The sequence below is a fragment of the Pseudomonas sp. 15C genome (assembly GCF_055484735.1).
Map to the genome: position 1 here is coordinate 1 of NZ_JBUDGD010000048.1, position 43,887 is coordinate 43,887.

The following is a 43,887-nucleotide window of genomic DNA, read 5'->3' on the forward strand; positions in this document are numbered from 1 at the left end:
AGGCTCACTCCTACAGGTTGAAATGCGTTCCCCTGTAGGAGTGAGCCTGCTCGCGATGGCGTCTTTGTATGCGCTGAAAATTACCGGGTAGGTTTAACAGTAACCGGCGCCTTGCCCTGCTTCATCTGCTCCAGCAACGGCGCACACTGGTTCGGCTCGCCACCGCTCGGTGCGACCAGCGCCAACAGCCCGGCCGCCGGAGCAGCGATCACACCCAATGCAACCATGCCCGCGCCACGCAACATCAATGGCACAGCCTTCACCCCGGCATCCGGCTTGATGAACTTGCCGCGCACATACAGCGGCGAGCGCAGGGAGATCAGGCGCCAGCCCTTGGATTCCGGCGTCACCGTCAGGTCCAGTTGCTCAGTGGCCATGTTTGCCGTGCCGTCGATGTAGATGATTGCGTTCTCGGTATCAAAGACAAACAGCTGCGTGGTCGCCAGCCCGGTCTTGATATCGAAGTCGGCAGCAGCGCAATTGATCTTCACTTCCTTGTCGCCAAAGATCTTGCCGACTACGTAATTGCCGACGTTGAGCCCGGCCAACTCCATCAGCTCGCGGCTGATAGCGCCGTCGTTGATCAACATTTTCAACTTGCCGTTGGCGCCGCCGAGCAGCTTGGCCACCGAGTTGCCGCGGCCGCTGATATCCGCATCGCCATTGAGTTCACCGAAACTGGTCTTCATCGGTTCGAAGGTCGGGAACAGCTCCTTGAGCTTGAACTTGCGCGCGGTCAAGCGGGCCCGGCCCTCCAGCGGTTCGGTGCGACCATTGAGGCGGATCTGCGCATCCAGATTGCCACCGGCCACGCCAAAGCGCAGCGGCTCAAGGCTGAGTTCGCCGTCGTCGAGTTTCAAATGGGTGTAAAGGTCGGTGAATGGCAGCTTTTCGCTGTGCACGATGCGCTTGCCGGTGAATTCGACGTCGGCGTCCATGGCGCGCCAGCGATCGGTCTTGAACTCCTCGACTGGCAGCACCTTGTCGGTCGGTTGCTTGCTCGCGCCGCCACGGGCCTTTTGCTCGGTGTTGGAATCGGCGCCAATCAGCGGCGCGAGATCGGCTAACAGCAATTGATTGGAGAGCAACGCGCCGCTGAGTTTCGGCCGTGGCTGGCTGGCGACATAGGTCAGGTCACCATGAATGTCGCTGTCGCCGATCTTGCCGTTGAATTTCTCGTACGTGAACTTCGCTCCGGCCTCGTCATGCAGCTTGGCGATCAGATGGCCGTCGGTGGAGTACGGCGGCGTGTCCGGCAGGGTCACGCCGGTCAGCGGGTAGAGATTGCCGAGGCTGGCGCCGGCCAGTTTCAGGCGCAAGTCGAGGGCGCCGAGGTTGAGCGGGTCGGTCAGGGTGCCGGCCAGTTCGACGCGGGTGTCGCCGATCTGCGCCTGCGCCTGCAACGGGAAGGGCTTGCGCGCATCCTGCAGCGCCAGCAGCCCGCCGATCTTGCCTTGGCCGGTCAGGTTCTGGCCGTGATACTGGCCTTTGACCTTCAGGGCAAAGGCATAATCCTGTGGCGCACCGCCCTTGTCCTGCGCGGTTTTCGCCGCTTTGGCGCCGACGATGTCGCTGTACGGAATCGGCTTGCCGAGCGGATCGATCAGCACATCGAGGCGGGTCTTGAGGGTCTGATCATCAAGGGTGACATGGCCCTTGTCGAAACCGATGGCGCCGATGTCGACCACCCAGTTCGACGGTTCGGCGTTGGGGTCTTTCGGATCAAACTTGAACACCCAGTTGGCGCGACCGTCAGCCAGGCGTTGCAGCTGGGCATTGGGTTCGGTCAGGTCGATACGCGGAATCACCACGCGCTGCGTCAACAAGGCCAGCGGCGAGATGCGCAGCTCGACTTTTTTCAGGGTGACCATCTGCGCCTGTTTCGACCAGTCCGGGTTGCCCAGGCTCAGATCCTCGGCAACCACGTGTGGCCACGGCACCCAGGCGCGCCAGCCGCCTTCATCCGGCTCGCGCTGCCAGATCACCGCCAGGTTGCCATTAATGGCAAACGCGCGGTGCAGCTCTTCGGAGACTTTGCTGTTGAGGGTGGGTTTGATCCGGTTCCAGTCGAAAAACACGATGATCAGAATCAGCACTACCAAGAGCAGTGCGAGAGTGGCGAAGGTCCAGCTGAAGATTTTTCCAGTGCGCGTCATGCACAAAGCTCCTGATCACGACCGCACGCCTGGATCCCGACGTACAGTTTGAAACGGCAGACCGAAGCGGCCCTCATGCAGTCTGTGACTGGCGAAAGGCCCGCAGGTTTAATTGAAAGGCAGTTTAAGCCATAAAAAGACCAGCAAAACTGACCGATTGGTCGAGCAGTGTTACCGCGACCCGCACTTTTGCGAGGCGCGAGTGAGTCGAAAATACCCACCTCGGTGCAAAACCACCGGCCGCAAAGGCCCGATCTAGAGCCTTCGCGACGAACAATCAATTCTGTTGATTATTACCATTGCGTTTATGAACTTTTATATCGACTTATCGAGAGTAGCATTGCCCTCGTACCCACTTTATCGCCCTCCCAAGGAGCAACCCATCATGAAACGCCAATTACTGCTCAGCCTTACCCTGTCGATGCTAGCCAGCACTGCTTTCGCCCTGCCCGCTGCCGATCAGGCCACTCCGCAAGTAAAATCCAGCCACTCGGTGTTCAGCCAGACCGTAGCCGCCGATGGTTCCGACCGCACTCCCCAAGGCCAGACCCTGGCTGAAGGCGGCCGTGATCGTCTGGAAGAAAAAGGCCTGGTGCAAGACGGTTCCGATCGCACCCCACAAGGTCAAGCTTTGGCCTCCGACGGTAGCGACCGCACTCCACAAGGTCAGACCCTGGCGTCCGATGGTAGCGACCGTACCCCACAAGGCCAAACCCTGGCGTCCGACGGTAGCGACCGCACTCCACAAGGTCAGACCCTGGCGGATGACGGTTTCGATAAAACCCCACTGGGTCAGGCAATCGCCGAAGGCGGTGGTGACCGTGTGATCGAACGCAACAGTGCCTTGAGCTAAGCCCATGGCGGCCTCGAAAAAAAGCCCAATCCCCGGATTGGGCTTTTGACTTTTCTGCCCCGCTGCAACGCCTGCCCCACCTTCTCCCGTTCGACGCCGGCAAAGCCGATTTGCTAGAGTGCGACGCTTGTCCTGCCAAAGAACACGCCCTGCGATGCTGCCCCGCGCCGAACAGAAACAACAGACCCGCAACGCCCTGATGGACGCTGCCCGCCACTTGATGGAAAGCGGCCGCGGTTTCGGCAGCCTGAGCCTGCGTGAAGTCAGTAAAACCGCCGGCATCGTACCTACCGGTTTCTATCGACACTTTGCCGATATGGACGAACTGGGTCTGGTGCTGGTCAGCGAAGTAGGCCAGACCTTCCGCGAAACCATCCGCCTGGTGCGCCACAACGAATTCGTCATGGGCGGCATTATCGATGCTTCGGTGCGGATCTTTCTCGACGTGGTCAGCGCCAATCGCTCGCAATTCCTGTTTCTGGCCCGCGAACAATACGGCGGCTCGCTGCCGGTGCGTCAGGCGATTGGCCGCTTGCGCGAGAACATCAGCGCCGACCTCGCCGCAGACCTGGCGTTGATGCCCAAACTCCAACATCTGGACATCGCCGGTCTGAGTGTGATGGCCGACCTGATCGTCAAATCAGTATTCGCCACCTTGCCGGACATCATCGACCCGCCCGCCGAAGCCTTGCCCGAGCATCTGACCCCGCAGGCGAAGATCACCCAGCAGCTGCGCTTCATCTTTATCGGCCTCAAGCACTGGCAGGGGTTGGGCAGTACCGAATAACCGCAGCCACCCCCATCTCCATGTAGGAGTGAGCCTGCTCGCGATAGCGGTATGCCAAGCGAAGCATCTCTATCTGACACACCGCTATCGCGAGCAGGCTCACTCCTACAAAGGTGCAGCAGCGCCGCATTGATTTGGTGCATGACAAATTCTTCACGCACCAAAACCTTCCAGAAACTTCCCGCCTGTTGAAAGATCAGCCACGCGCCGACAGTCATTTCCTACAGATCGGCCGATTGGCGCGGCCCTTGCTCTAGCCTGATCATTGTCCATTGCTGGAAGATTTCCGATGCTGGTGATTCACCGCAGAATCGACCCTCAACCCGTCTGGGCCGCCGAGTTGCACCTGACCTTCGAAGCGCGCAGCAAGAGCCGTTTGCGCTGTTTCAGTGCCGAAGGCGAAGACGTCGGGTTGTTTTTGGAGCGCGGCCAGCCGCCGCTGTTTGACGGCGAGTGCCTGCAAGCCGAAGACGGCCGCATCGTGCGGGTCTGCGCCCGCCCCGAGCAATTGCTGCACGTCACCTGCGCCAACGCGTTTGAACTGACCCGCGCCGCCTATCATCTGGGCAATCGTCACGTTGCCCTGCAAGTCGGCGATGGCTGGTTGCGCCTGCTCGACGATTACGTGCTCAAGGCCATGCTCGAACAACTGGGTGCGCAGGTCGTTGCCATCGAAGCACCGTTTCAACCGGAACACGGCGCCTACGGCGGCGGCCATCACCATTCACGCCATGGCGACGAAGACTTCAATTACGCGCCGAAACTCCATCAGTTCGGCGTTCGCCTGTGAATCCGGCCTGGGCGCTGTTGCGCCTGGCCAGTCCGCAGTTGCCGATTGGTGGTTACAGCTATTCGCAGGGCCTGGAAATGGCGGTGGACAACGGCCGGGTCAACAACCCCGACAGCGCGCGCCGCTGGATCAGCGATCAGTTGCTGCTCAACCTCGCGCGCTTCGAAGCGCCGCTGCTGCTTGCGCATTGTCAGGCCGCCGCCGATGAACACTGGGCCGAGCTGCTGCAGATTTGCGAACGCCATCGCGCCAGTCGCGAGACTCGCGAGCTGCATCTGGAGAGCCGACAGATGGGCTACTCGCTGCAGCAACTGCTCAACGGCCTGCCAGAGCTGGACGCGCCCGCGCGTGCCTTTCTTGAACAATGCGCCGAACCCCATCTGGCCCTTGGCTGGGCGCTGGCCGCGCGCGCCTGGCAGATCAGTCCGCAAGACGCGCTCGCCGCGTGGCTGTGGAGCTGGCTGGAAAACCAGCTCGCGGTGCTGATGAAAACCCTGCCGCTTGGCCAGCAAGCCGCGCAGCGCCTGACCAGCGAACTGCTGCCGCTGCTGCAACAAGCGCAGCAGGACGCGACCCGCATAGATCCTGATCACCTCGGCAGCGCCGCATTCGGCCTGTCCCTGGCGTGCATGGCCCATGAGCGCCAGTACAGCCGCCTCTTTCGCTCTTAGGAGAACCATCAGATGAATACACAACCCCTGCGCGTCGGCATCGGCGGCCCGGTCGGTTCCGGCAAAACCGCATTGACCCTGGCCCTGTGCCTGGCCCTGCGCGAACGCTACAACCTCGCCGTGGTGACCAACGACATCTACACCCGCGAAGACGCCGATTTCCTTGTGCGCAACGAAGCCCTCGCCCCGGAGCGGATCATCGGCGTGGAAACCGGCGGCTGCCCGCACACGGCGATCCGCGAAGACGCCTCGATCAACCTCGAAGCGGTCGATCAATTGAACCGGCGTTTTCCGGGCCTCGATCTGATTCTGGTGGAGTCCGGTGGCGACAACCTTTCGGCGACCTTCAGCCCGGAACTGTCCGACCTGACCATTTACGTGATTGACGTCTCGGCCGGCGACAAGCTGCCGCGCAAGGGTGGCCCGGGGATCTGCAAGTCCGACCTGCTGGTGATCAACAAGATCGATCTGGCGCCGCTCGTGGGCGCCTCGCTGGAAATGATGGACAGCGACACCCAGCGCATGCGCAACGGCAAGCCGTTCGTCTTCAGCAACCAGAAAACCGGTCAGGGCCTTGAGCAGATCATCGCTTTCATCGAACGCCAGGGCCTGCTGAGCGCAGCCTGATCCACTTATCAACAAGGAAGCTTATCCATGACACTCAAACGCATTCCTGGCGCGCTTGCGCTGCTGCTGGCCCCGGCGCTGGCCTTTGCCCATCCCGGGCATGGCGACAGCGGTCTGATCGCAGGCATCAGCCACCCGATCGGCGGCCTCGATCATTTACTGGCAATGCTCGCCGTTGGTTTGTGGGCGGCGCAACAGCAAGGCGCGGCACGCTGGGCGCTGCCGTGCACGTTTGTCGGCACCATGCTGATCGGCGGCCTGCTCGGCTTTGAAGGGCTGGAATTACCGGCGCTGGAAAGCGGCATTGCCGCCTCGGTGCTGGCGCTGGGTCTGGCGGTAGCGTTGGCGGTGCGTCCGCCGCTGGTCATGGCGGTGGCCGCGACTGCGCTGTTTGCGTTGTTCCATGGCGTGGCGCACGGGCTGGAACTGCCGGAAATGAGCAGTCCGTGGGCGTATGCAGCGGGTTTCGTGGTCGCCACGGCCGCTTTGCATGCCGCCGGTTATGGCGTGGTGCGCGTGTTGCCGCAGGCTGCGGCGCCGCTGGTGCGGTTGGCGGGTGCGGCGTCGGCAATCACAGGCGCCTGGCTGCTGGCAGGCTAATCTGTATCGCCTGAACCGGCCTCATCGCTGGCAAGCCAGCTCCCACAGGTTATTGGGAAAGTCCACAATTGTGTGAACACCCAATATCCTTGTGGGAGCTGGCTTGCCAGCGATGACGGCCGATCAGACACCAAACCTTTAAAGGCCGCTGCTCTGCTACCATGTCGCGCAATCGCCCTTGCCCGTGACGACGTCCGCTCATGCCCCACGCTTGCCGCTCCACCGCCCTGCCTGAATTGACCGCCCTGTTCGGCGCTGTGCAACAGCACTTCGTCAACGTGATCGTGCCCCTTTGGCAAGGTCCGGGCTGGAACGCCGACATGGCGTTGCCCTTCGAAGCGCTGGACGCCGCACAGCAACCGCTGCCCGTGCAACGCTATCGGGCCATGGCCTGCGCGCGACAGCTTTACCTGTTTTCCAGCCTGATCGGAGTTGTGGATAACGCTGAAGTTCGCGCGGCAGCGCTGTTCCGTTCGCTGCAACGGCATTTTCACGATGCCGAGCACGGCGGCTGGTTCTACAGCATCGATGCCCAGGGCAAGCCGCTCGATCAGCGCAAGGACCTCTACACCCACGCCTTCATCCTGTTCGCCTGCGCGCATTACTGGGCAAAGTCCGCTGATCCGCTGGTCGAGTCGACATTGAATGCCGCGCTGGAAATCATCGGCCGTCGCTTCGCCACCGGCGATGGTTTGTATGAGGCGTGTCTGGATCGCAACTGGATGACGCTGCAAACCGGTCCGCTGCAAAACCCGCTGATGCATCTGGCCGAAGCGTTCCTCGCGACGCTGGCCGTGCGCGAAGATCCGCAGACCCAAAAGGACCTGCTCGAATTATGCACAGCGATGCACAAGCACTTCGTCGATCCGCAATATGGCGTATTGATGGAAAAGCCGCTCGGCGCTGTGGATAACTGGTACGAGCCGGGCCATCAATTCGAATGGTATTTCCTGCTGCAATCCTCGCCGCTGCTACGTGACTCGAAATTGCACCGGGCACTGGATCGCGCATTTGCCTTTACAGAGCAGTACGGTGTGCTCGATGCCTGCGGCGCGGTGCGCGCCATGCTTGATCTGGAAAGCAACGGCCGGCCGCGGGATTCGACTCAGCGGATCTGGGCTCAGGCGGAATACCTGCGCGCGCTGACATTGCGCCCGGACAGTGAAGCGGCGGTGCTGCGCCAATTGCAGGCGTTGCAGCAGCGGTTCCTGCATGCCGGCGGCTGGTATGAGTGTCGGGATGAGCAGGGGGAAGTCAGTCGCAAGGACATGCCTTCCACCACGCCCTATCATTTGGCGACGTGCTACAGCGGTCTGGCTGAATATCTGCGCTGACCGATAAATTGCTTTCGCGAACAGGCTCGCACACAGGTGAACATATTCCAATGTGGGAGCCAGCCTGCTGGCGATCAGCAGCGGCGCAGTTTCAAGCCTTGTTCCGCTCAATGGCAAATCCAGCCCAGGTCTGGCTCACCGGCATCAATTCCAGGCTGTTGATGTTGATGTGCGCCGGGGTGTTCATCACCCAGAAGATTGTCTCGGCAATGTCCTGCGGCTGGATCGGCTCGGCACCGGCGTAGGTCGCGTTGTAGCGCTCCTGATCGCCGGCGAAACGTACCAGCGAGAACTCACTTTCACACAGCCCCGGCTCGATGTTGCTGACCCGCACGCCGGTACCCTGCAAGTCGCAGCGCAGGTTCAGCGAGAACTGTTTGACGAAGGCCTTGGTCGCGCCATACACGTGGCTGCCCGGATATGGGTAGTTACCGGCGATGGAGCCAAGGTTGATGATGCCAGCGCCGCGGCCATGACCGATCAGGCGCGGCAGCAACAGGCGGGTCGCATACATCAGGCCTTTGACGTTGGTGTCGACCATGGTGTCCCAGTCATCCAGATCGCATTTCGGCGCTGGATCGACACCCAAGGCCAGCCCGGCGTTGTTGATCAGGCCGCGCAGGGTGGCGAACGACGGTGGCAGGTTGGCGATTGCCTGCTCCATCGCCTGGCGATCACGCACATCCAGGACCAGACCGTGCACTTCGGTCTGCTTCGACAGTTCGGCGCACAGTGCATTGAGGCGTTCTTCACGACGGCCGGTCAGCACCAGTTTCCAGCCAGCCTCAGCAAAACGACGGGCACAGGCTTCACCAAAACCGGAGGTCGCGCCGGTAATAAACAGGGTGTTGGACATCGTGTTCTCCTTGCTTCGGCCACCGCAGCAGCCCTTGGAATAGAAAATCAGCAGGCAGCATGCCCGCCCGCGCTTTTACGGGCAACTGCCACAAGCTGTATAAAAAACAACCAAACCTGTCGACGCCGCGGCCAGCGTGGCTTGCAGCCATATACGCGCATGTTATCCACAGTCGGTTCCACAGTTTCCGGGGGCAAGTGGAAATGCGCAAAGCCACGCCACACAAGGCTTTGCGGGCGAAACAGAAAGTTTTTTGCTTGACCCGACAGTACCAGTTATGCCGGACAGGGCATTCTTCACGATAGAGCGCTCAGCGCAGTGATTGCGCAAGGCCAGTGCTGACGGCCCTTGGCGAAGTCTTTCCAGAGTTTAATCACAGACTTATCCACAGGCATGCGTGCAGCAGAAAGGCCGTGCTCGCGGCACGATAAAAGGGTTGACAATGGCGCTTGCCGCTCCCTCAAAATCACCCGATCAAAAAACGATCAATCGCCTACAAGCCCCGTCATACAAGGCCTTCAGCCGACTACACCCACGTTATTCACAGCCAGCTCCACAGCAAACGGGGACAAGTCAAAACCGTGGAAAAACAGGCCCTTGCAGCGTCTATATGTCGCGCTTTGGCAGCTTGGTGGATTTGTTTTCCACAATTCTGCTGGGGGGCATTGCTTTACCTGTGGGAGCTGGCTTGCCAGCGATGAGGCCGGCACGCCCGGCATCAGGTTGAATGGTGAACCGCTATCGCTGGCAAGCCAGCTCCCACAGGGGTTGTGATGGATTCAAGAGATAAAAAAACCCCGACATTCGCATGTCGGGGTTTGTGGACAACTTGTGATTAATCAGTGCCCGCCCAGATAGGCGTTACGCACCTCCTCATTCACCAGCAACTCTTTACCAGTGCCGGACAGGCGGATTTCGCCGTTGACCATGACATAGGCGCGATCCGACAGCTTCAGCGCATGGTTGGCGTTCTGCTCGACGAGGAAGATCGTCATGCCGGTTTTCGCCAGTTCGCGCAGCGTTGCGAAGATCTGCTTCACTACGATCGGCGCCAGCCCCAGGCTTGGCTCGTCGAGCAGCAACAACTTCGGCCGACTCATCAACGCCCGGGCGATGGCGAGCATCTGCTGTTCGCCACCGGACATGGTCATTGCCCGCTGGGTGCGCCGCTCTTCGAGCCGTGGAAACAGCTCGAACATGCGCTGCATGTCCTCTTTGGCGTATTTGTCGCCAATCGGGATGGTGCCCATCAGCAGGTTTTCCTCGACGGTCATGTCGGGGAATACCCGCCGCCCTTCCGGCGATTGTGCGATGCCGTTGGAAGCGATGTAGTGCGATGACTTGTGCGTAATGTCGACGCCTTGATAGAGAATCTGCCCGCCCGCCGCGCGTGGCTGGCCGAAAATCGACATCAGCAAGGTCGATTTACCGGCGCCGTTGGAGCCGATCAGGCTGACGGTCTCGCCTTCGTTGATCTGCAGCGAAACGCCCTTGAGCGCCTGGATCGGGCCGTAGAACACATCGAGGTTTTTCAGTTCGAGGATGGGTTGGGTCATGCCACTTCCTCTTCATCGGCGCCCAGATAGGCCGCGATCACTTTCGGGTCGTTGCGGATCGCGTCGGGCCCGCCTTCGGCAATCACGATGCCGTGGTCCAGTACCACGATGTGGTCGGAAATGCTCATTACCATGCCCATGTCGTGTTCGATCAGCACCACGGTCAGATCATGCTCGTCACGCAGCAGCCGGATCATCGCGCTCAGCGCTTCGGTTTCCTGAGGGTTGAGACCTGCGGCCGGTTCGTCGAGGCAGATGATCTGCGGCCGCGTGCACATGGCCCGGGCGATTTCCAGACGGCGTTGCTGGCCGTAGGACAATTCCCCGGCGAGGCGGTTGGCGCAGTCGACCAGATCGACCACTTCCAGCCAGTAGAACGCGCAGTCCAGCGCATCGCTTTCGGCCTTGCGGTAGCCCTTGGTGTTGAGGATGCCGGCGAGCATGTTGCGGTTAACCCACATGTGCTGGGCCACCAGCAGGTTTTCCAGCACCGACATTTCCTTGAACAGGCGAATGTTCTGGAACGTCCGCGCCAGACCGGCACGGTTTACCAGATGGGTGCCGCCGAACATCTTGTAGTACAGGCGACTGAGGAAGGATTTCGGCGAGACGAAGTCGGTCGGTTTGAACGACTCGCCCAGCAACTGGATGACGTTGGTCTGCTGGCCGCGCACGTTCAGTTCGATCTTGCCGCCCGACGCCTTGTAGAAACCGGTCAGGCAGTTGAACACCGTGGTTTTGCCGGCACCGTTGGGGCCGATCAAAGCGAAGATCGAGTTGCGTTTGACCTTCAGGCTGACATCGCTCAAGGCCTTGATACCACCGAAGTGCATCATCAGTTTTTCAACGGAGAGTACGACTTCACTCATGGCGCAGCCCTCTCGTAGTGAATGGCACCTTTGCGTGGTTTGACCCCGGAGCGGCTGATGCGGATCAGCCCGCGTGGTCGCCAGATCATCATCAGCACCATCAGGATGCCGAACAGCAACACGCGATATTCAGCGAAGCCACGCAGCAGTTCCGGAGCGACGGTGAGCACGAACGCGGCGATCACCACACCGATGGTCGAGCCCATGCCGCCGAGCACGACGATGGCGAGGATCAGCGCCGATTCGAAGAAGGTGAACGAGGTCGGGTTGACGAAGCCTTGATAGGTGGCGAAGAACACCCCGGCCAGCCCCGCGGTCGACGCACCGATGGTGAAGGCAGACAGTTTGACCAGTACGTGGTTGAGGCCCATAGAGCGACAGGCAATTTCATCTTCGCGCAACGCTTCCCAGGCACGGCCGACCGGCATCTTCACCAGACGATGCTTGATGTACAGCACCGCCAGCACCACGAGGAACAGCACCGCGTAGATGAAGTAGTACTTCACGTCCGGGTTGTAGGTCAGGCCGAAGAACTCGTGAAACGGTACTCCGCCATCCTTCGCGCGCTTGCCGAACTCCAGACCGAAGAACGTCGGCAGTGGCGCCGGCATGCCGTTCGGGCCGCCGGTCAGCGACAACCAGTTGTTCAGCACCAGACGAATGATTTCACCGAAGCCCAGGGTCACGATCGCCAGGTAGTCGCCGTGCAGACGCAATACCGGGAAACCGAGAATGCAACCGGCAAGGCCCGCGGTGATTGCCGCCAGTGGCAGCACCGTCCAGAAACCCAGGCCGAGATACTGGTAACCCAGCGCCAGACCGTAGGCGCCAATGGCGTAGAACGCCACGTAACCCAGATCAAGCAGACCGGCCAGACCGACCACGATGTTCAGGCCCAACCCCAGCAGCACGTAGATCAATCCGAGAATGACCACCCCCAACAGATAGGAGTTGGAAACAAACGGCACGATGATCGCCAGCACAATCATCAGCGGGATGATCCAGCGCAGCCGCGACTTGTAATCCGGCGGCAGCACGTGCACGCCGGAGCCGCTGCTTTCGAAGCTGTCGAGGATTTTCAGGCCCTTGGGGGTTTGCAGGAACAGGCTGAGGGCGAAGCGGCCGGCCATGACGATGGCAATGATCCACGCCACGCGGGTCGATTCCAGATTGAAGCTGTAGCCGTCGAGCACCACGCCGACAATCGGTCCGAACACAATCAGGGCAATCAGGCCGGCGAGAATCGCCTCGACCAGGCTTTTTTTGATATCGATGGATTTTTCAGTGGTTGTTGAAGACATCGCTTACACCTTCGACACAAGAGGACGGCCCAACAGACCTTGCGGTCGGAAGACCAGAACAAGTACGAGCAGCGAAAAGCTGAACACGTCTTTGTAGTCGGAGTTGACCAGGCCGGAGAACAACGACTCGGAGATGCCGAGGATGATCCCGCCGAGCATCGCACCGGGCAGCGAACCGATCCCGCCGAGTACCGCTGCGGTGAACGCCTTGATGCCGATGATGAAGCCGGCATAGAAGTCGAAGGTGCCGTAGTTCATGGTGATCAGCACGCCGGCCAGTGCCGCCATGGCTGCACCGATGATGAACACATAGGAGATCACCCGGTCGGTGTTGATCCCGAGGATCGAGGCCATCTTGCGGTCTTGCTGGGTGGCCCGGCACATGCGCCCCAGCTTGGTGTATTTGATGATGTAGGTCAGCAACCCCATGCCGACAAAAGCGGCGATCAGGATGAAGACTTTGGTGTAGGTCAGTTGCACGAAGCCGGTCCCGACTTCGACACGCCAGGCACCGGTCAGCAGGGTAGGCACGCCCTGTTGTTTGGCGCCCTGGGCGATCTGTGCATAGTTTTGCAGAATCAGCGAAATACCGATGGCGCTGATCAGCGGTGCCAGTCGAGTCGAGTTGCGCAGGGGTTTGTAAGCGACTCGCTCGATGACCCAGCCATACACCGCCGTAACCACGATGGTGAAGATCAGGGTGCCGAGCATCAGCAGCGGGAAGGATTCGATACCGAAGTAAGCCAGCAGAGCCAGACTGATTGCCGCCAGGTAAGCGGAAATCATGTAAACCTCGCCGTGGGCGAAGTTGATCATGCCGATGATGCCATAGACCATTGTGTAGCCGATGGCGATCAGGCCATAGACCGACCCGAGGGTCAGGCCGTTGACCAGTTGCTGCAGGAAAATACCATCCATAACGCAATCTCACGCAGTGAGAACCTGCGCACCCTGGGCGCGCGGTTCTTCTAGGAAAATTACAGATTTACGTCGGAGCAATGTCGGAGTGTGATCAGTTCGACCACCACTGAACCTTGTGGGAGCTGGCTTGCCAGCGATGGCGGTGGATCAGCCAACTTGTGTGTCGATTGACCTGACGCCATCGCGGGCAAGCCCGCTCCCACAGGGTTTCAAGTGAGACGACTGATCACCTCAGCCCTTACTTCTGTTTTTCCAGCTGGTGGTATTTGCCGTCCTTGTCCCACTGGTAAACCACGTAGTCGGAGACTTTCAGGTCGCCCTTGGCGTCCCAGGTCTTCTCGCCCATCACGGTTTTCACCGGGTTGGCTTTCAGCCACTTCGCGGCCGCTTCGCCGTCGTTTTTCTTCGCACCGTTGAACGCCGCTGCCAGGGTCTGGACCGAGGCGTAGGCGTACAGGGTGTAGCCCTCAGGCTCGGTGCCGGCCTTGCGGAAAGCATCCACTACGGTCTTGCTGTCAGGCAGCAGACGCGGGTCGGCGCCGAAGGTCATCAGCACGCCATCGGTGAATTGCGGGCCGCCAGCGGTGGTTACCAGTTCGTCGGTCACGATGCCGTCATCGGACATGAACTTGACGTCTTTCAGGCCTTGTTCACGCAACTGGCGAACCAGTGGACCGGCTTCCGGATGCAGGCCGCCGAAGTAGACGACATCGGCACCGGCGCCACGGATCTTGGTGACAATGGTGCTGAAGTCTTTCTCGCCACGGGTCAGGCCTTCGTACAGCACCGGTTTGACGCCGCGTTTTTCCAGTTGAGCCTTGGTGGCATCCGCCAGGCCTTGGCCGTAGGTGTCCTTGTCGTGCAGCACGACGACTTTCTTGCCTTTGAGCATGTCGACGATGTAATCGCCGGCGACGATGCCCTGCTGGTCGTCACGCCCGCACATGCGGAACATGGCGCTCAGACCGCGCTCGGTGACTTGCGGGTTGGTCGAGCCCGGGGTGATCGCGATGATCCCGGCTTCGTCGTAGATTTCCGAGGCTGGAATGGTCGAAGAAGAGCAGAAGTGACCGACCACGCCGGCGACTTTCTGGTTGGTGAGGTCCTTGGCAACCGTCACGGCCTGCTTCGGCTCACAGGCGTCATCGCCCTTGACCAGAACGATTTTCTCGCCGTTGACGCCGCCCGCCGCGTTGACTGCATCAGCCGCTGCCTGTGCCCCTTTCATGTACTGCTCGCCAAACGCCGCGTTGGCGCCCGTCATTGGACCCGCTACACCGATCTTGATATCAGCTTGAGCAAACGCAGAAACACCCAGCGCAGCAGCTACTGCGAGGGCCAGAAAGCCTTTCTTGTAAAACGTCTGGGACATGAGGTGGTGCTCCAAGGTTTTTTTTAGTTGGCACTGCGACTTCACTTCACTCAAAGCTCAGAGCAAGGCCCGTGCCAGCGGTTTTTTATTCTTCAAAAAGTCGCTGCTTTCTTGTTATTTCGACTGTTTCGTTCCCATTTTCATTGGGCGTGCAACCGTCTAAACCGCGGAAGGTGAAACCATTGTTTTTTTCAGGCGCAACCCTTGTGCGCCATCATTGCAACCGCAGCGGCAAACGACGTGCAACCAGCCTGTAACAGCCCGCGTCACCGAACTGCACACTGCTGGTGCGGGACTGCTACAACCCGCACCATTACAGGCTAGTCGCTCGATTCAAAAGCGCCGCTTCCGGCAACAAATTTCAACACTCAAATGACGATGCGCAGACACTGGCCCGCGTGATAGAGCGAAAAACCGGCCTCGTACAGGCAACTGCGCAAGCCGACGCCGGCCAGGGGCTGCATCGGTGCAAAGGGAATCGGCAATGACTGCGGGTCGCCATTGCACAAATAATCGGCGAAAGCTTTGCCGACCACCGTGCCGGTGGTGACGCCGCGGCCGTTGTAGCCGGTGACGGCCACCAGCCCCGGTGCCGGTTCGAACAGGCGCATCAGGTGATCGGGCGTAAAGGCAATGCGCCCGGTCCAAGTGCATTCCCATTCGACCGGCTTCAGATTGGGGAAGTAATGCTGCTGCACCCGGTCGGCCCAGGCCTTGAGAAACCAGGTCGGTTTCTGATTGCCATTGCCGAGGCTGCCCAGCAACAGACGCCCTTCCCTGTCACGGCGAATGCTGCTCAGGACCTGACGGGTGTCCCACGAACCCTGCCCGCCGGGGAGAATTTCCTGTGCGGCGTCTTCGCTCAGCGGGACGGAAGCGACCTGATAGTAATAACCGGGAAAAAAATTGCGCTTGAGCTCGGTCCAGTCGCCTTCGGTGTAGGCATTGGAGGCGATCACCACTTGCTCGGTGAGCACCGAGCCTTGTCCAGTCTGCACCGACCATTGCTGGCCGACGCGTTCGAGACGGGTGACCGGCGAATGATCGAACATCTGCCCGCCGAGCCCCAGTACGACGTTGGCCAGCCCGGTCACATACGCCATCGGGTTGAGCGTGCCGGCACGACGGTCGAGTAGCGCGGCGGCGATTTTCTGCGTACCGGTGGCTTGCTCGCAGGCCTTGCCGGTCAGCAGTTCGACCGGCGCGCCACGGCGCTGCCATTGTTGCTCGCGACTGCGCAGGTCCGCCTCGCCCTTGGCGTTGTGCGCCATGTGCAAAGTGCCTTCGCGGCGCAGCTGACAGTCGATGCGGTATTTATCCACAAGGCTGAACACCAGCGCCGGCGCCGCACCGAGCATGCGGTTGAGCTGACTGCCGACCGCTTCGCCGAAGCCGGCTTCGATCTCGTCCGGTGGGATCCACAGGCCGGCGTTGACCAGACCGACGTTGCGCCCGGACCCGCCATGCCCGGCGCGATGTGCCTCGACAATGCAGACGCTTTTACCTTTTTCCAGCAAGTGCAGCGCCGCCGACAACCCGGTGAACCCGGCGCCGATCACGCAGACATCGACCTTGACCTCGCCCCTGAGCGCGGTGTGATCCGGGCGTTGCGGCGTGAGCTTTTCCCACAGACATTCTTCGCGTAACGGCATTGCCAAGCTCCTGTCGGAGCAGCTGCAAGCTTCAAGCTACAAGCAGCAAGCCGATCTGCTTGTAGCTTGGGACTTGATGCTTGCCGCTGCTTAATCGAATGTAATGCCCTGCGCCAATGGCAGCTCCAGCGAGTAGTTGACCGTGTTGGTCTGCCGGCGCATGTAGGCGCGCCAGGCGTCGGAGCCGGATTCGCGGCCGCCACCGGTTTCCTTTTCACCACCGAACGCGCCGCCGATTTCCGCACCGCTCGGGCCGATGTTGACGTTGGCGATGCCGCAATCGCTGCCGACCGCCGACATGAATCGTTCGGCCTCGCGCACATCGGTGGTGAAGATGCACGACGACAAGCCTTGCGGCACCGCATTGTTCAGGCGCAGTGCTTCCTCGAAATCGCTGTAGCCAACCACATAGAGAATCGGCGCGAAGGTTTCACTGCAGACCACGTCGCTCTGCTCGGGCATTTCGACGATGGCCGGCGACACGTAGTAGGCGTTGGGGAACTGATCTTCAAGTTGACGTTGGCCGCCGAACACCCGACCGCCCTCGCTCAACGCTTGCTCGAGCGCGTCCTGCATGTTTTCGAAGCTGTGCTTGTCGATCAGCGGGCCGACCAGATTGCCTTGCAGCGGATGGCCGATGCGCACTTTCGAATACGCCGCTTTAAGGCGGGTGACGATTTCTTCTTTCACCGACTCATGGGCGATCAGCCGGCGCAACGTGGTGCAACGCTGCCCGGCGGTGCCGACGGCGCTGAACAGAATGGCGCGTACGGCCATGTCCAGATCGGCGCTCGGGCCGAGGATCATCGCGTTGTTGCCACCGAGCTCGAGAATGCTGCGAGCAAACCGTGCGGCGACTTTTGGCGCCACTTCTCGGCCCATGCGCGTGCTGCCGGTGGCGCTGATCAGCGCAACACGCGGGTCATCGACCAGCGCTTCACCCGCATCGCGACCACCGATGATGACCTGGCAAAGGCTCGCCGGCGCATCGCTGAAATTCTTCACCACGCGATCGAACAAGGCCTGACAGGCCAGCGCGGTCAGCGGGGTTTTTTCCGACGGTTTCCATACCACCGGGTTGCCGCACACCAGCGCCAGGGTGGTATTCCACGCCCACACCGCGACCGGGAAGTTGAACGCACTGATCACCCCGACCACGCCGAGCGGATGCCAGGTTTCGCGCATGTGATGGCCCGGGCGCTCGGAAGCGATGGTCAAACCGTACAACTGACGAGACAGGCCGACAGCGAAGTCGCAGATATCAATCATCTCCTGCACTTCGCCCAGGCCTTCCTGAGTGATCTTGCCTGCTTCCCACGACACCAGCTCACCGAGATCCGCCTTGTATTCGCGCAACACTTCGCCAAATTGCCGCACCAGCTCGCCGCGACGCGGGGCCGGCACCTTGCGCCATTGTTCGAATGCATGATCGGCGCGACTGATGTGCTGCTCGACTTCCGCCGCGCCCTCCCAGTTCACCGCCGCGATGCGACTGCCGTTGATCGGTGAATGCACCGGCACTTTGCCGTTTTGATACAGGGCCGGGTTCACACCGAGACGATCAAGCAATGCGGCAACCATGGGTCACTCCTCAAGCGAAAAACTGAATGTGTGCGGTCGCCTTTTCACGACCGGGCAGGCCTTTAGTTGTAGCGTCCAATCACGGCGGCAACAAACGACCTTTACGCCAGATATCATTCCGTTTATTCATGCTGAGCATAGAAAGACAAGAAAAGGACTGGCCATGCTGAACAAACGCCACTTGCCCTCGATCACTGCGTTGCAGTGCTTCGAGGCGGTAACCCGGCACCTGAGCTTCACCCGCGCCGCGGAAGAGCTGAACCTGACCCAGAGCGCGGTGAGCAAACAGGTCGCGCAGCTTGAAGAGTTGCTGCAGCATTTGCTGTTTCGCCGCGTGCGTCGGCGCTTGCAGATGACCCCGGCCGGGGATTTGTACCTGGTGGAAGTGAGAAAAATCCTCACCCAGGTCGAGATGTCGACGCACTACCTGCGTTCCTACGGCGGCGAAACCGAAGTCCTGCGCGTCTCCACGCCGTCAACCTTTGGCGCGCGCTGGCTGGTGCCACGCCTGAAAGGCTGGCGTTTGCGCCATCCGTCAATCCATCTGGACCTGTGCAACGAGCAGGAAGCGGACGATCTGCTGCAAGGGCGCAGCGATCTTGCATTCTATTTCGGCCAGGGCGCGCGACCGGGGACTGAATGCCTGAAACTGTTCGGCGAGGAGCTGGTGCCGGTCTGCGCACCGGGCAGCCTGCCAGATGCGCCATTGACTGATCCGACGCAACTGACCGATCTGGTCCTGCTGCAAAATGCCTCGCGCCCGCAAGCATGGCACGACTGGTTCGACAGCCAGGGCTACCAAACCGAACACAGCTATCACGGGCCGCGTTTCGAAACCTTTTATATGTGCATCCGCGCAGCGCAAGTCGGCTGCGGCGTGGCGCTGTTGCCGCGGTTTCTGGTGGAAGAGGAACTGGCCGACGGCAAACTGGTCATTCCGTGGGCGCATGCCATGCCCAGCACGGATGCCTACTACCTGGCGTATCCGGAACACGCGGCGGAAGTGCCCAAGGTGCGCGATTTCGTGAAGTGGATGCTGGAGCAGATCGACAGTCCAACCTGAAATCCACCGGTGCCCCTGTGGGAGTGAGCCTGCTCGCGAAATCGGTGTATCAGCTAGAGATGATGTGACTGACCCGACGCTTTCGCGAGCAGGCTCGCTCCCACATGGGTTCTGCGATGTGCTTAAAAAATGCTGGCAATCCCCACCGTTGATATGCGCCACTAGCGCCATCGATATAGACCGCGCCACGGCGCGGCGCACCTGGAGACCCCGTTATGAGCGAGAGTATGTTTGCCGATCGCATCGTGCAGAACCTGCTCGACACCGACTTCTACAAACTGACGATGATGCAGGCGGTGCTGCACAACTACCCCAACGTCGAGGTCGAATGGGAGTTCCGCTGCCGTAACAGCGAGGACCTGCGCCCGTATCTGGCCGAGATCCGCTTTCAGATCGAGCGCCTGGCCGAAACCAGCCTGAGCGGCGACCAACTGAATTTCCTTGAACGCATCAGTTTTCTCAAACCGGATTTTTTGCGCTTTCTCGGGCTGTTTCGCTTCAACCTGCGCTACGTGCAGACCGGCATCGAGAACGGCGAGTTGTTCATCCGCCTGCGCGGGCCGTGGTTGCATGTGATCCTCTATGAAGTACCGTTGTTGGCGATTGTCAGCGAAGTGCGCAACCGCCATCGCTATCACGACATGTCGCTGGAGCGCGCGCGCGAGCAGCTGTACCGCAAGTTCGACTGGCTGAGCGCCAACGCCTCGCCCGACGAATTGTCGCAGCTGCAAGTCGCTGATTTCGGCACCCGCCGGCGCTTCTCCTATGGCGTGCAGGCCGAAGTGGTCAATGTGCTCAAACACGACTTTCCTGGCCGCTTCGTCGGTACCAGCAACGTGCACCTGTCGCGCGAACTCGACATGAAACCACTGGGCACCATGGCCCACGAATGGATCATGGCGCACCAGCAACTCGGTCCGCGCCTGATTGATAGCCAGATCGCTGCGCTCGATTGCTGGGTCCGCGAGTACCGCGGCCTGCTCGGCATCGCCCTCACCGACTGCATCACCACCGATGCCTTCCTCGGCGATTTCGATCTGTTCTTCGCCAAGCTGTTCGACGGCTTGCGCCATGATTCCGGTGACCCGGTGGCCTGGGGCGAGAAATGCATCGCCCACTACCACAAGCTCGGGATCGACCCGATGAGCAAGACCCTGGTGTTTTCCGACAGTCTGACGCTGCCAAAATCGCTGGAGATTTTCCGCGCATTGCACGGTCGCATTAATGTGAGCTTCGGCATTGGTACCAACTTCACCTGCGACATTCCGGGTGTCGAACCGATGAGCATCGTGCTTAAAATGACCGCCTGCAACGGCCAGCCGGTGGCGAAGATCTCCGACGAGCCAGGCAAGACCCACTGCAAAGACCCGAATTTCGTCGCCTATTTGCGACACGTGTTCCAGGTTCCTGCCGATTCCAGTCTATCTAGCAAGGAGTGAATTCATGCAAGCCGTACAGCGTGAGATTGCTGAGCAGCTCAAGGTGCAACCGCCATTCGCCGATGATCAGGCCCTGCAGGCCGAAATCGCCCGGCGCCTGACGTTCATTCAGGATTGCCTGGTCAATTCCGGGCTCAAGACCCTGGTGCTCGGCATCAGCGGCGGTGTCGATTCGCTGACCGCCGGCCTGCTGGCCCAGCGCGCCATGCGTGAACTGCGCGAGAAGACCGGTGACACTGGCTACAAATTCATCGCCGTGCGCCTGCCCTACGAAACCCAGTTCGACGAGCATGATGCACAGGCTTCGCTCGACTGCATCGCCCCGGATGAAATTCAGACTGTGAACATCGGCCCGGCCGTCAAGGCGCTGGCCGCGCAGGTGGGTGCGTTTGAAGGCAAGCCGGCGGCGTCAGTGGATTTTGTGCTGGGCAACACCAAGGCGCGCATGCGCATGGTTGCGCAGTACACGATTGCCGGCGTGGCTGGCGGTTTGGTGATTGGTACCGATCATGCGGCCGAAGCGGTGATGGGTTTCTTCACCAAGTTCGGCGATGGCGCTTGCGACCTCGCCCCGCTCAGCGGTCTGGTGAAAAATCAGGTTCGCGCAATTGCCCGTAGCTTTGGTGCACCGGAGTCGCTGGTCGAGAAAGTGCCGACGGCGGATCTGGAAGATCTCTCGCCGGGCAAACCGGACGAAGCGGCGCATGGCGTGACCTATGCTGAAATCGACGCGTTTCTGCACGGTAAAACGGTACGTGACGAAGCGGCGAAGATCATTGTCGATACGTACCACAAGACGCACCACAAGCGGGTCATGCCGTTTGCGCCTTGATCTTGTGAAGGCATGAAAAAGCCCGCTGGGGAGTGATCCTCAGCGGGCTTTTCTTTGGCCATCGATATTCAGTGAGGCTGATGGCCTCTTCGCGAGCAGGCTCGCACAGAATTACTTGACGACGATGGTGCCTTTCATCATCGAGATGTGGCCCGGGAACGAGCAGAAGAAACCGTAGCCGCCATCAGCCACTTTCGACACGTCGAACGTCAGCGAGTCGGTTTCCTTGGCGCCGATGATCTTGGTGTGCGCGATGATGCGCGCATCGCCTTCCTTCAGGTAGTTCTTGTCGATACCCGCTGCCAGGCCGTCGGTAGCGATTGGCTGCATGTCAGCTTCTTTGCTGATCACCAGGTTATGGCCCATGACGTTCTTCGGCAGGTTGCCGGAATGAGTCAGCTCGACGGTGAACGTTTTGCAGCTCTTGTCGATCACGATTTCCTTGGTGTTGAAGGACATCTGATCGGTGGAGTCAACGGTGGTTTTGCACTCGGCGGCCATCAATTGGCTGCTGGCCAGCGCCAGCAGGGATACCGCAACAACTTTGGAAAACATGGTGAATCTCCAAGGCAGGGTTAACAAAAGCACTAGTGGTGGAAAGACTGCCTGAAATCTTCGCAAGTTCCTATGACTTGTGTCAAAAATTGTATACAACTTTCAGGCTATGACACTCATGGACACAATCTAACGGCCAATTCAGGCGGCTGCACCTATGATCGGCCCATCAACCGAGACGGAGTACGATCATGTTTATCAACGGTCTGTTACGCAGCTTGCTCGCCGCCTACGCCTGTGGCGCCAGCGGCACGTTTGAATCGCCTGAGCGCGAAGTTTAGCCCTTGGTTCGAGGCGTGCCAGCCATTACCCTGTGACGGATCGACTCAGGAGTAAGGCATGTCTCTGAAATCCGTTTGTGTGTTTTGCGGTGCCAATGCGGGCGCTGATCCGGCTTACAGCGAAGCCGCCGTGGCCCTCGGCCAGGCGCTGGCCGAACGGCAGCTGACGCTGGTTTACGGTGGCGGTGCCGTGGGTTTGATGGGCATTGTTGCCGATGCAGCGCTGGCTGCTGGCGGTGAAGTGATCGGGATCATTCCGCAAAGCCTGATGGACAAGGAAATCGGTCACAAAGGCCTGACGCGTCTGGAAGTGGTCGACGGCATGCATGCGCGCAAGGCCCGAATGGCCGAACTCAGCGATGCATTCATCGCTTTGCCCGGCGGCCTCGGCACGCTCGAAGAGCTGTTCGAAGTCTGGACGTGGGGCCAGCTCGGCTACCATCCCAAGCCGCTTGGCCTGCTGGAAGTGAACGCTTTCTACAGCAAACTCACCGATTTTCTCGACCATATCGTCGGCGAAGGCTTCGTTCGCGCGCCACACCGTGACATGCTGCAAGTGAGCGAATCGCCGCAAACCCTGCTCGACGCCCTTGATCAATGGCGGCCGACCGTCACGCCCAAGTGGGTTGACCAAAAACCCGGTTAACCCTCGGGCACCGATACAGGGCAGAATATGCGCCGCTCAACCTCACCTTCGACCTAGAGGATCGCCCATGGCCAAACCCAATTACTCCTTCGCCAAACGTCAACGAGACCTGGCAAAGGAACAGAAGAAAGAGGAAAAGCTTCAGCGCAAGAAACAAACCGCTGAAGAAGCGGCACTTAACCCTGACGGTGAAGTGGCGACGCAAGATGATGTTGATGCACCCGATGCACCGAAAGACCAGGCGCCCGACGCCTGAGCCCCACCGGGTTTGATCAGTGCATCGAACCCAGCGGATTTGTGACAGGGCTGGCGGTTATGCTGCCGGCCCTCACCGCCCCCTTCGCGCACCCCCCCGATTCCCTTGTAGGAGTGAGCCTGCTCGCGATGGCGGTGTGTCAGTCATGATATTCATCGCTGACACACCGCCATCGCGAGCAGGCTCACTCCTACAGTTTGATCTGCGTTAGTCCAGCGGCATCACCGTGACGCTCACTGCCGGGTCATGATTGCCACCCCCCAGAATCACCCCGCGCAGCGGTGAAACATCCGAGAAATCGCGCCCCCACGCCAGGGTGATGTGCTCCAGCGCCGGTTGCACGTCATTGGTCGGATCGAAATCCACCCAGCCCAGCACCGGGCAGAACACCGACACCCAGGCATGCGAAGCATCGGCGCCGATCAGCCGCGGCTGTCCCGGTGGCGGTTGAGTCAGCAAATAACCGCTGACGTAGCGCGCCGCCAGCCCTCGCGAGCGCACACACGCGAGCATCAAATGCGCAAAGTCCTGACAGACCCCGCGTCGGCGCTCCAGCACTTCCACCAGCGGCGTCGCCACCTGGGTCGCCTCGGCATCGAAGGTGAATTCGCTGAAGATTTTTTCCATCAAGTCCTGCACGCCCAACAGCAACGGCCGGCCCGGCGGAAAACAGCTCTGTGAAAACTCGACGAAGCTACGTTTCAAATGTACGTAGGGCGACTGGAACCGATAACGGCACGCTTCGAGCACATCGGCGGGCAACGGCTGGCTGCTGTAGGTCAGCTCGTCGCGGGTCAGTTCCCAGGCAGGCGACTGGTTGAAATCCAGCGCTGGTCGCACCAGCACCTCGACGGTCAGTCGGGCGCCGACCTGCAGTTGGTCATGCGGACGTTCGAATGCCAGGCGGGTCAGCGGATTGCCGAATACATCCCGTTCATCGCGGCGAGACGTAGGCTGCGGACTGATCAGCAGTTGCTGTTCAGTGCAGCGCTGCCAGGCGCATTCACGCGGCCACAGATGCGCCAGTTGTTGCGCCAGCGAAACCGGGCTGTCGTAGTGATAACAGGTGTCATGCAAGATCTGGTAGCGAGCACTCATCAGACGGACACCGTGCGCTGGCTGACATCATCGACATGGGCGAAATGCCGCAGCGCCAGGCGATCGGAGACCTGCCCGCTGGCCTCAGCGATGTCCTGCAGCAGATCGGCCAGCCCCTCAAGCGCCGCACGCACACTGGACTCACCGAATAACGGATTTTCCAGGCAGCCCAGATCGAACCGCGCCAGGCGCTCGACCAGTTCCGCCAGGCCGGCCTCCCGTGGCGCGCCGAAATCATCGTTCAAGCGTTTCAGCGTGCGTGTGACCAGTTTCAACTGGAACAACACTGCGTGCGGGTTTTGCTCATCGAGCAGCAGCAAGTCGAGTACCGGAATCAACTGCGCTACGGCCAGATAGCGTGAGCGATAAGTGATGCTGCTGTTGCCCAGTTCCAGCAGCCATTCCAGCCCGGCCTGATCAAAAGCCCCGGCGCCGCGCAAAAATGCGGCGAGGCTGCTGCTGAGAAACTGCAGACGCTCGATGCGCCGGCCAATCATCAAAAACCGCCAGCCCTCATCGCGGGTCATGTCATCCAGGGCGAAACCGGACAGCGCCGCCAGCGACATCACCAGACGGTTGAGGAAATCCAGCAATTCAGCAAAGTCCGGCGCATCGGTCTCCAACTCCATCGCTTCGCGCTGCAATTCGACCAGCGCTTGCCAGTTCTCCCGCGAAAGCTTGCCGCGCACCTGCGACGCCGCCCACTGCAAGCGTTGCAGATTGGAACGCAGGCTGAATGACCAGTCGTCGCCGAGCAAGGCTGCGAGCAGGCGTTCCGGCAGTTCGCCTTCGTCGGGCAGCAGCGACAGCCGCTCGCCAAGGTCAACGGCGGCCTGCAGCGCTTGCGGGTCATCGCCATCGACATGGCGGGCGAGCATGATCCGCAACAGACGCGCGCTGTCATCGCAGCGCTCGCAGTAGCGACCGAACCAGAACAGATTCTCTACCACCCGTGACGGCAGGTACGGATCACGCCGCACCAGATCGTGGACGCCGAGGTTGCGCTGGCTCTTCCACTGCTCGCCACTCGGTGGCCGATCACCAAGCACCCAGGTGTCCTTGCTCGCCCCGCCACGCTGCATCGACACCACCTCGGCATCGGCTTCGGCGGCGACCCGGGTCAGGCCCCCGGGCAGCACCCGATAGCCATCAGCGCTGGCCACTGCGTACATGCGCATGCCGATGGCCCGCGGCTGCAACTCGCCTTCGTCGGCTTGCCAGACGGGCGCCTGGGACAGCTGCGCCAATTCCTGCGCAACATAGGCATACGGTCGGGCCTGCATGCGCGTGGCCAGTTCCTGACGTTGCGCTTCAGTCAAATCGCGACCGAACACCGGGGCAAAACTTTGTGAGGGAAACGCCGGTTTGATCAGCAGCTCCGGGAGTTTTTCCAGCGCCTGCGCGAGCACCGGCGCTTCGCCGCACCACCACGTGGCAATCGACGGCAATATCAGTTCTTCACCAAACAGGTATTGATTGATTTTCGGCAGGAACCCGAGCAACCCTGGCGACTCCAGCACCCCGCTGCCCAGCGCATTGGCCACCAGCACACGGCCTTGTCGCACCGCTTCTAGCAGACCGGGCACGCCAAGCGCCGAGTCCGTACGCAGCTCCAGCGGATCGCAGAAATCATCATCGAGGCGACGCATGATCGCGTGCACCCGGCGCAGGCCGCTCAGGGTTTTCAGGTAGACCGTGGCATCGCGCACTGTCAGATCGCCGCCCTCGACCAGGGGATAGCCGAGCTGGCGCGCCAGGTACAAATGCTCGAAATAGCTTTCGTTGAAGCGCCCCGGTGTGAGCAGCACCACTAACGGCGCGTCATCGTCACACGGCGCCTGCCGCGCGAGGGTCTCCTGCAAGGTGCGGAAAAACCCGGCCAGATGCTGCACCTTGAGATCGCGGTACAACTCAGGGAATGCGCGCGAGACGATGGTGCGGTTTTCCAGCGCATACCCCGCGCCGGACGGCGCCTGGGTGCGATCAGCCGTCACCCACCAGCGCCCGTCCGGAGTTCGCGCCAGGTCCACCGCGTACAAGTGCAAAAAGGTCTGTTCCGGGGTTGCGACGTGCTGGCACGGCCAGAGGAAGTTGTTGTGGCCGAATACCAGCTCCGCAGGCAGCAGACCTTCGCTGATCAGCCGTTGCGGGCCGTACAGGTCGGCCAGTACCGCGTTGAGCAGGCGCGCGCGCTGGGCAATGCCGGCGGACAATTGCTGCCATTCATCCGCTGCGATGACGTGCGGCAGCAGATCCAGTTCCCACGGCCGATCCGCGCCTTTTGGGTCGGCATAGACGTTATAGGTCACGCCGTTTTCCTGAATCTGCCGCGCCAGCAGTGCCTGGCGCTGAATCAACTGCGCCGGGGTACTGCGCTGCAACTGATCGAACAGCCGCTGCCAATGCGCGCGCACCGCTCCACTGCCATCGAGCAGTTCGTGATAAGTGCCCGCATTCAGCGGGTAGCGGTCTAGCAGGTCAGGCATGGAAAGCTCGGCAGACAGCAAGGAACGGTCAGACTAACGCAGGCACATGACGCCCGGATAGACGAAAAATCTACTCGTCGCCCACGACATGGAAACGTCGCAAATCGAGGGTCATCGGCAGCTCGTCAGTGATTTCGACTGGGGGTGCCGGAAGTTTCCCCGGCGTGTGTCCGACGCGGAAAAACCGTGCCATGCGCCGGCTCTCCGCTTCGTTGGCGTTGACCGGCAACGTCTCGTAATTGCGCCCACCCGGATGAGCAACGTGATACTGGCAACCGCCCAGCGAACGGCTCATCCAGGTGTCGAGCAGGTCGAACACCAGCGGTGCGTGCACCGGGATCGTCGGTTGCAGGCAGTTGGCCGGTTGCCAGGCGCGATAACGCACGCCGGCGACGAACTCACCGACGCGCCCAGTCGGGTGCAGCGGCACCGCAACGCCGTTGCAGGTCAGCAGATAGCGCTGCGGTGGCAGGCCTTTGAGCTTGACCTGCAAACGCTCCAGCGATGAATCGACATAGCGCACTGCGCCGCCCGCCGCGCCCTCCTCGCCCAGCACATGCCAGGGTTCCAGCGCCTGGCGCAGCTCGAGCTCGATGCCGTTGACTGCATAATCGCCGACCTTGGGGAAACGAAACTCCAGGTGCGCAGCGAACCATTCAGCGCGCAACGGATACCCGGCGTTGTTGAGTTCGACAATGACGTCGGCAAAATCCTGCTCGATAAAGTGCGGCAACAGGAAACGGTCGTGCAATTCTGTGCCCCAGCGTGCCAGTTTCGGCGGTGCATAAGGCTCGCGCCAGAACCGCGCCACCAGCGCCCGCAGCAACAATTGCTGCGCCAGGCTCATGCGCGCGTGCGGCGGCATTTCAAAGGCGCGCAGTTCCAGCAGGCCGAGGCGCCCGGTGGCGCCGTCCGGCGAATACAGTTTGTCGATGCAGAATTCGGCGCGATGGGTATTGCCGGTGACGTCGATGAGCAAATTGCGCAGCAGACGATCGACCAGCCATGGCGCGCAGGCCTCGCCCGGTGCGGGCATCTGCGCGAAGGCGATTTCCAGCTCGTACAGCGCATCGTTGCGCGCCTCGTCGACCCGCGGCGCCTGAGAGGTCGGGCCGATGAACAAACCGGAAAACAGATACGACAACGATGGATGGTTGTGCCAGTAACTGATCAAGCTGCGCAGCAGGTCCGGGCGACGCAGGAACGGCGAGTCCGCCGGCGTCGCGCCACCGAGCACGAAATGGTTACCGCCACCGGTGCCGGTGTGGCGACCATCGATCATGAATTTCTCGGTGGTCAGCCGGGTTTGCCGCGCCTGCTCGTAAAGGAATTCGGTGCGTTCGACCAACTCGCTCCACGTCGCCGAGGGTTGCACGTTGACCTCAATCACGCCGGGGTCAGGGGTGATACGGAAGTTGCTCAGGCGCGGATCGCTCGGCGGCTCATAGCCCTCGAGCAGCACCGGGCAATGCAGTTCTTCGGCGGTGGCCTCGATGGCCGCGACCAGTTCAAGATAATCCTCGACCCGCTCCAGCGGCGGCATGAACAGGTACAAACGCCCTTCACGCGCCTCGGCGCAGAATGCGGTGCGGGTCAGCCAGTCGGCGGATTCGTCGATGCCCGGCGCGCGCTCGTCAGTGCTCGCTGGCTCGCCGGGCTGGCTGAGCTGCGCGGCGTCTGGCAATTCGGGGAAGTCCTGATTCGGATCCTGCGGATGAATGAACGGATACTCCGCCGCCTTCACCCACGGCTGCGAAGCAAGCGGCAGACGGTAGCCGAGCGGCGAGTCCCCCGGTACCAGACGGCAATGTTCCTCGCGCAGATACCAGCGCCCGCTCTGCCATTGATCGCCCTTGGCAGTACGCGCCAGCGGCAGCACCTGGCCAATCACCTTGTTCAAGCCCTGACTGAAGACTTTGCGCAGGCGTGCGCGTTCCAGCGGCTCCTCCAGACGTGAATCTTCGGCGCTGACGTTGCTCGGCAACGCACCCTCGCGCCACAGGTAATAGAAATTGTCCTCGTAGGCCGCAAAGACAAAACGCGGCGGCAGTTTCAGCCGTTCGGCGACGCTCGCCAGAAAGCGCCCGGCCAGTTCTCCGTCGGCGCCGTAGTCTTGCTGTTCATCGGCGATCAGCGCGGTGTTGTGCCAGATCGGCACGCCGTCGCGGCGCCAATAGCAGTTGAGCGACCAACGCGGCAATTGCTCGCCGGGGTACCACTTGCCCTGACCGAAATGCACCAGACCCTGCGGCGCGTAGTGGGTGCGCATGCGGGCGAACAGTTCGGCGGAGAGCCGGCGTTTGGCCGGCCCCAGCGCAGCGGTATTCCACTCGGCGCCGTCCGGGTCGTCGATCGAGACGAAGGTCGGTTCGCCGCCCATGGTCAGGCGCACGTCACCCTCAAGCAAGTCGGCATCGATCTGCCGGCCCAGCGCCTCGATCGCCCGCCATTGCTCGTCGGTATAAGGCTTGGTGACCCGCGGCGCTTCCCAGATGCGCTCGACCGACATTTCATGGCTGAACTCACATTCACACGGCTCCACCAGGCCACTGATCGGTGCCGCCGAAGACGGATCGGGACTGCAAGCCAACGGGATGTGCCCTTCACCGGCAAACAAGCCTGACGTTGCATCCAGGCCGATCCAGCCGGCACCGGGCAAATATACCTCGCACCAGGCATGCAGGTCGGTGAAATCCACCTCGGTGCCGGACGGGCCGTCGAGGCTTTTCACGTCGGCGGTGAGCTGGATCAGGTAACCGGAAACGAACCGCGCCGCCAGCCCGAGGTTGCGCAGCAATTGCACCAGCAGCCACGCCGAATCGCGGCAGGAACCGGAGGCATGTTCGAGCGTGTGCTCGGGGGTCTGCACGCCCGGCTCCATGCGGATCAGGTAACCGATGTCCTCACTCAGGCGCTGGTTGAGCGCGACGAGAAAGTCCACCGCCGGTAATGGCGTGCGGTCGATGGCGTCCAGATACGCTTTGAATTTCGGCGTCAATGGCAGGGTTTCGAGGTATGGCGCCAGCTCTTTGCGCTCGTCGGCGGCATAGGCGAACGGGATTTTTTCGGCGTAAGGCTCGAGGAAGAAGTCGAACGGATTGAACACCGCCATCTCGGCGAGCAGGTCGACTTCGATGCGCAGCTCATGGGTTTTCTCGGGGAATACCAGACGCGCGAGGTAATTGCCCTGCGGGTCTTGCTGCCAGTTGATGAAATGTTGCTCGGGCGAGACTTTCAGCGCATACGACAAAATCCGCGTGCGGCTGTGGGCAGCCGGGCGCAAGCGTACGATCTGCGGGCCGAGTTCGACAGCGCGGTCGTAGCGGTAATGCGTGACGTGATGCAATGCGACATGAATCGACACGGCGTGCCTCCTGCGAGCCTGGGCGTATTGGAAAGCGCGCAAGACTTATGCCATGCACAGGCTTGCGCACTTTCGCGGAATGCTCAGGGCAGTACAGCACCAAAATCGAGCGATGCGAGGAAATGGTTTGGCGAGTGTGCTTCTATTTGTGGCAGGCCTGTAAAAGTGTGTCGTGTGTTGCGGCGCCTTCGCGAGCAGGCTCGCTCCCACATTTGCAATGCCATTCCCTGTGGGAGCGAGCCTGCTCGCGAAGGGGCCAGTTGCATCAACGCAATATTGATCGTTCCCACGCTCTGCGTGGGAATGCAGCCCGTGACGCTCCGCGTCACAACCCTGTTCGACCATACTGCGAGTAACGGCTGGAACGCAGAGCGTCCCTTGAGGCATTCCCACGCAGGAGCGTGGGAACGATCAGCAAAACGCCAACCCGAAGGTTGGCGTTTTCTTTTAGCGCGGTACGACCGGTTTGCGCGTCGGCTTCGGCCCTTTGCCTTTTGCCGCGTCCTTGCGCTCCTTGGCGGCCTGCTGGTTGCGGGCGAATGCCGCGGCCTTGGCCTGTTCACGCTTGTCCCAAGGGTTGCCACCATCACTGGCACGCGGCGGCAGGCCGTTGTGCTGGGTGAGGATTTTGATGGTCTTCTCTTTGCTTTCCTTCGCCACTTTGTGGCTGCCGGCCGGTGTCGAGTTCTTGCGACGCGCGCTCTGATAGCTGTCGGTGGCCGGCTGATGGGCCGGGATCAGTTGATCCTTCCCCGGGCCGATCAGATCGCCACGGCCCATGCGAATCAGCGCTTCACGCAGCATCGGCCAGCCTTTCGGGTCGTGATAACGCAGGAACGCCTTGTGCAGACGACGCTGGTCCTCGCTCTTGACGATGGTCACGCCGTCACTCTTGTAGGTGACCTTGCGCAGCGGGTTCTTGCCCGAGTGGTACATCGCGGTGGCGGTGGCCATCGGCGACGGGTAGAACGCCTGGACCTGGTCGGCGCGGAAGCCATTGCCCTTGAGCCACAGCGCGAGGTTCATCATGTCTTCGTCGGTGGTGCCTGGGTGAGCGGCGATGAAGTACGGGATCAGGTACTGCTCTTTGCCCGCTTCCTTGGTGTACTTCTCGAACATGCGCTTGAACTTGTCGTAGCTGCCGATGCCCGGTTTCATCATCTGGTTGAGCGGACCTTCCTCGGTATGCTCCGGGGCGATCTTCAGGTAGCCGCCGACGTGGTGGGTCACCAGTTCCTTGACGTATTCCGGCGACTCGACCGCGAGGTCGTAACGCAGGCCGGAAGCAATCAGGATCTTCTTCACACCCGGCAAGGCGCGGGCGCTGCGGTACAGCTGAATCAGCGACGAGTGGTCAGTGTTCAGGTTCGGGCAAATGCCTGGGAACACGCACGACGGCTTGCGGCACGCGGATTCGATTTCCGGGCTCTTGCAGGCGATGCGGTACATGTTCGCGGTCGGGCCGCCGAGGTCGGAAATGACGCCGGTGAAGCCTGGCACCTTGTCGCGGATCTCTTCGATTTCGCGAATGATCGACTCTTCGGAACGGTTCTGGATGATCCGGCCTTCGTGCTCGGTGATCGAGCAGAAGGTGCAGCCGCCAAAGCAGCCGCGCATGATGTTCACCGAGAAACGGATCATGTCGTAGGCGGGGATTTTCTCCTTGCCGTACGCCGGGTGCGGAACACGCGCGTAAGGCATGCCGAACACGTAGTCCATTTCTTCAGTGGTCATCGGAATCGGCGGCGGGTTGAACCAGACGTCGATCTCGCCATGCTTCTGCACCAGCGCGCGGGCGTTGCCCGGGTTGGTTTCCAGGTGCAGCACGCGGTTGGCGTGGGCGTACAGAACCGGGTCGTTGCGGACTTTTTCCATCGACGGCAAACGGATCACGGTCTTGTCGCGGGTCATGCGCGGGCTGGCCAGGATCTGCACGACCTTGGCTTCCTGCGGATCTTCAACCGGGCCCTTTTCCTGCTCGATGGCGCAAGCCTGAGTGTCCTGGGTGTTGACGTACGGGTTGATGATCTTGTCGACCTTGCCCGGACGGTCGATGCGCGTGGAATCGACTTCGTACCAGCCCTGCGGCGTGTCACGACGGATGAACGCCGTGCCGCGCACATCGGTGATGTCTTCGATCTTGTGGCCGTAGGACAGACGCTGGGCGACCTCAACGATGGCCCGCTCGGCGTTGCCGTACAGGAGGATGTCGGCGCTGGCGTCGATCAGGATCGAGTTGCGCACCCGGTCCTGCCAGTAATCGTAATGGGCGATGCGGCGCAGCGAAGCTTCGATGCCGCCGAGTACGATCGGCACGTGCTTGTAGGCTTCCTTGCAGCGCTGGCTATAGACCAGACTCGCGCGGTCCGGACGCTTGCCGGCCATGCCGCCGGGCGTGTAAGCGTCGTCGGAACGGATTTTCTTGTCCGCGGTGTAGCGGTTGATCATCGAATCCATGTTGCCCGCTGCGACGCCGAAGAACAGGTTCGGCTCGCCAAGCTTCATGAAGTCGTCTTTGGACTGCCAGTTCGGCTGGGCAATGATCCCGACGCGGAAACCTTGCGACTCCAGCAGCCGGCCAATGATCGCCATGCCGAACGACGGGTGATCGACGTAGGCATCACCGGTCACGATGATGATGTCGCACGAATCCCAGCCAAGCTGATCCATCTCCTCCCTGCTCATTGGCAGGAATGGCGCTGGTCCGAAACATTCGGCCCAATATTTTGGATAGTCAAATAACGGCTTGGCTGCTTGCATGTCGACGACCGGTGTTGAAGTGAAAAATCGCGGGCGCGGAATATAGCACAAATTTTGACCAATTCCGACGACGGCGGTCGGTTTCTCTCGCGAACTACGCCACGCGTCAGTAAAGCATTTTCGCCCCGCCGTTTGCACCTGACACACCTGGCAGCGCAAGACGCTGCCTGCATGACCGCGTCCACTGGCAGGAAGCCAAACGACAACCCTCCCCGACCTGTGCCGGGGATTAATGATCAAGGATGGAAAACATGCCTGCAAAACCGCCCATTCGCGGCACCGTATCGGTCGATGTCCACACACGCCCGGATTCATCACCACAGGGGCCGGCGCTACACCCCGACGGCACGCTGCGATTCACTCCAGGCGCAGAAAGCCAATCGGGCAGATCCGTGGCCGACGGTGACCTCGACGCAATCCGCCCGGTTCCTGCACTCGCCATCAAGGTACAGCCCGCGCCCCTCGTGACTGAAAGCCCGACACCCACGACGCACCCGATCGAGTATTACCGCCTGGCCACTTCTGACGCGCTGCCAGCAGCAGACGCATCGGGCTTGCGCACACACAAAGGCCGCCGCTATGCCGACCTGAGCGACGGCGGCATCGTGCTGGTCGGGCGGGATGCTGACAGCGGTTTGCTGCGCGCGGCGCTTGCCAGCGAGCGGATCGCTTCCGGCCCGGTCTTGCTGCGCGATGCCGACAGCGGGCTTTGGCATGCGGCCGATGACGGCGAAGCGATCAGCGTGCCGCTGACCGAAACCAGCCTGCGCGACTGGCGCACGGAGCTCGATTTCAGCACAGGCCAACCGGACAGCGACGGCTTGTTCAGCCACGACGGCAAACGCTTCGTGGTCATCCATTACCATGCTTATCAGGCGCTGCTCGATACGCAGGCGTCGACGCCTGCGCAAAAAGTCTGGCGTATCGTCAAGGCCACGGACCCAGTGGCCACGGACAGCGCAAACGTTTACCACGCCAGTCGCAGCGGCGCATCCCGCGCCGTCACGCGCAATGCGCAAAACGCCTGGGTGCTGGTTTCCCCGGGGCTGACCGGAGGCATGCGCCGCCGCGAGATGGCTCAGGCCAACCGCGAGATATTGTTGCAACGCTATGCACCGTTCGCCGCCGCGCACCAGGAACTGGTCGACTCCGCCACGCGCTTCGACGGTCTCTGGAGCGAGGCTCGTGCGCAAGCGGAGGACAGAGCGGGGAAAACTGCAGCCCTGATCGCCGTCGAAGTTCATCTGCTCAAGCACATTAAAAAGCAAACGGATTTCGTCCAGTCCATCGTCGATAACAAGGACTGGATGATTCACTTGAAGGCCGGCGGGGTCTACAAGGAAGAACTGCACACGTTCCGCCTGGACCGCGTGCGTTATCTGAACCGGCTCATGGCCGTGATGGACTTGCGCATCGCTCCGCTGTTCGCGACGACAAGTGCGGACAACTGCAAGAAAATGATCACGCACCTGAACAAGAAACTGAAGCTGATCGAAGACCGCCAGGGCGTTATGGAACAGGTCAGGAAAGCCTCACCCGGCGCGGAGCCCACACTGATCGAACTCAGCCAGGAAGTGCCCGCGGCCGAGCGTATCAACTTCAACAAACTGACGCTGTACGTGCACCTGTTTGCCGACGCGCCAGACCATTCGCCCAATGCCACCATGCCTTCGCTCGCGTCCATTGACCTGATCACCGGCGAGTTGAAGAACATCCCGGAACGCTCGCACCCGCTGGCGTTGATGCTGACGCTTGATCAGATCAGAAGCGACAAAAGCCTTTTCGCTGCACAGTTGCCTATAGAGGGCGCCAAAGCAGAGTACGCCCGGGAAATCATCGCCTTGGTCGAACCGATCGAAACGCGGATCGAAACCCGGCTGAACGACCTCTTTGCCACGTTCGATCGCAATACAGAACTGCCGAGCCTGGATCAGGACATCGACTTCAGTTTCCTGCCGCCCCGGCCAAGCGACAGCGTGACAGCCGCGCCGCCAGTGACCCGCAAGGTCTTTCGCACTCGCCGCCACGGCACCTCAAGAATTCTGATTGGCGACACCGAAGCCGCCGCAGACGGCAGCATCGTCATCAAGGTCGCCAACCCGCTGCAACCCGATGGCCCGGCCGAACGCTATGAGCAGCGCCACGGTGAGTGGCTGCCGGTTCGCCCACCGCTGTCCAGTACACCAAAACCGCAGTTGATTGCCGAGGCCAACCGTCTGTTGGTCGATGTCGAAAAACACAGCGCCGATGCCAGAGCCAGAGAAGTACAAAAAGACAACCCGACAGGGATTCTTGAAGGTCTGGAAAAAGCCGTCGACTCGCTAAGGGAACAGGCAAGACGCCTGGAGAACCTCGAAAAATCGCAACAGGATGGTGAAGTCAACGCCTTGCTGGAGCGCTTGCTAAGTGCTGCCGACACCTTGTCCTCGCAAGGACATGGCGTGCTGGTGCGCATGTACAAGAACAAGCAGGTGCTGGACATCATGCGCCTGAACTGGCTGATCGATCACGCCGAACTCAAAGCACTGAAAACGGTGGACCGCAAACAGCTGGGCAAAGGCCGAGACAAATCCTTTCTCGACGTCTACTCGATCAGGGACCGCGCTGACGATGCGCCACTATGGGAAGCACATTTTCACTATGAAAAACACAACAGCGAGCCGCTGAGTTTCACCATCAAGGGCAGCCACCTGAAAACCCTGGAACAGAGCAAGCGCGGCAGCGAGTCGCAACGCCGCGACGAGCAGGCCGGGCTGCCCCACGTGGCCATCTGGCGCCAGACCTTCGATGGCAGGACCGCGAAAAGGATTTTCGCCCTCGCCAGTGAAGCAGCCGCAGCAAATCTGCTGATTCAATCAAACCGGCAATGACGCCAAACCGACCCGCCACTGCCCGTTTGCGGCAGTGGCTGGCAAGTACTACAGGGAAGTTACCCATGCCAATCAAATCGCCGCCAAAAAGCACCCTTTCAGGCAACACCCATGTTCGCCCGACCCCGACTCCGGACGTCACTACACCGCGTACCGATACGACATTGCGACCGGGCTTTGACAGCCTTGGCCTGCCGTCACGCGCCCATCAACCCGCAGGCGACGCCGACCTCGATGCGATCACTCCGGCGCCGACCGTTACCGTGCATCCATCGACAGCGCCGAACGAAACACCACGCGCGGTCGGTCTGCCGCTGGAGCATTACCGGGTCACGGCCGCTGCCGGTTTGCCGGTAGTCAACGCCGATGGCTTGCGTATATTCAAAGGGCGCCAATACGCAGACGTGGTCGACGTCGGGATCGTGCAGGTCGGCAAGGACGCTGAGACTGACCTGTTCCGGGCCAGACTGCCCAGCGAATCGAAACCTTCCGGCCCGGTTCTGCTACGCGATCCTGACAGCGGACTGTGGCATCCGCTGGAAAATTTCGAACCAGTCACTTTCCCGCTCAACGATACCCGGCTGGCAGCGTTTCGCACAACGCTTGCGTTCAACCACGTCGAACCCGGTAGCGACGGGCTCCACCGCTTTGACGGCAAACTCTATGCCCTGATCGACAACCATGCCTATCAAGTGCTGCACGACCCGGACGCCTCGACGCCAGTGGCCAGCGTTATGCGCATCGTGCGCAGCGATGACCCCGTTGCCAGCGACAGCGCCAACCTTTACGTCGCGACGCGTCCCGGCCGTTCGGAACCGATTGTGTTCGATGCCATCCACGGCTGGGTTGGCATCAGCGTGGCTGGCGCCGGTGGCATGATGCGCGGCGACGGCGCCAACGTGCCGGCGCGTTCGAGCATGCGCGAGCGGCTGTCGCAGACCCTGAACCGCTTGCGCAACCCGCAATCGCGGGCGCGAAAATTGTTTCCGGACCACACCGATGAAGAAATCGGCCGTTACATCGAGTCCTTGGGCAATGACGTTGCTGGCGGTCTGACCCAGCGCGAGAGCGCTTACAAATCCCTGAAAACCGAGCTTGATGCCTGGCTGCGGCAAGCCGCCAACGCAGCGCCGCCGGGCACTTCGCCGGTCCATGCGCGGCAGATCGCGCAAAGCCTCAAGCGCTGCTGGCGCCACCAGACCGGTGCCATTCTGTGGCTTGAGGCCGGCAACGGCACGCTGCCAACGCTGCAAGCGGACTTCAGGCATGTCCGCCACCTGACGCTGCAATCGGTCGACTGGTCAGATGCCGCGAGTACTTTGCTCGGCAATTTCTCCGGACTGGAGGGTCTGCGCATCAGCGGATCCACACTGGCCACGCTTCCCGCGCCCCTTGCCCGGATGTCCAGCCTGAACAGCCTTGATCTGAGTTCGAACCGTATCGCCCTCAACGAACAAACGACTGCTGTACTGGGTTCGCTGAGCAAACTCAAACATCTGGATCTGTCCGACAACCCTTTGGGTCAAACACCGGATTTTTCCGCCATGCCCAATCTCAAGACCCTGAACCTGAGCAACGCACAACTGGATCAGTGGCCTGCGGGGCTACACATGCAGTCCCGGCTGACGCAACTGGACTTGCGCAACAACCGCTTGACTGCAGTGCCGGAGACAAACCTCAATCCACCCGCTGACCAGTTCGAAACGCTCGCGCGCATCAACAGTGTCACCCTGCTTGAAGGCAATCCATTCCCGCCCGGCTACTGGACGAAACTCGAAACCTTTTGGCAGCGAGTGGCGATCGAACAGCCGGAGCTGGGCAATAACGCTGTAGCTGATGCGTTCAGACTCCCCACCGACATGCCAGAAACCGCCAGCGTGCAGCGGGTCTACCCCGATAAAAACCCGAAGCAGTTGCGCGCGTTTCTGTTGGCTCTGGATGACGATGGTAAAGCGCAACTGGCACGCCGTGTTGCAGCGCTGGACTCACTTGAGTCCCAGCTCGACACCTATGTCAACGGCAGTCAGACCGACTCATCCGGCGCTGACACGCCGGCAAAAATACAGGCGCGCCGTATCGGGGATATCATCAAAGCCAGTTGGCTGGATTCGACACACACGCTGAGGCTGCCGCTGATCAAGGCGCCCCTGCCGAAGCTCAGCGCCGACTTCAGCCATGTCAAATCGCTGTTTATCAATGCCGCTATATGGTCGGGCGACGCCGAGAATTTCCTGTCCGGTTTCCCCAATCTCGAGCGCTTGGTCATCAATCACTGCGGGCTGAAAAGTCTGCCCGCATCCATTGCCACCATGCATAACCTGACTAACCTGGATCTGGCCAGCAACCGTATGCAATTGACGGAGGACAGCGCGACAGCCCTCAGTGCCATGAGTCAGCTCGAAGCGATCAACCTGAGCGACAATCCGGCCCTCGGTTTGATGCCCGATTTCAGCGCTATGACCCGGGTAAGGCAAGTGTTGCTCAACAACACGGGCATCGATCAGTGGCCGATCGGGTTACAGGACAAGACCGAGCTGATCATGCTGGATTTGAGCAACAATCGATTGAAGGAAGTGCCGCCGACATTCCTTGATCCGCCGGCGGACCAGTTGTTGACGATCGCTCGAATCAACGCCGCGACTGTACTCAACGGCAACCGTTTTGCCGCCGGTTACGGGAAGAAATTCGACACCTTCTGGCAGCGCGTCAGTACAGTCGCCCCCGATCTGCTGGCTCACCCCAACTTCGACAGCGACAACTCGCTTGCGCAGCGTTACCAACGGCTGTTTCCAGGCAAGAACATGAAGCAATGCAGAGAATACCTGTGGAGCCTCGACGCGGACGTCGTAGTTACCAAGGTGCGTAGTCTCGAACGAGAATTCAAAGTACTGAAACGCCAGCTCGACGATTGGGTTTTTTCCGGTGGAGGCAACCTCGGTGGGTATATTCGCGCAGACCAACTGGCGCTCAATGCACAAACCCGCGCTGACCGGATCACCGCCAGCAACCGGATCATCAGTTGCTGGCGGCGCGAGACGCCGCAGAAACTGGCCCACGACCGGACGCCAATCGGGCTCGAACTGGACCTCAGCGGCTTGCGCCTGCCAAGCCTTCCAGACATTGACGTCGACTTCACTCACGTCGGCTCGCTCAGACTCAGGAGCATGAATCTGAGCACTTCACCGGAAGGTTTTCTGACGCGTTTCCGCCATATTCGCTGGCTGGATCTGGGGCTGAATCAACTGCGCGAGCTTCCCCCGGCCATTGGCGAAATGCATGGCCTGACGCGCCTGTCTCTGGAAAGAAACCAGATTACCCTGACCGCCGATACTGCCCGCGTTCTCGCGGGCCGTACCACCTTGCGAGCATTGGAGCTGCAGGGCAACCGGTACTTGGGCATAGTCCCGGATCTGAGCCAGATCGTCGACCTGCGCTCCATCAGTCTGGCCCACACAGGGATCGACACCTTTCCCTCTGGCCTCATCCATCAGCCGCTGCTGGACACCATCGAGCTGAACAGCAACCGCATCACGGATATTCCCGACGCCGTCATCGCGCCGCCGAATGATCAACTGGCGAACACCGTGCGCATCAACAACATCACCGATATTTCGAATAATCCATTGTCGGACGCGACCGACGAACGTCTGTTTCGATACAACAATCGCTTGTTAGCAGCCAGGACCCCGCTGACAGGCGCAAGGAACATCATCAGTACGGCCGTCGTACGCCCTGCACGCCTTCGCCCGATGGTGAATGACCCAATGGAGCGTTGGGCAGCGGGATCCTCCGACGTGCAAGTAGCTAACCGCAGACGCCAATGGCAAACCCTGCGCGGGCAGCCGCGCTCGGACGGTTTGTTCAACACACTGGAACGCCTGCTTGATACCCCCACCGGCCATCTGGCACTTCAGGGCCGGGTCTGGAGGCTGATCGACAGCATCACCGAAAACACGCCGCAGTCCGAACGCCTGCGCAACGAGGTGTTCGATCGCGCAGGTGAAGCGGCCTGCTGTGACCGGGCAGCCTTTACCTTCGCCAACCTCGAAGTCCTGTCAATGATGCACAGCGCGACAGCCCGCGCCGGTGACAAGACGCAGGGGCCAGAACTGTTCAAGCTGAACAAGGCATTGTTCCGCTTGCATGAAGTCGACAAGATTGCCTCGGCGGACATCGCCCAACGCGAGGCAGCCATCGCCGCTGCCCGAACGCCCAACGAAGTCGCGAATATGCCTGCGCCACATGTGGCGGAAGAAATCGAAATCAGGCTGTTCTATCGCCACGGCCTCAAAGACCGCCTGCAACTGCCCGGGCAACCGGAACAAATGGGGTTTGCCCACCTGGCCGGCGTCTCCAAAGCGCAATTGGAAAGCGCCTACCAAACCGTCATTGCGCGGGATAACTCAGCCGAGGAGTTTCAGGCCCTGGTGTCGAGGGAGTTCTGGCAAACATACCTGACCACTCACTACCAGGAAGTCTTCGAAACCCGGCGTCAGCCATTTCAGGATCGGCAGGCGGCCCTGGATGATTCATTCAAGGCGAATGAATTGTCGTTTGCCGACTACGACGCGCAATCAAAAACGATGCAGGCAGAGTGGATGATCGAGGAAGCGGCCCTGATCGAAAAACTGAGCCGCCAGGAGCTGGCCCAATACAAGGCCAGCGGCACTGAGGAGGAAGCCGCTGGCACAAGTGCAAGCTGAATGAGGCGAGTGCTGGCCGATGGTTTTCGGCCAGCCTTTATTCGTCGTCGTCGAAGTTGTAGCTGCCCGGTGCGAGGTTTTCAAAGCGCGTGTACTTGCCGATGAACGCCAGCCGAATGAAACCGATCGGACCGTTACGCTGCTTGCCGATGATGATTTCGGCGATGCCTTTGTGCTCGGTTTCCGGGTGGTACACCTCGTCCCGGTACACGAACATGATCACGTCGGCGTCCTGCTCGATCGCACCGGATTCACGCAAGTCGGAGTTCACCGGGCGCTTGTTCGGGCGCTGTTCAAGGGAACGGTTGAGCTGCGACAGGGCCACTACCGGGCAGTTGAATTCCTTGGCTAGCGCTTTCAGGGATCGCGAGATCTCGGAAATTTCGTTGGTGCGGTTGTCACCACTGGAGCCCGGGATCTGCATCAGTTGCAGGTAGTCGATCATGATCAGGCCAACGTCACCGTGCTCACGCACCAGACGCCGCGTCCGCGCGCGCATTTCCGACGGGCTGATGCCGGCGGTGTCATCGATGAACAGCTTGCGATCGTTGAGCAGATTGACCGCCGAGGTCAGGCGCGGCCAGTCATCGTCTTCCAGTTGGCCGGAACGAACCTTGGTCTGGTCAATACGACCGAGCGAAGAAAGCATACGCATGATCAGCGATTCGCCTGGCATCTCGAGGGAGTAAACCAGCACGGCTTTTTCGCTGCGCAACACCGCGTTTTCCACCAGGTTCATTGCGAAGGTGGTTTTACCCATCGACGGACGACCGGCGACGATGATCAGGTCGGACGGTTGCAGGCCGCTGGTCTTCTCGTCGAGGTCGGTGTAACCGGTGGACAGGCCGGTGATCGCGTTGTCGGTGTTGAACAGGGTGTCGATGCGATCGATGGCTTTGGTCAACAGTTCGTTGACGCCGACCGGGCCGCCGGTCTTTGGCCGCGCTTCGGCGATCTGAAAGATCTGCCGTTCGGCTTCGTCGAGAATTTCTTCGGCGGTGCGGCCTTCAGGATTGAAGGCGCTGTCGGCGATTTCGGTGCTGATGCCGATCAGTTGGCGCAACGTCGCACGCTGGCGGACGATTTGCGCATAGGCCTTGATGTTGGCGACCGACGGCGTGTTTTTCGCCAGTTCGCCGAGATAACCGAGACCGCCAACCTGAGACGTCTGGCCTTCCTTGTCCAGTTGCTCGGACAGGGTCACGACGTCGATCGGCATGTTCTGATCGGCCAGTTTGGCGATCGCACGGAAGATCAGACGGTGGTCATGTCGATAGAAATCGCCGTCGGAGACTTGATCGAGCACGCGTTCCCAGGCGTTGTTGTCCAGCATCAAACCACCGAGTACGGCCTGTTCGGCCTCGATGGAGTGTGGCGGCACCTTCAGGGCAGCGGTTTGCAGATCGTATTGCTCGGGAGCGGAGATATCGTTCATGGCCACTTGAGAATTAGGTGAAAAGCAGGGGATTCAGAAAGACAAAGGGCACGACCTGTAAACAGGATCGTGCCCGATGTTAACCGCCTGACGGACAAGCCGCCAGCCGATCCGGTGTTGCTTAAGCTGCTACCACGACAACGCGTACGGTGGCTTCAACTTCGGCGTGCAGGTGCACGGCTACGTCGAATTCACCCACGTTGCGGATGGTGCCGTTCGGCAGACGAACTTCGCTCTTCTGCACTTCAACGCCGGAAGCGGTCAGTGCGTCAGCGATGTCGTGAGTACCGATCGAACCGAACAGCTTGCCTTCGTCGCCAGCGGTGGCAGTGATGGTCACTTCCAGCTCGGCCAGTTGGGCAGCACGGCTTTCAGCCGATGCCTTACGGTCTGCGGCGGCTTTTTCCAGCTCGGCGCGACGCTCTTCGAACGCAGCCAGGTTGGCAGCGGTCGCAGCGGTAGCCTTGCCGAAAGGCAGCAGGTAGTTACGGCCGTAACCGGCCTTAACGTTTACTTTGTCGCCCAGGTTGCCCAGGTTGGCGATTTTTTCCAGAAGGATCAGTTGCATGTGAAAATCCTCTAACTTTTAACCTTCACCGTTCGCGCTGTCGGTGTCTTTCGACACGTGACGACCGCGAAAATCAATCAGGCTGTCGACAATGGCCAGAACCACGAGCAACGGATAGATCAGCTGCATGAACAACAGCAGCGTGACGTACAACCCCACCAGCCAGAAACCGGCCAGTCGCTTCTGCCCGACCAGCCCGTGAATCAGGGCCAGCCCGGCGAACACCAGCGGTACACTGCACAACGGCGTCAACATGGCCATCTGTGCACCGAGATTCGGGCCCAGAAGCATCAACGCCAGCAGTAACATCGCCGGCCCCAGCGGAATGCGGATGGCGCGAAACTCGCGACCAAAACCGCCCGGGTTGTACAACAACGCCTGCCAATGCCGCCCGACAATCAGGCTCAGCACGCTGACGATTTGCAACAATGCCGCAATCAGTCCGGTCAGGACCGGTGCAATCAGGGACGCGAAACGCGTTTGCTCATCCACCGACAATTGCTTGTAGGTTTCCCCAAGAAGCGCCGGCATGACCTTTATCAAGGCTTGCGCGAGCATCTCGATCTGGGCCGCAAACGCGGCCCCGAGCACCACGGAAAACACCACGCCCATTGCTACGCTGACCAGCAGCGTACGGACCCAGGACTCGCTTGCGCGCAAAACCAGCGCAAGCCCCGAAGACCCCAGCAGCACCAGAAGCGCCCGTGGGTCATCGGCATACAGCCACCAGATCAACGCCGGCAGCAGCCCCAGAGACAGAACACCCAGGGCGTCCGTCAGTCCGCGCCGCAGCAGCACAAGGCTCCCCGCGGCAGCACCCAACCAATACAACAACGGCAATGTTGCACATCCGGCCACCACGAGAGTGGCCTGCATACGGCCGCGCATGATGAACTCAGCTAAGGCGCGCATGCATTCAATCCTTTGCTACTTGTCGACTGCCCGGTCTCAGCGGCCGTGGCTGTCGGTGTAGGCCAGCAGGGCCAGGAAGCGGGCGCGCTTGATAGCGGTGGCCAGCTGACGCTGATAACGAGCTTTGGTACCGGTGATGCGGCTTGGAACGATTTTGCCGGTCTCGGATACGTAGGCTTTCAGAGTGTTGAGATCTTTGTAATCGATCTCTTTCACGTCTTCAGCGGTGAAGCGGCAGAATTTACGACGACGGAAGAAACGTGCCATTTGATAGGCTCCTTAATAAGGTCCGTGGATTACTCGTCAGCGTTATCGCTGTTGTCGCTGTCATCACTGTCGGTGCCTTCGGCGCCTTCGTGCTCAGGACGGTCGCGACGCTCACGGCGCTCACTGCGGTTTTCTTCAGCCTTGAGCATCTCGGACTGGCCGGTAACGGCTTCGTCGCGACGGATGACCAGGTTACGGATCACTGCATCGTTGTAGCGGAAGTTGTCTTCCAGCTCGGCCAGGGCCTTGCCAGTGCACTCAACGTTCAGCATCACGTAGTGAGCCTTGTGAACATTGTTGATTGCGTAGGCCAGTTGACGACGGCCCCAATCTTCCAGACGGTGGATTTATGTTCCCGGGTCACGGTGCGTTGAATGCCGACGCCGCCGCAGACGATAACAATGTCCAGTGGCGGAGCTTTGTGCA

At 60.6% G+C, this 43,887-nt stretch carries 32 protein-coding genes and 1 pseudogene; 14 read left to right on the plus strand and 19 right to left on the minus strand.

Annotation, left to right across the window (positions count from 1 at the left end; translation table 11 throughout):
* Positions 1 to 80: 80 nt before the first annotated feature.
* Positions 81 to 2,156, minus strand: a complete 2,076-nt coding sequence (locus ACYYKW_RS20645) for an AsmA family protein (RefSeq protein ID WP_464991006.1) — start codon at positions 2,154 to 2,156, stop codon at positions 81 to 83.
* A gap of 385 nt (positions 2,157 to 2,541) precedes the next feature.
* Here ACYYKW_RS20645 and ACYYKW_RS20650 point away from each other — a divergent pair, with 385 nt between their 5' ends.
* The 7 genes from ACYYKW_RS20650 (at position 2,542) to ACYYKW_RS20680 (ending at position 7,818) form a co-directional block, all read left to right on the plus strand.
* Positions 2,542 to 3,009, plus strand: a complete 468-nt coding sequence (locus tag ACYYKW_RS20650) for a hypothetical protein (RefSeq protein ID WP_090280885.1) — start codon at positions 2,542 to 2,544, stop codon at positions 3,007 to 3,009.
* Between the two features lie 154 nt (positions 3,010 to 3,163).
* Complete coding sequence (locus ACYYKW_RS20655; protein ID WP_093105297.1) at positions 3,164 to 3,796, plus strand: TetR family transcriptional regulator; 633 nt, start codon at positions 3,164 to 3,166, stop codon at positions 3,794 to 3,796.
* A gap of 289 nt (positions 3,797 to 4,085) precedes the next feature.
* Positions 4,086 to 4,586 carry an urease accessory protein UreE gene (ureE, locus tag ACYYKW_RS20660; protein WP_090280878.1) on the plus strand — a complete coding sequence of 167 codons (501 nt, stop codon included), beginning with the start codon at positions 4,086 to 4,088 and terminating at the stop codon, positions 4,584 to 4,586.
* Positions 4,583 to 5,257: an urease accessory protein UreF gene (locus tag ACYYKW_RS20665; RefSeq protein WP_464991007.1), complete on the plus strand. Its 675-nt coding sequence runs from the start codon at positions 4,583 to 4,585 to the stop codon at positions 5,255 to 5,257. Before ureE ends, ACYYKW_RS20665 begins: the two co-directional genes overlap by 4 nt.
* Before the next feature lie 12 nt (positions 5,258 to 5,269).
* The gene (gene ureG / locus ACYYKW_RS20670; RefSeq protein ID WP_090280868.1) at positions 5,270 to 5,884 is read left to right on the plus strand and encodes an urease accessory protein UreG; all 615 of its coding nucleotides are present in this window, start codon (positions 5,270 to 5,272) and stop codon (positions 5,882 to 5,884) included.
* Between the two features lie 27 nt (positions 5,885 to 5,911).
* Positions 5,912 to 6,484, plus strand: coding sequence for a HupE/UreJ family protein (locus ACYYKW_RS20675; protein ID WP_464991008.1), 573 nt, complete (start codon positions 5,912 to 5,914; stop codon positions 6,482 to 6,484).
* 200 nt (positions 6,485 to 6,684) lie between these two features.
* On the plus strand, positions 6,685 to 7,818 hold the full coding sequence (locus ACYYKW_RS20680) for an AGE family epimerase/isomerase (RefSeq protein WP_464991009.1): 1,134 nt from the start codon (positions 6,685 to 6,687) through the stop codon (positions 7,816 to 7,818).
* A gap of 91 nt (positions 7,819 to 7,909) precedes the next feature.
* Here the strand turns inward: ACYYKW_RS20680 and ACYYKW_RS20685 are convergent, their stop codons facing one another.
* The 8 genes from ACYYKW_RS20685 to amaB all read right to left on the minus strand — a co-directional run bounded on the left by ACYYKW_RS20685 (position 7,910) and on the right by amaB (position 17,926).
* Positions 7,910 to 8,674 carry an SDR family oxidoreductase gene (locus ACYYKW_RS20685; RefSeq protein WP_464991010.1) on the minus strand — a complete coding sequence of 255 codons (765 nt, stop codon included), beginning with the start codon at positions 8,672 to 8,674 and terminating at the stop codon, positions 7,910 to 7,912.
* Between the two features lie 839 nt (positions 8,675 to 9,513).
* Positions 9,514 to 10,230 carry an ABC transporter ATP-binding protein gene (locus ACYYKW_RS20690; RefSeq protein ID WP_203420527.1) on the minus strand — a complete coding sequence of 239 codons (717 nt, stop codon included), beginning with the start codon at positions 10,228 to 10,230 and terminating at the stop codon, positions 9,514 to 9,516.
* The gene (locus ACYYKW_RS20695; protein ID WP_093105315.1) at positions 10,227 to 11,099 is read right to left on the minus strand and encodes an ABC transporter ATP-binding protein; all 873 of its coding nucleotides are present in this window, start codon (positions 11,097 to 11,099) and stop codon (positions 10,227 to 10,229) included. The genes ACYYKW_RS20690 and ACYYKW_RS20695 overlap by 4 nt, the downstream gene beginning before the upstream one ends.
* Positions 11,096 to 12,400 (minus strand): high-affinity branched-chain amino acid ABC transporter permease LivM, encoded by a 1,305-nt coding sequence (livM, locus tag ACYYKW_RS20700; protein WP_093105318.1) that lies wholly within the window; start codon positions 12,398 to 12,400, stop codon positions 11,096 to 11,098. The genes ACYYKW_RS20695 and livM overlap by 4 nt, the downstream gene beginning before the upstream one ends.
* Before the next feature lie 3 nt (positions 12,401 to 12,403).
* Positions 12,404 to 13,318 carry an ABC transporter permease subunit gene (locus tag ACYYKW_RS20705; RefSeq protein ID WP_041480712.1) on the minus strand — a complete coding sequence of 305 codons (915 nt, stop codon included), beginning with the start codon at positions 13,316 to 13,318 and terminating at the stop codon, positions 12,404 to 12,406.
* 241 nt (positions 13,319 to 13,559) lie between these two features.
* On the minus strand, positions 13,560 to 14,693 hold the full coding sequence (locus ACYYKW_RS20710; protein ID WP_090280841.1) for a branched-chain amino acid ABC transporter substrate-binding protein: 1,134 nt from the start codon (positions 14,691 to 14,693) through the stop codon (positions 13,560 to 13,562).
* Positions 14,694 to 15,061: 368 nt separating this feature from the next.
* Positions 15,062 to 16,345, minus strand: coding sequence for an L-pipecolate oxidase (amaA, locus tag ACYYKW_RS20715; RefSeq protein ID WP_464991011.1), 1,284 nt, complete (start codon positions 16,343 to 16,345; stop codon positions 15,062 to 15,064).
* Between the two features lie 90 nt (positions 16,346 to 16,435).
* Entirely contained in the window at positions 16,436 to 17,926 is a 1,491-nt protein-coding gene (amaB, locus tag ACYYKW_RS20720) for an L-piperidine-6-carboxylate dehydrogenase (RefSeq protein WP_464991012.1), read from the minus strand.
* Positions 17,927 to 18,089: 163 nt separating this feature from the next.
* On the opposite strand from amaB, the gene ACYYKW_RS20725 reads away from it, so the two are divergent.
* From ACYYKW_RS20725 to nadE, 3 genes are all read left to right on the plus strand, one after another.
* Positions 18,090 to 18,989, plus strand: coding sequence for a LysR family transcriptional regulator (locus ACYYKW_RS20725; RefSeq protein ID WP_093105329.1), 900 nt, complete (start codon positions 18,090 to 18,092; stop codon positions 18,987 to 18,989).
* A gap of 215 nt (positions 18,990 to 19,204) precedes the next feature.
* On the plus strand, positions 19,205 to 20,428 hold the full coding sequence (gene pncB / locus ACYYKW_RS20730) for a nicotinate phosphoribosyltransferase (protein ID WP_464991013.1): 1,224 nt from the start codon (positions 19,205 to 19,207) through the stop codon (positions 20,426 to 20,428).
* Between the two features lie 4 nt (positions 20,429 to 20,432).
* On the plus strand, positions 20,433 to 21,260 hold the full coding sequence (gene nadE, locus ACYYKW_RS20735) for an ammonia-dependent NAD(+) synthetase (protein WP_093105332.1): 828 nt from the start codon (positions 20,433 to 20,435) through the stop codon (positions 21,258 to 21,260).
* Between the two features lie 111 nt (positions 21,261 to 21,371).
* On the opposite strand, the gene azu is transcribed toward nadE, so the two are convergent.
* Positions 21,372 to 21,815 carry an azurin gene (azu, locus tag ACYYKW_RS20740; protein WP_093105336.1) on the minus strand — a complete coding sequence of 148 codons (444 nt, stop codon included), beginning with the start codon at positions 21,813 to 21,815 and terminating at the stop codon, positions 21,372 to 21,374.
* Between the two features lie 339 nt (positions 21,816 to 22,154).
* Between azu and ACYYKW_RS20745 the strand changes: the two genes are divergently transcribed.
* A complete protein-coding gene (locus tag ACYYKW_RS20745) occupies positions 22,155 to 22,742 on the plus strand; it encodes an LOG family protein (protein ID WP_090280816.1) in 588 nt (195 codons plus the stop codon).
* Between the two features lie 67 nt (positions 22,743 to 22,809).
* Positions 22,810 to 22,998: a hypothetical protein gene (locus tag ACYYKW_RS20750; protein WP_090280813.1), complete on the plus strand. Its 189-nt coding sequence runs from the start codon at positions 22,810 to 22,812 to the stop codon at positions 22,996 to 22,998.
* A gap of 207 nt (positions 22,999 to 23,205) precedes the next feature.
* On the opposite strand, the gene ACYYKW_RS20755 is transcribed toward ACYYKW_RS20750, so the two are convergent.
* The 4 genes from ACYYKW_RS20755 to ACYYKW_RS20770 form a co-directional block, all read right to left on the minus strand.
* Positions 23,206 to 24,096, minus strand: a complete 891-nt coding sequence (locus tag ACYYKW_RS20755; protein ID WP_464991014.1) for a transglutaminase family protein — start codon at positions 24,094 to 24,096, stop codon at positions 23,206 to 23,208.
* Positions 24,096 to 26,582 (minus strand): circularly permuted type 2 ATP-grasp protein, encoded by a 2,487-nt coding sequence (locus tag ACYYKW_RS20760; RefSeq protein ID WP_464991015.1) that lies wholly within the window; start codon positions 26,580 to 26,582, stop codon positions 24,096 to 24,098. The genes ACYYKW_RS20755 and ACYYKW_RS20760 overlap by 1 nt, the downstream gene beginning before the upstream one ends.
* Before the next feature lie 70 nt (positions 26,583 to 26,652).
* Complete coding sequence (locus ACYYKW_RS20765; RefSeq protein ID WP_464991016.1) at positions 26,653 to 29,946, minus strand: transglutaminase family protein; 3,294 nt, start codon at positions 29,944 to 29,946, stop codon at positions 26,653 to 26,655.
* 447 nt (positions 29,947 to 30,393) lie between these two features.
* Complete coding sequence (locus ACYYKW_RS20770; RefSeq protein WP_464991017.1) at positions 30,394 to 32,706, minus strand: YgiQ family radical SAM protein; 2,313 nt, start codon at positions 32,704 to 32,706, stop codon at positions 30,394 to 30,396.
* A 251-nt stretch (positions 32,707 to 32,957) separates the two neighbouring features.
* Here ACYYKW_RS20770 and ACYYKW_RS20775 point away from each other — a divergent pair, with 251 nt between their 5' ends.
* Both ACYYKW_RS20775 and ACYYKW_RS20780 read left to right on the plus strand, forming a co-directional pair.
* Positions 32,958 to 35,576 carry a hypothetical protein gene (locus ACYYKW_RS20775; RefSeq protein ID WP_464991018.1) on the plus strand — a complete coding sequence of 873 codons (2,619 nt, stop codon included), beginning with the start codon at positions 32,958 to 32,960 and terminating at the stop codon, positions 35,574 to 35,576.
* 65 nt (positions 35,577 to 35,641) lie between these two features.
* On the plus strand, positions 35,642 to 40,279 hold the full coding sequence (locus ACYYKW_RS20780) for an NEL-type E3 ubiquitin ligase domain-containing protein (protein WP_464991019.1): 4,638 nt from the start codon (positions 35,642 to 35,644) through the stop codon (positions 40,277 to 40,279).
* 37 nt (positions 40,280 to 40,316) lie between these two features.
* On the opposite strand, the gene dnaB is transcribed toward ACYYKW_RS20780, so the two are convergent.
* The 5 genes and pseudogenes from dnaB to rpsF all read right to left on the minus strand — a co-directional run.
* Complete coding sequence (gene dnaB / locus ACYYKW_RS20785) at positions 40,317 to 41,714, minus strand: replicative DNA helicase (protein ID WP_090280796.1); 1,398 nt, start codon at positions 41,712 to 41,714, stop codon at positions 40,317 to 40,319.
* Positions 41,715 to 41,835: 121 nt separating this feature from the next.
* A complete protein-coding gene (rplI, locus tag ACYYKW_RS20790) occupies positions 41,836 to 42,282 on the minus strand; it encodes a 50S ribosomal protein L9 (RefSeq protein ID WP_003221136.1) in 447 nt (148 codons plus the stop codon).
* 18 nt (positions 42,283 to 42,300) lie between these two features.
* Positions 42,301 to 43,194, minus strand: a complete 894-nt coding sequence (locus tag ACYYKW_RS20795) for a hypothetical protein (protein ID WP_464991020.1) — start codon at positions 43,192 to 43,194, stop codon at positions 42,301 to 42,303.
* Positions 43,195 to 43,230: 36 nt separating this feature from the next.
* Entirely contained in the window at positions 43,231 to 43,461 is a 231-nt protein-coding gene (rpsR, locus tag ACYYKW_RS20800) for a 30S ribosomal protein S18 (RefSeq protein ID WP_002551829.1), read from the minus strand.
* A 29-nt stretch (positions 43,462 to 43,490) separates the two neighbouring features.
* A pseudogene (gene rpsF, locus ACYYKW_RS20805) lies at positions 43,491 to 43,808 on the minus strand (30S ribosomal protein S6); the annotation flags it as partial.
* Positions 43,809 to 43,887: the final 79 nt, after the last annotated feature.

Coding starts and splice junctions, on each gene's coding strand:
- azu (WP_093105336.1), bottom strand. CDS start 21,815: ATGTTTTCCAAAGTTGTTGCGGTATCCCTGCTGGCGCTGGCCAGCAGC.
- ACYYKW_RS20650 (WP_090280885.1), top strand. CDS start 2,542: ATGAAACGCCAATTACTGCTCAGCCTTACCCTGTCGATGCTAGCCAGC.
- ACYYKW_RS20755 (WP_464991014.1), bottom strand. CDS start 24,096: ATGAGTGCTCGCTACCAGATCTTGCATGACACCTGTTATCACTACGAC.
- dnaB (WP_090280796.1), bottom strand. CDS start 41,714: ATGAACGATATCTCCGCTCCCGAGCAATACGATCTGCAAACCGCTGCC.
- ACYYKW_RS20780 (WP_464991019.1), top strand. CDS start 35,642: ATGCCAATCAAATCGCCGCCAAAAAGCACCCTTTCAGGCAACACCCAT.
- rplI (WP_003221136.1), bottom strand. CDS start 42,282: ATGCAACTGATCCTTCTGGAAAAAATCGCCAACCTGGGCAACCTGGGC.
- ACYYKW_RS20705 (WP_041480712.1), bottom strand. CDS start 13,318: ATGGATGGTATTTTCCTGCAGCAACTGGTCAACGGCCTGACCCTCGGG.
- ACYYKW_RS20675 (WP_464991008.1), top strand. CDS start 5,912: ATGACACTCAAACGCATTCCTGGCGCGCTTGCGCTGCTGCTGGCCCCG.
- ACYYKW_RS20680 (WP_464991009.1), top strand. CDS start 6,685: ATGCCCCACGCTTGCCGCTCCACCGCCCTGCCTGAATTGACCGCCCTG.
- ACYYKW_RS20710 (WP_090280841.1), bottom strand. CDS start 14,693: ATGTCCCAGACGTTTTACAAGAAAGGCTTTCTGGCCCTCGCAGTAGCT.
- ACYYKW_RS20695 (WP_093105315.1), bottom strand. CDS start 11,099: ATGAGTGAAGTCGTACTCTCCGTTGAAAAACTGATGATGCACTTCGGT.
- ACYYKW_RS20760 (WP_464991015.1), bottom strand. CDS start 26,582: ATGCCTGACCTGCTAGACCGCTACCCGCTGAATGCGGGCACTTATCAC.
- ureG (WP_090280868.1), top strand. CDS start 5,270: ATGAATACACAACCCCTGCGCGTCGGCATCGGCGGCCCGGTCGGTTCC.
- ureE (WP_090280878.1), top strand. CDS start 4,086: ATGCTGGTGATTCACCGCAGAATCGACCCTCAACCCGTCTGGGCCGCC.
- ACYYKW_RS20645 (WP_464991006.1), bottom strand. CDS start 2,156: ATGACGCGCACTGGAAAAATCTTCAGCTGGACCTTCGCCACTCTCGCA.
- rpsR (WP_002551829.1), bottom strand. CDS start 43,461: ATGGCACGTTTCTTCCGTCGTCGTAAATTCTGCCGCTTCACCGCTGAA.
- ACYYKW_RS20690 (WP_203420527.1), bottom strand. CDS start 10,230: ATGACCCAACCCATCCTCGAACTGAAAAACCTCGATGTGTTCTACGGC.
- ACYYKW_RS20795 (WP_464991020.1), bottom strand. CDS start 43,194: ATGCGCGCCTTAGCTGAGTTCATCATGCGCGGCCGTATGCAGGCCACT.
- amaB (WP_464991012.1), bottom strand. CDS start 17,926: ATGGTTGCCGCATTGCTTGATCGTCTCGGTGTGAACCCGGCCCTGTAT.
- ACYYKW_RS20725 (WP_093105329.1), top strand. CDS start 18,090: ATGCTGAACAAACGCCACTTGCCCTCGATCACTGCGTTGCAGTGCTTC.
- amaA (WP_464991011.1), bottom strand. CDS start 16,345: ATGCCGTTACGCGAAGAATGTCTGTGGGAAAAGCTCACGCCGCAACGC.
- ACYYKW_RS20775 (WP_464991018.1), top strand. CDS start 32,958: ATGCCTGCAAAACCGCCCATTCGCGGCACCGTATCGGTCGATGTCCAC.
- livM (WP_093105318.1), bottom strand. CDS start 12,400: ATGTCTTCAACAACCACTGAAAAATCCATCGATATCAAAAAAAGCCTG.
- pncB (WP_464991013.1), top strand. CDS start 19,205: ATGAGCGAGAGTATGTTTGCCGATCGCATCGTGCAGAACCTGCTCGAC.
- ACYYKW_RS20750 (WP_090280813.1), top strand. CDS start 22,810: ATGGCCAAACCCAATTACTCCTTCGCCAAACGTCAACGAGACCTGGCA.
- ACYYKW_RS20655 (WP_093105297.1), top strand. CDS start 3,164: ATGCTGCCCCGCGCCGAACAGAAACAACAGACCCGCAACGCCCTGATG.
- ACYYKW_RS20745 (WP_090280816.1), top strand. CDS start 22,155: ATGTCTCTGAAATCCGTTTGTGTGTTTTGCGGTGCCAATGCGGGCGCT.
- ACYYKW_RS20770 (WP_464991017.1), bottom strand. CDS start 32,706: ATGCAAGCAGCCAAGCCGTTATTTGACTATCCAAAATATTGGGCCGAA.
- ACYYKW_RS20685 (WP_464991010.1), bottom strand. CDS start 8,674: ATGTCCAACACCCTGTTTATTACCGGCGCGACCTCCGGTTTTGGTGAA.
- nadE (WP_093105332.1), top strand. CDS start 20,433: ATGCAAGCCGTACAGCGTGAGATTGCTGAGCAGCTCAAGGTGCAACCG.